The organism is Leptolyngbya sp. AN02str (genome assembly GCF_050565595.1).
Classification (GTDB): domain Bacteria; phylum Cyanobacteriota; class Cyanobacteriia; order Elainellales; family Elainellaceae; genus Kaiparowitsia.
Genome location: NZ_JBNXVR010000037.1, coordinates 1 through 57,671, shown reverse-complemented (window position 1 = coordinate 57,671; position 57,671 = coordinate 1). Strand labels below are relative to the sequence as shown.

Annotated in this window: 39 protein-coding genes and 3 pseudogenes (1 of these 42 running past the window's edge); 5 read left to right on the top strand and 37 right to left on the bottom strand. The window is 51.5% G+C overall.

Going from position 1 to position 57,671, the window contains the following annotated elements; translation table 11 throughout:
* The 7 genes from ACQ4M4_RS21935 to ACQ4M4_RS21905 form a co-directional block, all read right to left on the bottom strand.
* Positions 1 to 1,050 carry the 5' portion of a CHAT domain-containing protein gene (locus tag ACQ4M4_RS21935; protein ID WP_430686602.1) on the bottom strand. It extends 597 nt beyond the left edge of the window, so the window shows 1,050 of its 1,647 coding nt (coding positions 1-1,050); it begins with the start codon at positions 1,048 to 1,050; the stop codon falls past the left edge of the window.
* A gap of 15 nt (positions 1,051 to 1,065) precedes the next feature.
* The gene (locus ACQ4M4_RS21930; RefSeq protein ID WP_430686601.1) at positions 1,066 to 4,791 is read right to left on the bottom strand and encodes a caspase family protein; all 3,726 of its coding nucleotides are present in this window, start codon (positions 4,789 to 4,791) and stop codon (positions 1,066 to 1,068) included.
* 89 nt (positions 4,792 to 4,880) lie between these two features.
* Entirely contained in the window at positions 4,881 to 5,909 is a 1,029-nt protein-coding gene (locus tag ACQ4M4_RS21925; protein ID WP_430686600.1) for a hypothetical protein, read from the bottom strand.
* A 110-nt stretch (positions 5,910 to 6,019) separates the two neighbouring features.
* On the bottom strand, positions 6,020 to 8,113 hold the full coding sequence (locus ACQ4M4_RS21920; protein ID WP_430686599.1) for a peptidoglycan-binding protein: 2,094 nt from the start codon (positions 8,111 to 8,113) through the stop codon (positions 6,020 to 6,022).
* Positions 8,114 to 8,713: 600 nt separating this feature from the next.
* On the bottom strand, positions 8,714 to 9,841 hold the full coding sequence (locus ACQ4M4_RS21915; protein ID WP_430686598.1) for a YbjN domain-containing protein: 1,128 nt from the start codon (positions 9,839 to 9,841) through the stop codon (positions 8,714 to 8,716).
* Positions 9,842 to 10,084: 243 nt separating this feature from the next.
* Positions 10,085 to 10,663, bottom strand: coding sequence for a HEAT repeat domain-containing protein (locus ACQ4M4_RS21910; protein ID WP_430686597.1), 579 nt, complete (start codon positions 10,661 to 10,663; stop codon positions 10,085 to 10,087).
* A gap of 33 nt (positions 10,664 to 10,696) precedes the next feature.
* Positions 10,697 to 14,692: a hypothetical protein gene (locus ACQ4M4_RS21905; RefSeq protein ID WP_430686596.1), complete on the bottom strand. Its 3,996-nt coding sequence runs from the start codon at positions 14,690 to 14,692 to the stop codon at positions 10,697 to 10,699.
* A 305-nt stretch (positions 14,693 to 14,997) separates the two neighbouring features.
* On the opposite strand from ACQ4M4_RS21905, the gene ACQ4M4_RS21900 reads away from it, so the two are divergent.
* Complete coding sequence (locus ACQ4M4_RS21900) at positions 14,998 to 15,276, top strand: hypothetical protein (RefSeq protein WP_430686595.1); 279 nt, start codon at positions 14,998 to 15,000, stop codon at positions 15,274 to 15,276.
* A 414-nt stretch (positions 15,277 to 15,690) separates the two neighbouring features.
* On the opposite strand, the gene ACQ4M4_RS21895 is transcribed toward ACQ4M4_RS21900, so the two are convergent.
* The 21 genes from ACQ4M4_RS21895 to ACQ4M4_RS21795 form a co-directional block, all read right to left on the bottom strand.
* Complete coding sequence (locus tag ACQ4M4_RS21895) at positions 15,691 to 17,676, bottom strand: ATP-binding protein (protein ID WP_430686594.1); 1,986 nt, start codon at positions 17,674 to 17,676, stop codon at positions 15,691 to 15,693.
* Positions 17,676 to 19,484, bottom strand: coding sequence for a hypothetical protein (locus tag ACQ4M4_RS21890; RefSeq protein WP_430686593.1), 1,809 nt, complete (start codon positions 19,482 to 19,484; stop codon positions 17,676 to 17,678). The genes ACQ4M4_RS21895 and ACQ4M4_RS21890 overlap by 1 nt, the downstream gene beginning before the upstream one ends.
* 132 nt (positions 19,485 to 19,616) lie before the next feature.
* Complete coding sequence (locus tag ACQ4M4_RS21885) at positions 19,617 to 25,577, bottom strand: hypothetical protein (RefSeq protein WP_430686592.1); 5,961 nt, start codon at positions 25,575 to 25,577, stop codon at positions 19,617 to 19,619.
* 5 nt (positions 25,578 to 25,582) lie between these two features.
* Positions 25,583 to 27,514, bottom strand: coding sequence for a hypothetical protein (locus tag ACQ4M4_RS21880; RefSeq protein ID WP_430686591.1), 1,932 nt, complete (start codon positions 27,512 to 27,514; stop codon positions 25,583 to 25,585).
* A gap of 56 nt (positions 27,515 to 27,570) precedes the next feature.
* Positions 27,571 to 28,554: a hypothetical protein gene (locus ACQ4M4_RS21875; protein ID WP_430686590.1), complete on the bottom strand. Its 984-nt coding sequence runs from the start codon at positions 28,552 to 28,554 to the stop codon at positions 27,571 to 27,573.
* A gap of 160 nt (positions 28,555 to 28,714) precedes the next feature.
* Positions 28,715 to 28,954, bottom strand: a complete 240-nt coding sequence (locus tag ACQ4M4_RS21870; RefSeq protein ID WP_430686589.1) for a hypothetical protein — start codon at positions 28,952 to 28,954, stop codon at positions 28,715 to 28,717.
* Positions 28,955 to 28,974: 20 nt separating this feature from the next.
* Positions 28,975 to 29,280 (bottom strand): hypothetical protein, encoded by a 306-nt coding sequence (locus ACQ4M4_RS21865; protein ID WP_430686588.1) that lies wholly within the window; start codon positions 29,278 to 29,280, stop codon positions 28,975 to 28,977.
* A 62-nt stretch (positions 29,281 to 29,342) separates the two neighbouring features.
* Complete coding sequence (locus ACQ4M4_RS21860) at positions 29,343 to 31,856, bottom strand: phage tail protein (RefSeq protein ID WP_430686587.1); 2,514 nt, start codon at positions 31,854 to 31,856, stop codon at positions 29,343 to 29,345.
* 13 nt (positions 31,857 to 31,869) lie between these two features.
* Positions 31,870 to 34,128, bottom strand: coding sequence for a putative baseplate assembly protein (locus tag ACQ4M4_RS21855; protein WP_430686586.1), 2,259 nt, complete (start codon positions 34,126 to 34,128; stop codon positions 31,870 to 31,872).
* A 4-nt stretch (positions 34,129 to 34,132) separates the two neighbouring features.
* A complete protein-coding gene (locus tag ACQ4M4_RS21850; RefSeq protein WP_430686585.1) occupies positions 34,133 to 34,531 on the bottom strand; it encodes a GPW/gp25 family protein in 399 nt (132 codons plus the stop codon).
* Positions 34,532 to 36,328 (bottom strand): hypothetical protein, encoded by a 1,797-nt coding sequence (locus tag ACQ4M4_RS21845; RefSeq protein ID WP_430686584.1) that lies wholly within the window; start codon positions 36,326 to 36,328, stop codon positions 34,532 to 34,534.
* Positions 36,322 to 37,026 (bottom strand): phage baseplate assembly protein V, encoded by a 705-nt coding sequence (locus tag ACQ4M4_RS21840; protein WP_430686583.1) that lies wholly within the window; start codon positions 37,024 to 37,026, stop codon positions 36,322 to 36,324. The genes ACQ4M4_RS21845 and ACQ4M4_RS21840 overlap by 7 nt, the downstream gene beginning before the upstream one ends.
* Positions 37,027 to 37,028: 2 nt before the next feature.
* The gene (locus ACQ4M4_RS21835) at positions 37,029 to 38,114 is read right to left on the bottom strand and encodes a phage late control D family protein (RefSeq protein WP_430686582.1); all 1,086 of its coding nucleotides are present in this window, start codon (positions 38,112 to 38,114) and stop codon (positions 37,029 to 37,031) included.
* Between the two features lie 57 nt (positions 38,115 to 38,171).
* Complete coding sequence (locus tag ACQ4M4_RS21830) at positions 38,172 to 38,336, bottom strand: hypothetical protein (RefSeq protein ID WP_430686581.1); 165 nt, start codon at positions 38,334 to 38,336, stop codon at positions 38,172 to 38,174.
* A 6-nt stretch (positions 38,337 to 38,342) separates the two neighbouring features.
* Positions 38,343 to 39,353: a hypothetical protein gene (locus ACQ4M4_RS21825; RefSeq protein WP_430686580.1), complete on the bottom strand. Its 1,011-nt coding sequence runs from the start codon at positions 39,351 to 39,353 to the stop codon at positions 38,343 to 38,345.
* Positions 39,350 to 39,859 (bottom strand): phage tail protein, encoded by a 510-nt coding sequence (locus ACQ4M4_RS21820; protein ID WP_430686579.1) that lies wholly within the window; start codon positions 39,857 to 39,859, stop codon positions 39,350 to 39,352. Before ACQ4M4_RS21820 ends, ACQ4M4_RS21825 begins: the two co-directional genes overlap by 4 nt.
* On the bottom strand, positions 39,859 to 41,457 hold the full coding sequence (locus ACQ4M4_RS21815; RefSeq protein ID WP_430686578.1) for a phage tail sheath C-terminal domain-containing protein: 1,599 nt from the start codon (positions 41,455 to 41,457) through the stop codon (positions 39,859 to 39,861). The genes ACQ4M4_RS21820 and ACQ4M4_RS21815 overlap by 1 nt, the downstream gene beginning before the upstream one ends.
* Positions 41,458 to 41,472: 15 nt before the next feature.
* Complete coding sequence (locus ACQ4M4_RS21810; protein ID WP_430686577.1) at positions 41,473 to 41,934, bottom strand: phage tail protein; 462 nt, start codon at positions 41,932 to 41,934, stop codon at positions 41,473 to 41,475.
* 122 nt (positions 41,935 to 42,056) lie between these two features.
* Positions 42,057 to 44,531, bottom strand: coding sequence for a phage tail sheath family protein (locus ACQ4M4_RS21805; RefSeq protein WP_430686576.1), 2,475 nt, complete (start codon positions 44,529 to 44,531; stop codon positions 42,057 to 42,059).
* Between the two features lie 83 nt (positions 44,532 to 44,614).
* Positions 44,615 to 45,685: a hypothetical protein gene (locus ACQ4M4_RS21800; RefSeq protein WP_430686575.1), complete on the bottom strand. Its 1,071-nt coding sequence runs from the start codon at positions 45,683 to 45,685 to the stop codon at positions 44,615 to 44,617.
* Positions 45,682 to 46,251: a DUF4255 domain-containing protein gene (locus ACQ4M4_RS21795; protein ID WP_430686574.1), complete on the bottom strand. Its 570-nt coding sequence runs from the start codon at positions 46,249 to 46,251 to the stop codon at positions 45,682 to 45,684. The genes ACQ4M4_RS21800 and ACQ4M4_RS21795 overlap by 4 nt, the downstream gene beginning before the upstream one ends.
* 917 nt (positions 46,252 to 47,168) lie before the next feature.
* Between ACQ4M4_RS21795 and ACQ4M4_RS21790 the strand changes: the two are divergent.
* Positions 47,169 to 47,270 (top strand): annotated as a pseudogene (locus tag ACQ4M4_RS21790) (IS5/IS1182 family transposase); the annotation flags it as partial.
* 179 nt (positions 47,271 to 47,449) lie between these two features.
* Here ACQ4M4_RS21790 and ACQ4M4_RS21785 read toward each other — a convergent pair.
* From ACQ4M4_RS21785 to ACQ4M4_RS21775, 3 genes are all read right to left on the bottom strand, one after another.
* Positions 47,450 to 47,836, bottom strand: a complete 387-nt coding sequence (locus ACQ4M4_RS21785; protein ID WP_430686573.1) for a rhodanese-like domain-containing protein — start codon at positions 47,834 to 47,836, stop codon at positions 47,450 to 47,452.
* A 127-nt stretch (positions 47,837 to 47,963) separates the two neighbouring features.
* Complete coding sequence (petC, locus tag ACQ4M4_RS21780; RefSeq protein ID WP_430686572.1) at positions 47,964 to 48,503, bottom strand: cytochrome b6-f complex iron-sulfur subunit; 540 nt, start codon at positions 48,501 to 48,503, stop codon at positions 47,964 to 47,966.
* 330 nt (positions 48,504 to 48,833) lie between these two features.
* Positions 48,834 to 49,025, bottom strand: coding sequence for a YgaP family membrane protein (locus ACQ4M4_RS21775; protein WP_430686571.1), 192 nt, complete (start codon positions 49,023 to 49,025; stop codon positions 48,834 to 48,836).
* 296 nt (positions 49,026 to 49,321) lie between these two features.
* On the opposite strand from ACQ4M4_RS21775, the gene ACQ4M4_RS21770 reads away from it, so the two are divergent.
* The 3 genes from ACQ4M4_RS21770 (at position 49,322) to ACQ4M4_RS21760 (ending at position 51,042) form a co-directional block, all read left to right on the top strand.
* On the top strand, positions 49,322 to 49,801 hold the full coding sequence (locus ACQ4M4_RS21770) for a Dps family protein (RefSeq protein WP_430686570.1): 480 nt from the start codon (positions 49,322 to 49,324) through the stop codon (positions 49,799 to 49,801).
* Between the two features lie 185 nt (positions 49,802 to 49,986).
* The gene (locus ACQ4M4_RS21765; protein WP_430686569.1) at positions 49,987 to 50,127 is read left to right on the top strand and encodes a hypothetical protein; all 141 of its coding nucleotides are present in this window, start codon (positions 49,987 to 49,989) and stop codon (positions 50,125 to 50,127) included.
* A 63-nt stretch (positions 50,128 to 50,190) separates the two neighbouring features.
* The gene (locus ACQ4M4_RS21760; protein WP_430686568.1) at positions 50,191 to 51,042 is read left to right on the top strand and encodes a class I SAM-dependent methyltransferase; all 852 of its coding nucleotides are present in this window, start codon (positions 50,191 to 50,193) and stop codon (positions 51,040 to 51,042) included.
* Positions 51,043 to 51,206: 164 nt separating this feature from the next.
* On the opposite strand, the gene ACQ4M4_RS21755 is transcribed toward ACQ4M4_RS21760, so the two are convergent.
* The 6 genes and pseudogenes from ACQ4M4_RS21755 to ACQ4M4_RS21730 all read right to left on the bottom strand — a co-directional run.
* Entirely contained in the window at positions 51,207 to 54,032 is a 2,826-nt protein-coding gene (locus ACQ4M4_RS21755; protein ID WP_430686567.1) for a cyclic nucleotide-binding domain-containing protein, read from the bottom strand.
* A gap of 102 nt (positions 54,033 to 54,134) precedes the next feature.
* A pseudogene (locus tag ACQ4M4_RS21750) lies at positions 54,135 to 54,292 on the bottom strand (IS982 family transposase); the annotation flags it as partial.
* A 95-nt stretch (positions 54,293 to 54,387) separates the two neighbouring features.
* A complete protein-coding gene (locus ACQ4M4_RS21745; protein ID WP_430686566.1) occupies positions 54,388 to 55,413 on the bottom strand; it encodes an AI-2E family transporter in 1,026 nt (341 codons plus the stop codon).
* Between the two features lie 81 nt (positions 55,414 to 55,494).
* Positions 55,495 to 57,144: an alpha-amylase family protein gene (locus ACQ4M4_RS21740; protein ID WP_430686565.1), complete on the bottom strand. Its 1,650-nt coding sequence runs from the start codon at positions 57,142 to 57,144 to the stop codon at positions 55,495 to 55,497.
* 68 nt (positions 57,145 to 57,212) lie between these two features.
* Positions 57,213 to 57,545: a sensory rhodopsin transducer gene (locus ACQ4M4_RS21735; protein WP_430686609.1), complete on the bottom strand. Its 333-nt coding sequence runs from the start codon at positions 57,543 to 57,545 to the stop codon at positions 57,213 to 57,215.
* Positions 57,546 to 57,671: pseudogene (locus tag ACQ4M4_RS21730) on the bottom strand (IS4 family transposase); the annotation flags it as partial.

The window sequence follows — 57,671 nt, the reverse complement described above, 5'->3', positions numbered from 1 at the left end:
ATTATCTGTAGCCGCTTGGAGTTTCGTGTGAGCGTCTTCTAACTTGTGAATCCACGGCGCATCGTAGGCTTTTTCTGGACGAGTCGCCACAACTTTGCAAACTTCGGCCGTAATCCCTTGCAAGGCCATACCATACTCAGCCAGCATAGTTAGGGCCATGTCATCAGTGGGAAATCGGCGTGCTTCTTGCACAATATTTCGATAGCATTCAATTTCCACTTTATGCAGCAAATCATGCAGGTTTTTGTAATAGCTGAGGAGTTGAATCTGTTCAGCAAGAACCTTGAAATCTGAACGGAAGACGATAACTGCCTCATAAATCTTGGGATTGGCGAGTAGCTCCACCAAAGCTGTGAGTCCCGCATGAGCATCATTAGAAGCTTCTCGGAGTTTTGGCTCTTGCGCTGGATCGGCAAATACGGTGAGCGTCTCTTTGACGTACAGTTCGGGGATGGTGTGAGCATTGGAAAGAACTGCAACTGCTGGTTCTGCATCCCCATGGGCAGACAAATCGCGACTATCAGTATAGCCGCAGTAATGAGATTGAATTTGTCGGCAGCCTGTTGCATGAGCGCCTTGAATTGACTCTCCAGCCCCAAGCGCCAGATAAAAGCCCTGAGCATAGGCGATCGCATCGGCATCAGCAATTGCTTGGTTCATGCCAATGACATAGTTAATGTGTTGGGAAATGGCTAAGGCCTGCTCCTTGGAATGACAAGCATTGAGCAAAACACATTCCACATGAGGAGCGACTTGTTTGAACAAATCCGACAAGATATCTGTACTGAGAATACAACACTGCCCTTGGTCATTTTCTAGTACTAGACCTGACTGGCCTGTTCCATGACCGCAAAAGTGGATGATGCGAGGTTTTATTTCCAAAATGGCTCGCTGCAAATCATCCCAACGGACAGCATCACGACGGATAAATGTAAATTCATCACGGTATTTGGACTGTTGCAAGCGGGTTTCAATTTCCCGGATCTCTCGGTTGAGGCGAAGAGCGGAGGTATCGTCGGGATTTGCCGCCAAGGTCAAAATCGTTTTCATGAGATTCAATGGAACTCAAGCATGGTAAATCGTTTCAGCAAGTGATTGAGACTGGGAGTTGGCAGGGGTTGGAGTTGGCTGTTGTAATAGCCGCAGGCCAAAGAGTCCAAACAGGATAAGGGCGATCGCCCCCAGTAGCCACCAAACGAACACTGATTGAGATGTCTGTTCATGCTGAGAGGGTGTAGCTTGCAACTGAAGGTGCTGGGGTTGTGGCATCGCTGCGATCGCTGGAACCGGGGGCATCATTGTAGAAGCCATTGAAGTAGAAGCCATTGAAACGGTAGCCGCCATTTCTCCAGCCAAAATTGTTTGAATGCTCGTCCCCAGTGCCGTGACTCCAGATGGTTCAGTAAAGTACACCAAATGATCACAGTCAACTTCTACCAGGGTCGGTGCGGGCGTGCGATTTGTCGGAATTGCCTGGATACTTTCCACCGTAACGGCTAAATCGTTGGTCACTCCAAAGAAAGGTAATTCCATAAGCGACTTGATGCGAGCCACCAGCTTTTCGGCTAGCGTACCCTTCGTGCCATGAATCAGGGAGGTGTTTCCAGCAATGACTGTGTAGGAAACACCCGGATCATCACTCATGGCCAGCGCTTTCAAGAACTCTGAGCTTGGTTCCATTTCATCTAGCGTCATATCCATCGATTCAAGATGCTCTAGCAAACTTCCCAATATTCGGAGTGGAACTGCAACAGTCGATAAGCCATTGATGATCAATGCAGCCAGAGTGGTGATGCCCGCTTCTACCTGTGGCCAAGGCGAACCAGCACTGGGAGTGCCCAACAAGATGAGATGTTGCACTACTTCGTTGCCTCCCTCTTGCTCAATGAACCAACGAGATACCAGCCCCCCCATGGAATGAGCAATGATGTGGAACGTTTTGTCATGATTTGGGCCAAGCCCAATTTCCTTCAGGCGTTGTTTGAGTTCACGAGCATGGGTTGCAATGGGCGTATTCAGACTTTCATAATCGAAGGCCAGGATCAAGTCGTAGCAGTTCTTAAGAGGCTTCGCTTGTTCGTTGACCCTTACCATCGCCGTGTCAATGCTAGGCAACATGCTGGCGGTGTCGCCAATAATTCCGTGAGTATAAAGAGCAATGCGCTTTGCCTGAGCAACTTTAGCCGCAACAACGATTGGATCAGCATCGTAACTCACCTCACCATCGTTCACGGCGACTGCTGCCAAAATGGGGTAGTCGAAAGCAATGCCAAATTTTTGACTTAGCTCAGAACCCAGTTTTTGAGACACAACTTTTTGGAAGAAGATCCGAATGGCTCCGCCCAGGCTTCGGTTTCCTTCCTGAATGGGTTCGGGTAGGTGTTCGATGGTGATTTCCGTTTGGTCACCCTGGGCAATGCCCCGGCCTAGTGGCAGGTAAAACTCTCCATCGTAGGCAACGGGCAGAATATAAGTTCCCTGTTCCAACGTCCTATCAGCAATGACTTTTAAGGGATTTTGGGGTGTGATCGTTTCTCGATTGTTGACATGGCTGAGTTCCAATGCGCTGAGGCCGGGATCGGTTGCGCGGCTAGCTGTGAACTGAAAAGATTGAGTGCGATCGCGCAGCAATAGCGGCAAAATGTGATTACCCAAATCGCGTGTGGATTGAGGAATGGTAGTGAGTCGTGCTTGGGCTTGAAAATCTGCCGGACTTTCGATGGTTACGCCTGGGATGAGCTGTGCTTTGGGTGTTGCAGCAGAAAGGGCGATCGCATGCCGCGGACGCACCGTTGTGATGACCATTTGGCTGGTGATCCAATCGTCAGTCACTTCATTCTCTGCACTTGCACCCAGGTCACGAGTCTGTACTCGTTGCATGAGGCGATTTAGCATTCCTTTGGGACTGGAGCGCGTTGTCCTGGGTTCGGGCGATCGCGGTTCACCTTGGTACAGCGTCAGCTTATCCTGCTCCAGTAACCGGGCATCAAACTCTGATGTACTCACAATCAGCTTCAGCACATCTTTGAATTCTGTGATTCCCTGCTCCCACAGCTCGTCAGGAACGGAAGCATCGATCGGTTTTCCACTCAGTGCATAGGCTTCTTCTCCAGGGGCCAGCCATTGGCCTCCTGCTTTAAATAGGTCTGCATGAATGGCAAACCGTTCCGTTAAATCCAATACGGTGCAATACAGCCGTTGATCGCTCGTATTTTTAAGTTTGAGTTGGAATTTTGGAGGGGTTTGGTTTGTGTAAGTTAAGCGAATGTTGTCTCCAGAATGAGTTTGGTTCGGTTGCACAATCTCCATCTGAACGGCATTAGAGGCAATACGGCTGGTTGGAGAGCTTTGCAATTCTAGTGTGGTTGTCCAGCGAGCCAAGTGCTCCAATAAACGAATGGTTTCCCTGGCACTCTCTACGGTGTAACCAAGCACAGGCTCTAGCAAAATACGAGCATCTGCCGGCCGTTTGATGGCGTACTGGTTGTTCTGAGCCAATACCTGAAAGGTTGCTGCCGTTGGGTCTTCTACAGGGCGGATATAAAGGGAGGGTTCGGTATTGTTGGCGTGGGCGATCGCGTGTTGCAATCGTGCAAGACCATCTGCATCGCCAATCCAGTAAACTCCCAGGGGTGGCAACGGCAGAGATGTCACAACTGCTTTGAACGTCATATCTGGCTGTAAGTTTGGGACGCCTGTAATTTGTACAAGGCTCAACCCTGGCATAACAGTCGTAACGACAGCCGTTCCAATGGGTTGATGGCTGGTTTGTATAACCTCATCAGAACTGTTGAACGGAAAAAGGTTCAGGGTGGTGGTTTCACCTGCGGTTGGCTGAGCAATGCCATGAATGCTGCCACCATCCAGCGTCCAGCCGTAGTCAGAGTGATAGCTTACGCTAAAGTGGGGCGATCGCGGCTGAATAGCCCCACCCAAGAAGGGGCGATCGAGATCATTTGCAACAATGGCTTCTAGCTGAGGTAACTGATCGGTAACCCGACTTTGAACTAGGGCAGATACTCGTTTAAACACATCACGATAGGTCAATGAGCCATTCACTTTGCTCAAGGTATCCAACAAGCAGCAGGAAAATGCACCATGATGTTCACCATTGCTGGCATATTCTTTGGCCTCTTCAAAATCTCGACAGGCTGCAATCAAGACATGGCGGCCTTGAGGCATGTACCAACCACTCGTAGGCTCCCCAAAACTGCGCGTCCTTGGGGTGGTAGGCAGTTCAGCAGGATTAACAATGAAGCTGCTTAAAGGGCGCTGTCGCGGGTCCACAGGAATACGCCGCACGCCCTGCGTTGATTCCGAGTCTCCACGGGTTGCGGTACCTGAGTGGCAACTATCAATAATTGCTACAGTATGCGGACTTTTGGCAGTCACTTCACCAATGAGTTTGGCAAGTTCTTTATCGGCCAGGTCCCAACTGCCATCGCAGCGACTGTCATAGCAAACAAGGGTTTCGTTCAGGCGATCTGGTTCTGCATGCCAAAACTCCTCGGGTGCCTTTTCTTGAGAGCCATGCCCTGCGTAGAAAAAGAGCGCAACATCTTCTGGCCCAGCCTGACACAAGTGCTGACGAAAGCCATCAATAACAGCTTGGCGAGTGGCCTGTTCATTCAGCAAAACTTTGAGGTGGAGTTGTCCAGTATGTTGAACGATTTGCCCTTCTAAATAGGATTGAAAGGCTTTTACATCGTTTACGCAGCCCTTTAAAGGAGAAATGGAAGAGGCGCGATCGTAGCGATCGATGCCAACTAAAAGAGCATAAATATGGTTCATGGTTTGTACTCTTAACAAGCATTCATGCAATAAATTTCACCGGATGATGGCTCTGCTTCCCATCATCTGTTCTGGCTGAATGCGATCGCTCATTTCAATGCATTGAGGACATTACTCAATCGATCGCTTAACACATAGAAGTTCGCGAGCTGCTGAGGGCTCATTGGCTTGCCAATATCCTTCATCGTCTTAAGCGTAATCAAGCTTTTCAAATCACGAAACTGAAGCGCATCGCTTACAAACTCTTTCAATACTTCTCGCTGTGCAATCCGAGTCGTGCGATCGTCCTCACTGTGAGCATGGCTAAGAACGGTTGCAAGTTGTTGGTTTTCTCGCAATTCCTGATCATTTCCTGAACTAATTAAAGCAGGGACAATTTTGATAATGACGTAATCATCCCGCACAGGCTTTCCTTTTTCGCTCGGAGTAAAGTACTCCAGCTGTAACCCTCGAAGCTGATATTGGCAGGCTTCAACAGGTTGGTTGAAAAGAATGTAGGCTCCACAGCGAAGTTTCGCTTCTCCATCCGAGAAGAGTCCATAAAAATCGATCTGGCTCTTAAAGAGAAGTTTGTTTTGCTCTTGTAACGCAGCAACTTTGGACAGGCAAGCGACAGCACTGGTAGCAAGTCCGGAAAAAGGAATCAACGTTGGAAAAACAGCTCCAAATTCAGCATTTAACTCCTTTAAATCCTGCAAGATGGCAGCATCATCCTTCAATCCCTTATCAATTTCTGTAATCGTCACCTCTAGCCAAACTCGATTCTTTGCGGAATGGTTCTCTCTCCCAAAGATATGCTCAAACTCTAGATGTTCTCTGACGGTTTCCGCTGGTATATCAATGCCAAAGAAGTTGATAGACTCAATGGCAGGCTCATTTCCATATCGAACCTTTGACTTAACTAATAAATCATTTCCACTCCGCTCATCATCATGGTTTTCATCAATGAGGAAAGACTCTAGCGTGATTGTAAACGAGCCCCCATCCTCGATCACCTCATCATCATCTGCTAAGGGCGAAAATACTCTGTCGAGCCTCGCTCCCTGGACATGATTTAACTGAGATAAAGGCACAAACCAGCACGTATCTTTGCTAATATCTCTGGAACATCCTTGCATCGCTATCTCCTTCAGCTCGGTTATAACGGCTGAACTTTTGTACGAGGCGAAAATATTTAGGATTACAAGCCTGGTTGCTCGGGCTACAGCCAGGCTTGTCTGTGGAATACTTAGAGACCCAATCGCTCAAGCGTCTTCGGTCCTACAATTCCATCCACCTCTAAGCTATATTTCCTTTGAAATTCCTCAACTGCTTGTTTGGTGGCTGGGCCAAACTCGCCATCTATACAGATTGAGATACCAGCTGTCTTTAAAGCTGATTGCACTTTCTGTACCCATACTCCTTGCATGGTGGGGGTTGTTAATTTCAGGATGGGAACAGCAGGTTGTTCATCGACATGCTTGAGCAGCTCTAGCCCAGTTTTGAATGCATGAACGAAGGTATCAAGACCATGGGTTCCTCCGTTGACAGTCTGGCGAGCTTTTGCGTAGTCTCGGCAGGCAAGGGCGACCCGTATCCGACCTTCCTTGCTTTGCAAGAAGAGTGCCAAAAGATCGGCAGCAATTTGTGGATCGTTCGCGAGTTCGGGTTTGTGGATTAGGCGATCGCCTAATCCCAATTTCTGGCCAAAGGTTTGATAGTTTGCCTTACCCGTTAACTGAACAAATCCACGTCCCTTGTATTGTGCGCCATGTCCACAAGCGTTATTTCCTAAATCGGTTCGAAAATCATACGCGCCAAACTCAGAACCATTGGGTTTCGTGTTGTACGAAGACGGGCACTCATCAATTGGTGCAAAGCATCCAGTTTCTGCACGAATAGTTGCTAGTGCCATGAGCACCATGTCGCGATCGCCCAAATTTCGCTTCTCAAGTGCCGATAGAACAAAGGGTAAATACTTCTCGATGTTGGCTCGTGGAGCCCCTTGAAAAATTTGCGCCACCACATCAACCGTAAACAAGTTCACATCAACCGTTCTGGGAACTGTCTTATAGGCATAACCCAAAGCCTTCAGCGTGTTTGGGCCTGCAATCCCGTCCGCAGGTAGGCTCACACTTTGTTGAAAGACCTGAACCGCCGCTTCTGTCTTCGGCCCATAGTCTCCATCACAAGTTCCGCTGTAACAGTCCTTTGCCGTCAGTAGCCTTTGCAGTTCCAACACCTCCAAGCTGATCTGACCTTTCCTTAGGGTGATATCAGTCTCGACTTTGGGCTCTGGCTTAGATGGTTCTGTGTCTGCTCCTAGCCCATCCGAATTCGAGACGACTGAAGAATCTGACTCGAAAGCTGCGCCGTTAGCAGTTGGTTTCTGGCCTAACAGTTGCATTATGGTTGTTGAATCAACCACACCATTGACCACCAGTCCTAATTTTCCCTGAACCCGCTTAAGCGCAGCATCTGTTCCCGCACCAAACACCCCATCCGCCTCAATATCTTCGCTATGCTGAATCAGGGTTTGCTGCAATTTCTGAACATCAGAGCCCTCCATTGGCGGTCGCGAGAGGCGTAAAATGCGAGGCTGTTCATCCCAAGGAGCAACTTTGAATCCGCCAATTGGAGCTTGATTTAACCGCTCATGGGTTTCGTTGCCCCATTGCCCATCTTCTGCAATTCGATCATCCAAGTGGTTTTTATTCCACAGTTTCTGAAAGGCTTTAACCGCCGTTGAACGGATATCGACTATCCCTCTGCCAACATAATCAAAGTGCACTTTATCACTTGTGCCTGGTTTGCGGGTTCCATACCAAAGCCACCCATCCCGTTCTAAATAGGGACGCCAGCCTGCCCAGTCACTCACGTCAATCGCAACAGCACTTTGGTGGTTGCTGCGCCCTGGCAAGGCCACATCACTCAATCCACAGCGCCCTCTCCCCTCTCTTCGGTTGTACAGGAAGAGTTGCTGAGCAATGGTACGATACGCTGAAGCAATCCGCATCGGCTGACCCCGTGCAGCAATCACTCTCCGCAACGATTCTTTGGCCGCAGGCTGCAAATATGGAAAAGCGGCTTGTTCCAAAATGACATCTAAATCATCAAAACTCACCATAATGTTGGGAGCAATGAGATTCATTTGGTGAATCAGCTGTTGAGATAAAGCATTGGCGATCGCGGTTGTACAGCCTGGAGCCGCTGCTAAAGCAGTAGGTGATAGAGAGCGAGTTGATACCAAGTCTGATTGCGTTTCCGCCTGGTTAATTTCAGCTTCCGACTCTTCCTCAAAGTCTTGAAACATCGTATCTAAATTCAGGTTTAGAGTACTCATGACGATTCCTTTCAACGGATTGAAAGAGACAAAATATAATCCTGTTTCATCTTGAAAGATTAAGAAAACTCGCCTCAAACTGTACCTACCCTCAAGGAGTAAGAAAACAGAGAGAATTAAATTTCTCCATCATCTAAAATTGAAGCGTTTCTTGAAATGAATGCCTCAAAACGGAGGTTTTACAGAATGTGAATTTGAGTATGGTAAGGGGCAGTAATCTTAGATGAATATCAGGGATGGATAGAACGAGATATAGTTGAGAGCTAGCTTTGGGGAGGCAAATCAGCTTATCTCTCGTCTTTATAATCGCTCTTGAAGCGGCACATATACCTAAAGTTTCAAAATTCTTTATCATTATCTAATTGCCAGGTTGATTTATGGTTTATCTACCTAGCCTTTCTACGCAAAAACAGATTCTAAAAAAGTAGGGCAACCCTAAATTGGGCAACACAAATGTTGTTTTAATCGAATAATTAAAATCCTTAAACAAAGAGATGAAATCACTTCAATAGGTCTGAAGATGTAAGGATACAGCTAAAAAAAGGACGTTTGACGATTGAGTGCGACGAGATGGGCATTAAAATTCTTGTGACAGAACCGTTACTTGTCGAGAATGTCCTGAATGTTGAGGAAATAGCTATCCATAGCTTCAATATTGGCCTCAACCAATTTGTGAATTAGGCCCTCATCGGGTTCTAAGTCGGCAAAATCCAAGCTAGTCCTGAACAGAATGTTTCCCGAATTAAAATCCATTTCAAAGTTGCCGATGAATTGTTTATGATTGATTCGAGCCAAGAACTCTACTATCGAAAGCTGTTTTTCTTGGGGACACATTACGGGAAAAATAGAGTAAAAAATGAGTTGATTTTGCCCTTCTCGCACTTTGGCAAGACAGGTCCATGCACCGTGTTTACCTGTGTAGCTCAGCGACAGTTCCAGTTGCCCTTGAGCTTTGCTAAAAGACCAGTCCTCAGCAGTAAAGAAGTTAACAACAGCAGTCATGAGGCTTGTCGATAAGTCGGATGGCTCATCGGAGTCTGTTGTAAAGGAATCAGATATCAACGCATCAAAGAGCTCTCCGATTACGCTAGCCAAATTATTAGCCGCATCATCAATTTCCTGGGAAATCTTTTGTTGATTGGTGTTCAGACTTGTATTGAGCCACTGATCAATCGGTTCAAAAATTTGATTGAATCTCTCTTTCAATAAGTTATCATTCCAAAGTTCTTCTAAAGAGCTTCCCAGGAATTGCAGAATAGCTTCTGCGATCGCCTCACTAGAAGTATCTTCGGTAAGCAAGGCAGGGTTCATATAGAACCATAGGGTGCGGTAGCCCACTTCGTCAGAATTCTGGGTCTGCCACACGCGTAAAGCATACCAGTTCGCAGGTTGCAGCAATGGGTGTGCGGGTTCACTGTGCTTCAGAAATTGCAGATAAGCCAACGCATCATCATTTGTGGCACATCCCTCAAAATGATGCAGTAACTCCGTGTTCAAAGTCGCTTCGATTTCAATATCAAGCTCTGGCTGAAATTCTCCACCCTCCTGCGCTCCCCGAATCTCTGGTTTTAGATTAAACAGTGCCTCAGCATTGATCGTTTCGTAGAGCAAGTAAGAGACTTGAAGCTTAAGACGGCTCTCTGTCAGGCGATCGACTTCAAAGGTTAAATTTATAGAACTGATGTGCTCGAAAAGCTGATTTCGAGCTTCTTCAAACGACTTAAACAAAAAGATTGGAGTTGTTATCATGAGTACCTCAGGATATTGAATTCTTCTGATTAACCAACAGCTTTTTTGTTGACAGTAGTTGAACTACCGTTCTCTGAACAAAATCAGTTTAGCCGCCTGGTTCTTCTCAGGTGTCTCACAACGGGATTTTTTACTCCACCGAGAGAGTTATTAAATACTATAGTCTAGAGTTTTGTTTGTTAATAAGATACCTCTCTTTAGACTAAAAGTTTAGTAAGTCAGTCAATTATTTTTGTCAATGTTTCGGTGCTCTAAAATTAGTTGAACAAATTCCCGGATATCTTTCTCAGGATCACTCTTAGAGACTTGTTCAAGTAAATTGATACTTTCATCCCACAATCTATAAGCGATCGCTTGAACAGTAGCCTTACGAACGATTGGGCTGGGGTGAGTTAAATAGACACGAAAGATATTAAAAGCAGAATCATCAAAGTCTGGAAAACCCACAGCAATTTTCAGCAATGCTCCTATTGCCTCTTGCTCGTTTTGTGCATCTATGGCCATTTGTAACAGATCATCAGGCTCATAAGCTGGCAAGCGTCTACTAACCTCAAACAAGAGTGGATGTAAGTTAGAGCCACGGATCCAAAGAAAGCGAGTAAAGGTAAGTGGGTCATCGACATAATTAATTACATTTTTCCGATCATGGGTTGTCCAAATCTCCTGAAAAGCTTCTTTTTTTCCGTCTCCATGATGTGTTAGCTGTTTGACCCATCCTTGTTCCTGAGCTAAATGTACAAATTCTTGATAGCTGATATCCTCTTCAAGAACAAAGAATTCCCCGTCAATCTTTTTTACCATTGCAATAATTCCTCAAATCTGAACGTAATTATCTTAACCCTGTCTGGGTCGGTGATACTGTCTTAGTTTCTCTCTAACAAAGTTTTCAACATCTACAAGGTTTGGTGGTCTATCTAGTACAGGTAAATCTTTAGCATGTCGCTTGAACCACTCTTTAATCGTTGCTATCTCCCGCTTGTAACGAATATCTCGATTTCGGTTAGTCTTTTTCCCTTGCGCTACTGAAGTATCTGGGTTTAGCATCTCAGCCGTGACACGTCGGGCACCTTCTTGTGCACCACCATATGCTGCTGGATGTAGACCAATCCCTTGAGCAACATTAAAATGTTTCTTCAAGTGCTCTTCACCCGGTTTGGGTGTCATTATCTCGCTGACCATAAGGGTGTAGGCAAGATCACGTCGGTGTCCATATGTTCTTCTAGGGTGACTAGGCTCTTTTGCAAACCAAAGACCAAAAAGTTCCTCAAGAGCAGCTTTCTGTTCTGGAGGTAAATTTGGTATAGGCTCCTTGCGTAGAAGTTTGGTAAAAAGCGTTCCGACCTCAACACCAGCTAGCTTTTTACGTAAAGAAGCATAACGATGTCCTCGTTCGGAGGCGGACCCTGTAATCGCCATCCAACCTTGCTGTGCTTGCCACTCTACATGTGAAGGTTGGTGTTTATATCCAACTGGCTGACCAAGATTTGACTGGGCAGCTTCTGTTTTGCCAATTTGAAATGCTTTACCTTCAGCTAAGGCAGTAGTTGGACTGGCTGGGTGACTCAAATCTAAAGAAATCGGTTCTTCTGGATCCCCTTTACCTAAATTTTCAGTTTGAGCAGCTGTTGCTTCAGAAATATATTCTTCAGCTATTTTATCGAGAATCTTAAATACTTCACTTGCTTCAAATGTCCAGCCATCTGCCAAGTCAATACTTGGATTGACTTGGCCCACTACATCAAATTTGCTTCCCTTTCCTTTCAATTCTAGCTTTTTAAGCTTGTATGAAAAACGCCAAATTGCTAACTGAGTAAGGACTCTTACCTTCGAAGGCTTACGGGCGAGAAGTTGGTGAATCTTGGGAGGTAGTTCGCGTTTAATTTTTTCTACTCGCTCTTGTTTCTTGCGATCCTGATCTCTCTTCTTGTCTGCTTTCTTGTCTGCTTTCTTGTCTTTCCCTTTGGTTGGCTTCTGGGTGGCGGGTTTCTTGGTGGGTTGTTTGGGAGTGGTAGGTTTCTTGGCGACAGTTTTTGTTTTGGTCTTATCTTTTGCTTTCGCTTTGGCTTTCTTGCCTGCGGCTTTGCCCTTCTTCCGTCCGAGAATTTTCTTCGCCAAGCCTTTGATTTTGCCGCCGATTTTGGCTGCACCTTTGGCAAGTTTGAGGATTAACCAGTTGGCAACGAAATCGATGACGGCGATCGCCGCTGCCGCCAAAGCAACGGCGAAGGCAGGCCCAGCATTACCTGCTTTAACAGCTTTCAGAAAAGCAAAGAATTTTTGGAAGGCCGCGATGATGCGTTGAACGGTTCCCCATGCCGCTTGCAGCCCTTCAATAATCACCATCAAGGCACCCGCAGCAGGCACAATCATGGCAACTAATTTTTCAACTAGAATTCGGATCAGCGTGGGTGGAATTAATGCTTTGATGCCTTCCCAGGCCATCTTGCCAACTTCAGCTAGCGCAAGGCCACCACCCTTAATCAAATTCCAGACCATAGAGCCAAGGCCCAACACCTGCTCAAGCTTGGAATTGAACCATTCTTTAACCGCCTCCTTGAATGCCTTCCAGAGGTGATTCTTAATGCCATCAACAACGCCTGCTCCCAAATTCTTGAGCCATGCTATTGGTCCTGCGGCTACGTCTTTAATGAGCGCTGCAAAAGCACCCACAGCCTGGGCAATCTTGTCAGCAAATTTGATGGCTCCATCTACAACCGCAGCTAACCCATCCACCGCAGCTAGCAATCCCTTCTCCAGCCAGCCCGCTAGCTTATCCAACCCCGCAGCCAAAGCATCGAGAGCAGCGGCTACGCCCTTCTTGAGTTGGTCAGCATACTCGTTAACCTTTTTGACTGCCGCATCCACTGTATTTTGAATGGCCTTGCGGAATTTATCTCGCAACCCAGGGAAACCCGCCAAAAGCTTGTCGCCAATGGCAATCAGGGCATTGCCAACAGCCTTGATTGCGGCAACGATCGCATTTCGAGCTAAATCAATCGCTGCCATGGCTGCCTTTTTGGCCGCTTCGATCGCCTGCTTAATCTTCTTGCGAGCATAATCAAAAGCGGATTTAATGGCAGCCTTAATTTTGTTGAAAAATGCCTTGGCTTTGCTGGCCAACCAACCAAAAAATCCTTTGCTTTCTTTCTCTCCTTTTGCTTTCTCTTCCGCTGCTGTTTTTTCGGCTTTTTCTCGTTCAGCTTCGGCTTCCTGATTGCCTTGATTGATCTGTTCAGCAGCCTGACGATCGGCTTCTTGCTTTTTACTCTGAACTTCCTTTCGACCTTTCGCAACTTCGTCATCGGCTTGTTGATTTGCCGTCTGAACTGCTTTTGTTTGTTCTGTATTCCATTGTTGTTTTTTTTCGGTTACCGATGCCTGCGCTTCAGCACGAACCTGGGATTGATCCGCAGCACTTTTTGATTCTAAGTCAGCAATCTCTTTGTTGGATTTAGCCTTCTCATCGGCGACTTGGGTGTTGTATTCATCTTTTTTGGCAGACATCGTCTGTTGAGCTTGGCCCACGGCTGCTTGAATTTCTCCACCCTTTTCCTGTTGTGCGATCGCAGAAAGGGCCTCTGGTTCGATGCTACCCTCCGCCATTGGTGCCGCTGTTGCGCCCGCCGCCGCCTCACCAGCAGGCACCTTGGCTGTGATCTTCTCGGGAGGAACACTGGGGTAAATTTTGGTATTTTCCCCCATTTCCTGAGCAACGTCGTGCCGTCCCTGGGTTGCCGTCTCGGCAACAGAAGCTTGCAACTTTTGGCGTTGCTCATCGGTTTTAGTCGGATCAGCATTGCCCGCAAGCGCCACTTGTGGTGGGGGTTGTTTGGGCACGTTTAGTCCTGCATCATGAACAGGCAGGCTTTCCATAGAATTGGAAAGCTGAGTCACATCCTTCTGGGACAATTCGCCTCCCTCACCTCCAGACACCACAGGTTCCGGGATGCGCTCCGCAGGTGAGGGAGGCAATTCGGGTAGGGGAGCGGGCGAGGCGATCGGTATGGCTTCACCTTCGGGTGCTTTCTCAACTTTGCCCTGGGGCTTGCCATCCACGATTGGAATCGCGGTTTGGTCACCTTGGAGGTTTTTGGGTGAGCCAGTGGGACGCTCAATTTGGGGTGGGTTAGCAGCCAGTTCTGTTCGCTTGTCCTGTGTGGATTTTGTCACTGCTTTGCCAACCTCACCCAGCGATTGTTGAAGCTGAGCAGGAGGTAAATGCCCAATCTGAGCAAGTGCCGCAGTCGGTTCAGCCTCCGCAACTTTGGGCGTTTCGGGTGGGGGAGAGTCTGGCATTGCGCTACCGCCGCCACCACCACCGCCGCCATCACCGCCGCCACCTGCGCTTTCGCCGATTGTGCTCAGCGCCGCTTGTTGCTCAGCAGGGGAGAGATCCGCTGCACCCATATCTTCGGTGGCTCCTCCACCCAGTGCAGGTTCGTCTCCGCTGAAGCCGTCGGCAGCGGCGGGTTCTTCTGGTTCTGGTGTGGGCTCGGTCACTGGAGCAGGTGACGGCATTGCTGCCGATGGAGCAGCCAGGGCGGCCTTCTCTAAGGTCTCTTCCATCTCAGGAACGGTAGCCTCGGGAGCAGGCTCAGGAGACGCTTCTGTAGCCTCATTTGCTGGGGGCAGGGAGGCCGGTTCCGCGAGGGAAGCCGGGGGAGGAAGGGTCTCGGTGGGTGGGGTTGCGGCTGTCGTCTCGGTGGCTTCTGCTTCCCCTTGGGCGGCATCAGCCGGGTCGGCTTCATCAGTGGCAGCTCGGCCTGGGTCGGCATTCGCTAGTTTTTCTTCCAGCTCGGCAGCACCTTCTTCTTCGTTCCCCCCCTGCACCTCTCCCCCTTCGGCGGCGGGTGCAGAAGCTGATGCCTCACCACCCGCAGGCTGAGTTGGGCCACCCGTTGCGATCGCACCTCCCTCTGGAGCAGCCGTTTCCGAGGCCGCCTTCTCTGGGGTCATCGCTGGTTCCGCACGTCCTTTTCCCAAAGCGCCTACTGGGGTAGCCGGGGAACCTTCAGGAGCGATCGCCGATTCCGTTGTTTTCTTCTCGCCCTCTGCCTCCGATGGCAGGGCTTTTGTTTCGATAGGGCCAGCCGCGGGGATTGCCTCCGCTGGCTCTGTGGTGTCGGTGGGTGAGGATGTTGCCTGACGAGAGGCCGTTGTCTCTAGAGAAGGCGCAGCAGCAGGAAGCTTTGCTGTTGGCGGTTCCTGCGATGCGAGAGGAGGTTGATCAGCGGTTTTGGGAGCTGCAGTGGGGGAAGCTTGGGTGGTGGGGGAAGCTCCTGCCCTGGAAGCCTTTGATGGGACTGGCTCGATGGGGGCTGGTGCGGTGGGGGCTGGTTCCTGACGCGGGGCGATCGCCACTGGTTCTTCAGGTGGACGACGCACAGCCGTTTCAGATGCTGCTGCAGGTTTAGGTGCCGCAGGTGGTTTGACCTCAGGTTTTTCGGCCGCAGATGCCGTATCCGCAGATGCTGCGGGCTGAGATTTCGCAATCATGGAGTTGGCTACCCCAGACTTGAGACGCTCGGAGGTCTGGGATTTGAAAGCGATGGGGGCAGCAGGCGCAGGTTGCCGCGTGTCTGGCTCTAGAGGCTGGGGGCTGGGCTGGGGAGGAGTGGGTTGAACCGGCTCTGAATCCGCTTCATTTTGCAGAAATAGAGGTAGGCCAGCATTTGCACCAGGCATGGGAGGCATTTCTGGAGCGATCGCTCCCCCAGCTTCAGGGGATGACGACCGTTGCCGCCGTTCCTCTGCCTTGCGCTTGCGCCTTTCTTGAACGACCGTTGACACGCTGGACATGGAGGTGTTTCCTCAACGCGTGGAGTGTTCTACTGCAGGGTGAGTGGCATTTGCCGTCCCAGTTTGCGGTATTCCGCTGCTAATCCTTGAACCACATCGCTAAATCGAAGTTTGCCATCGCGACTTTGGGCAATGACCGCAGCAGTTAGTACAACATTGCGGATGTCACCGCCATTCAGATCAGTCAGAGTTGCCAGTTGATTTAAGTCTTTATCCCTCAACGGGCAGGGAGTGCCCAGGTGAGATTTCCACAACGCCTTACGCTGTTGTGGATTGGGCAATGGAAATTCGATCACCGCATCCAGCCGACGAGTAAAGGCAGCATCAAAGCGGTTGCGGCTGTTGCTGGTGAGAATGGCAATCCCATCAAACGTTTCAATGCGTTGCAGCAGGTAGTTGGTTTGGGCATTGGCAAAGCGATCGTTAGCCTGCTGAATGTCTGTGCGCTTCCCAAACAGGGAGTCCGCTTCGTCAAACAGCAAAATCATTTCATCCTGCTCTGCCCGGGTCAGCAACTGGGCCAGATTTTTTTCCGTCTCACCAATGTATTTGCTGCTGACAGCAGCGAGATCAACCCGGTAGAGGGGCATCTGTAGTTGCGTGGCTAACCAGCCAGCTGCCAGGGTTTTTCCGGTTCCCGATGAGCCGACAAACAAGGCTCGCACCCCCGGGTAGTAGCGTGCCTGAGCCGAGGCACCCAGGCCATCCACCAGACCATCGCGAGACTGGCAGCGCAGCCGCAGCAAATTCAGGGCCTCGTAGAGTGGTTCCGACATCTTGAGGGCACGGTCAGAGATTTGGGCGGGCAGGGGTTGCGCCAGGGTTTCCAGGCTGACTCCTTCGCCACACCAGGCCACCGCAGCAATATCTTCGACGGTCAGCGGGGTTTTGGAACTGCTCAGTCCATTGTTTGCGAGCTGATGGCGATGTTGAGCCAGGGTACCCAGTTGGGCAATGCGTCCACTACTGTGACGATGGTGATGGGCCAGTTCTGTGGCAAGGGTGCGATCGCTGATCGCCAGTTCCCACAAGTCGATCCGTTCTGGCCGAGTGGGTAGGGGAATTGTCCAACTGAGGGTGGCTCCACCAGGCGTGTCAACGCTCCCATCCCTGCCACAGAGGACAACAATCGAACCGTCATAGCCGGGGATAGTCGGGAGCTCTCGGCTTTCTCCTGGAGCCAGAGCAAAACAGAAAACCGGCAGGAGATCTCGTAGCCGCAGCCACGGCCCCAGCCCCGTCACAGCTTCTGTTTGGATGAATAATGGGCGACGCTGGAGAGCCTGGGCGATGGCAGCCGCCACCGAACGACCCTCCATTACCGAGCCTGCTCGCAGTAGCAAAGTTCTTTGAGTCTTGGCTTGCAACCCGCGGGCATGATGCGCAGCCATTGTCAGAATCGAAGGAGGCAGGCGCACGCTTGATTGGGGTTCTAGCCCCAGTGTGGTACCCGGATAGACACTATCGGCTCCTTGAAGAGCAAAGCCCAAGTGAGTGGGAAGGCTGATCACCTGTTCAGGCAACGGATCTCCAGTATCCGATAGGGCAAGCAGTCCGGTTTGCATGGCATTTCCATTGACCAATACCTGAATGGGAGAGGCTGGCTTGGCTGTTTCGGCAAAGGCCGCTGCCAGCAAGCCCAGAGTGGGGCGCGACCCGCCTAGAGGAGCCTGGACCTGGGCGATCGCCCGACCAATATGGGCATCGTCTTCTACCCCAGCAGCTAGGGCCACAGTCAACAGTTCCAGACAGGTCAGCAAGAGCTGATTGCGCAGTTGAAGCAGGGGTTGATCTTGGGGATGGGGATGGAGCCAATAGTGCTCTAAGCTTTCGAGCCAGGAAGCTCCATGACGGGTGACAGCAAACAGGTGCTGGCGTAAAAACGACACCTCTGGAGATTGACTTTGGGAGGGAACCTGCGCGGCGATCGCAGCGAGCGCATAGCTACGCAAACAGGGCTGAGAACTCCCAAAATTAGGAGTCATCGCAGTTGGAGTCACAGATGAGATCATCATTAGCGCCGCTCCTGATAGTGAAACTGCACAACCCTGCCAAACCAGGGCACCCAACCCGGATTGAGATCCAGTCCCGCCCGTCGAATGCCCACCTCGGCCTGCTCTAGCGGCAGGGTGACATCTAGATGTGTCCGAGTAAATTTCAACCGTCCGGGACGGTAAACCAATCGTCGTAGTCCCATCCGTCCGTACCGACAACACAACCGCTGCAGCGCCATCTGCCACGTTTGCAGAAGCGGATCGGAAGAGCCATTCCACTGAGCTGGAGCACGAGTAATCAGCGGTTTTTTAACAATATGCTCGCGGCCTCTCGACAGAAGTCGATGCACCATCGTCGGGGCCTTCGCTTGTTGCCACTGGGCCAGGCAGATTTGTCCAGAGCTATCCCATAGCTGACTCCCGATGAGCGTTTGCCGAAGTTTCCAGGGTGACGAGATGAGTTGATGGTTAAGCCAGTGGGCAGGAATCGTCCACTGAGGCAAAGGCTCCCAAGCATCGGGTGAAAAGAGCGTTTGATAAATTGGGTCAGTTTGAGGAATGCCTAGTCGGTTGGCCGTTATTCGCAACAAGTGCTGGGCAAAGTTGGCTTCGATCGCCCCTGGATGAGATTGCAAAAAGGAAACTATTGCCAAGCGGTTGAGGAGGGGCAGCAGAAAGAAAAATCCGCCGTAGTGGGTGGGCAAGTCTGTCCCAACCGTTCCTGCGATGCAGGTCGAGGATTGGGCAGGTGGGAGGACTGGAGCAACCGAGGCCAACGCAACCTGCTCCGGCGGCACAGCGTTGTTGCAGGCGGATGGCAACCTGCCAGCGTCAAGGGGCTGAAGTGCTGGGGCAATCGGGTGGGGTAGAGCGACTGTGGGCTGGGTTTGCGCCGATTCATCGGCAGGGTAGGGGGTAGGCATCGGCGCGGCCCCATCTTCCGACAAGAATGGCGCAACCGCTTGAGCAGTCGCTGAGGTGAATGGTTCGTCTGGGTTGGTCTCAATAGGAGGCAGCAGGGCAGAGGTCATGTCTAGCGTTGCTATCCCCTGATGCACCAGAATTCGCGATCGCTCTCCAACATCGCTTGCCAAAACCCGACCTGGGTTTTCGGCAACCCACAGGATAGCCGCCAACCAATGGGAACGGGCATCGCAACTGCCCCAGTGCTGTACCCATGTGCTCAACAGCATTTGGTTCGCAGGGTTCAACTGGCTTGGAGAAGCAACCTGGGACAGGCTAGACAAGGGCCAAGGCCAGCCTGAAGCCTGCATCAGGACAGCCCCATCGCTGGGCAGCAGAACTTGCAGCAAAGCAGTGAGCTGGTGATGTTCCTGCAAAACCTGGAGCAGTGGCACCACTGCAAGACTCCCCGACTCGGTTTGCAGGAGAGATTGCAGAACGTAGCGCAACCCACTAGCTCGATCCATCCCCCGATGCCAACCCCGCACCGCCAATGGCCAGAACCATGCCTCTAGCCCAAACCCCAGCGCCAAACGCAGGGCCAGTTGGTAATAGGGTTCCAGCGCATCATTGAAGTAAACCATCGCTGCATCAACGGCTGCCGCATCCAGGGCATAAACGGCGGTTCCTGCCAGTTGTGCCATCTGCTGCTCAATGGTGAGGGCCAAACTGGCCGAGCTGCGATCGCTACGAATAATGCCCAACTGAAGTTGTCGAACCAAAACTAACCGTTCAGCAGTCGGTAGTGATGCGGTATGCAGCGCATCCTCGATTAAAATGGCTCCCCGCTGCACCAATGGCGCATGGGTTGACCACAGATGAACCCGGTGAACGTGGTGGTAGGAAGCAGCGCAAGGGGAAGGCATAGCCGTCACAGGAAATAAAGGTGCTAACGAAAGAAACCCAGGACAGAGGTGTTCAAGAACTGCCGAGATGCGGCTCCTCAAACCACCTGCCGCACCGCCTAACTGCACGAAACTGCGTAACCGATATTAGGGCTAGAAAACAGTGAACGTTTCCATAAGCGTGGTACTCAGAGGGAAGACAGGGGAAGGTTCAGGAGGAGAGAAATGCACGGGGGCATTGGTAGGCAGCTGTACATTTGACTGAAAGACTTGCTGGACTTCGGCTGCTGCAAAGTTGGCAGTCAGATCCTTAACAATGCCTTTTGCCACTACCTGCTGGCTGTTGGTGTACAAAGTAACCTGCATGCCGATATGAACTTTGGCAGGGTCAATCTTGACCTTAATTTGCTGTAGGGGAATGATGGGAGTAGGCTCAACGGTGCGTCCGGTTATGATTTCATCGACTGGTGATGCGCTGGCTAGCAACACACAAACCCGTACCAAATCATTCAATAGTTGCAGCGCTTGAGGCTGTTTAGGATTGATGCGCTGGTAGAGCCAATCAAGGACGACTTGAAGTTCTTGCCGTTGGATAGGATCGATCTCCGGCCAGCGTGGCAACACCGATAGATCCTTCAAGTCAACGGGGTGATCATACTGGCTCAGTTGTTCTGCCCAGCTAAGGCGAATGATCGGTTGGACTTTGCTAAAACCGTCGTAAAGGCAAGACAAGGCACGGCTGATGTTTTGCAGTTCTTCTGCAGCGGCCTGCGACAATCGGTTTTGTTGGTGGTTCCCATCAATTAGGTCACCCAGCGAGAACACAGATTCAGCGCGATCGCGCAATTGCTGCCAACTCGGGGCGATCGCTCCCAGGTTCAACTGGGATCTTTGCAAGCGATATTGAGCCAATATTTGATCACCAGCGCCAACAATTTGTTGAATGCTCTGGGTAAACTGGGTTTGTGCCAGTAGTAACGGAGGCGATTGTAGCGGTGCAAGGGCGATCGCTTTACGCTGAATGTAATCAAAGCTACGCAGCAAGAGATCCGTCCGATTCAACAAATGCAACAACGCTGGTACATAAACAAACCAGTTGACTGGAGCATCCCGCAGCAAATCAATTCCCGCTTGCAATGCTGGAGGCGGTACGGGTGCCCGACTGAAACACGTTGGTTTCCCTGCCTGCGTAAAGCTGGGGTAGAGAACCCGCGAGGGAGTACTCAGGTGAAGATTGACCATCCGGGGACGATGGAAGACGAGAATATCTACCTGAGTCGCCAGAATCGTACGTCGTCGTTTATTAATATCGGCAATCCGCTTTTCTTCTTCGCTCAGCAGCTCCTTCGCCACCGTAATATCGTGGCGGGCTTCGCTCAACTCTTGCCCAATGGCCTCAAGCCGCTGCTTGGCTGATGTTTCATGTTTTTCCAGCTCTGCTAGAACAGCCTGGCATTGGTCAATAATGCGGCGATAATCATTTAGCCGCTGTTCAAATGCCTTCAAAATACCGACACTTCCTTCTAGGGTTCTCACCCCAACCGTTAGATACAGCGCTTCATCTGCTTCTAATCCACTCGTAATTTTGTCGTATTGACCTTTTAGGATATTGTTGACTGTTGTGTTACTAATCTCCTCAAAATTCAATAGGGGATTTGCATCATCATCCCCTGATGGTTCAACCACTCCTGGAATTGCAACACCTGTCAGATTAATCAAACTTTCTGTTGCAGCAAGCTGCTTAAATCCTTTCACCAATTCGTATTTCGCAATCACCGCAAAGTTCTTTGCTTCCACGGCTCTGGGCGCATTCAATCGCACCGAAAGTTTTGCTGCTTCACCGCTGGCGGCTTGTGTGGTGAAGGAAGATGCCACAGACATCGGCATCACCGCTGCCTCAGTTGAACGAATGCTAACTCCCACGGGTGGTGTATCCAATGCTTTAAATTTGACTTGAACAGCAACGGAACGGTTGAAGCTTAATGGATTGGAAGCATGTAAGGGCAGAGTTTCATTACTGGCGGTAATAATCTGGCTACCCTCCGCAGGTGTGATTTCGCTCCTTGGGGGAATTTCGTTGATAACCGTCTCACCCAAAATCAAAACTTGACGGTCGGGGGTTCTAATTCTGGTACCGCGTGCCAAGAAAATGGTTCCGCGATCTACATCTCTCGCCCCAACTCGCACACGATTGCCCTCCGGGATGGAGACTTCAAAGATTTGCGTTTGATAGGTAATTGAATCCTCAAACTCGTTAATCAAATCCTGCGAAGCTAAGCCCTGATCTTTGAGATAGCGCTTTTGTTGTTCGGCAATATTTTTCAGTTGGGTCGGGTCGGGTTTAACACCAACCACATCCTTGGTGACAAACTCTTTAACCGTCGTTTTGGCAACGAGGTCTTCCTGGGCTTTTAATATCGATTTGCCCAGCACTGTGTTGGAGACCATCCGCGTACTTGCTTCGCGACCCAGTAAAAATTCGTTGATGCGGTAGATATCGGCCCCTAGGCGACTATAACTCCAAAAGATGTGCTCATCGGTGGTATCCACTTTGTGTTGTAGAAACTGAATGAAGTTACGCACCCCCCGATTGGAAAGTTCTGCTTGTTCTTGAGAACTGAGGAAAGAGGTTTTTAAGGATTCCTGAAGCTGTTCAAAAGCGATCGCCACCCGACCCTGGGGCTTCACCGTTGTGCCATAGTCGGCTTCCGTGATTGGTGCGCTCGTTTTGCCGAACACCGAAACCCACGGCCACCCTCCGGCACCAACTTCAGCACCTAGGGGCAAATTGTTGCCGATCCATACGATGTCTTGATCAGGGCTGGCATTTACATCAGCCGTACCAATATGTCCAAAGGCTGCTTTGCCCCCTATCACCTGAATGCCAAAACCAGAGATAGGCTCTACCACACCCAGGTCGTAACTTGATACGGTCAATCGAATCCACTTTCCCGACGCAGGCAGCGGCCCCATAAAGCGATTGGTTAGATAGAGATTGCGAGCAACACTGGTGTTTTCTCCCCAATAGGCAGTACGGACACGACGAGCTGTCACAATCCAAGACAAGCGAATTTGTTGCGGTGGTGCAGCAGGGTCGATAAACACATAAGCAGTCAAGACCGATTTTGCAGTCAGGGATGAGGCGTTGCGAAAAGCAACAAAAGACTGTTGCGGGTGGAGTTGAACCACTCGGCTGCTGCTAAATGAAGGCAACGCAAAATCTTCGTTATCCAGTGCATCGGGGTCTTCTGGATAGAGGGGAACTGCCCCTGCGATCGCACGCGCCAGAACTGCAATCTGGTCACGCAGCAGTTGTCTTCTGTACAGCCATTCATTGCGCCTCCGGGTAAACTCCAGCAGCGTTTCGCCAAACTCTGGATCAACCTCCGCAACTTGCAACAGCTCTGGCTCATACCATTTCTGGGGCACGGGTACCAGCACCTGCACCTGATCGGCAGCGGCGTCTCGGCTAATGTCGAAGGGTAAGAGGGGGGCGCTTTCGTGAAAAACAAGGTCGAGCTGTTCTAGAGGCACCGGGGCCGCTTGAATGTCATACTGTCCTGGGAAAAAGGGTAGACGGCGGTTAGCAATGTCGAACATCTGTGGGGGCAGATAGCCCACCGGGGGGAGTTGCCCAAAATGGTCAGCCAAGACGTTTGCAGGTAACTGAAGTGGAGTGAGATCAGCCAGTTGCTCGACAAATTGCAAGATACGAGCCTGCCATAAAAATGGATTGCCAACAGGGGCGATCGGCAGGGACAGCGGCTTGATTTCCCCCCCCTGTCGCACTACTGCGTAGCGATCGCAAAAAAGCGGTCGCCAGGATGAGTCAAATCCCAGTAAGGCAATGGGAACACCAAGCGTCTCCCAGGGCAGAGGTTGCTCTGCGGGTAGCTGTAGTTCGTAATTGAAGATAATGTGGGCTAACCGATTGCGCCAGCGATGGATTGCAGCAGCCTCCGTCGATTCCAGCGCAGGCAGTGGTTTTAATGCCTGCGGCCACAGATAGAACACCAAACGGCACCCCTCAACGGTGCGACGATCAAGAAACGCCTCTCGATCCAGATCGACCCCACACACTTCCTGGCTCTTGGGGGCATCGAGCAGGGTGGTTTCCACGGGTTGGAGGAGCAGAATGCCCGCTCTAGGCAGATCCGTGGCAGCCTCCGAATGAATTAGGTGATGTAGAAGATGATCGGGCAGCGTCGCAGTTAGTCCGTAATCTGACCCGTGGCACAGCAGATTGACAATCGGCAGCGATCGCTCTGTAACCAACCCCACTTCGTGGCCCGTTCGGGTCAGCCCCGTTCCCGCCAGAATCTGGCAGTGGTAAGCGATCTTCCCCAGGTTGGCCCAGGCCGCCCGCCCGCCAACCACCGTCAAACGGAGACCATCAAACAGCAGATTTTCTGAATCCGTGAGTGCAGCGGCGATGAACAAGTCTAGCCATCTCCCCGAACTTCCCAGTTGAGCCACTGCCCCCTGCCAGTGATTCGTCACCACGGCCTGCGGCACGTTAGGAGGAAAGCTGGCATGGGTAGCCTGCAGATCAATCCACTGAGCCGTATTAGCCTCAGAGAGGCGGGCAGCAGCGGGCAGCTCGTCACCCATCCAAACCGTTTCGACAGCTCCAGACGCAGTTACCTTGCCGATATGAGCTACAGCCATGCGTCCGTCGTGGCTGAGCAGCATTAGCCCTTCTAAAGTGGCACCGTCTAAGCCAAGGTCAGACGCCGCAATGTCTAACCGCACCCATTCCCCTGCTGGGGGTAGCGGTCCTCGGTCTTGGGAAAACGCAACTCCCCACGGGCGGCGCTGCACCGTCTTGTCTAGGAGATGCCAGTAAACTCGGCGCAAGCGTCTGTTGCTGTCGGTTGCAATCCACCACATCTCGAACTGAGAGGGAAGGCGCTGAGGGTCAAGATAAACGTAAGCAATCAGGCGATCGCTCGGTTCCAGGGATACCAGCATGGGTGCTTGCAAGAAGCTAAAAAAGCCACCATTTTCCATCAGCAGGGCGCGACGGCTAGAAAAAGGGATGGTGGTGGGTTGGGGCTGGGGTGGCTCCAGTGCAACGGTTGAGGTTTGCCAGTCTGCATCCACCAGAACCTCTGCGCCATTAGGCAGATGGGTCTGAATCCAGAATTGCTCAGTGCCATTGGCTGAGGTGGTGCCAACATCGGCCCAACTCAGTTGTCCATCCATGACTTCAATGGACATGCCGTCGATCGGCAAGGTGGGCATCTCTAAATAGGCAACAGCAATGCTCAGACGACTCCAGCGCCCCGGTTCTGGCAAAAGACCGGCCAGCTTTGTCCGTAACCCCAGCGGCGGTGTATTTTCATCTGGTGGAGAGGCAACCCAAATTGCCGTAGACACCAGATCCCCCGCTGTAAACCAGGTCACCTTTAGGGACGTGGGTGGATGCTCTGGGGAGAGCAATACGTGAATCCATAACTGATCCGTTTGCGCGGCAATAAGTGGGCTTTGCGCCTGTCTGAATTTGTAAAAGCCGCCAGTCGCTGGAGACTGCCATACCTGAGAGGGCGATCGCCAGTAAAATTGGTGCCAGCTTTCCTGGCTTGCCTCGGGCTGATACTGCCGCAAAGCCATGCGGATCTCGTAAGGTGGGTTAGCGGCATCCAAAAACACCTGAGCCATAACATGCTCATGGGGCAGAACCTTCAGCCGGATAGGCTCCATCGCTCCAGGTGCTTCGACAAACCCATCCTGGTTCATCTCGGCAAGGGGGGCAAGCTGAAAGGCTGTTTTCCCCCCTACCGTTGTCCATACTCCCGTTCCTCCCTCAGACAACCGCACACTACCCTTAGGAAAGTCGTTCTTCACCCAGATAAATTCGTCTGGCTCAAGGCTGGCCTCCAACCCCTCAACCACACCTGCCGACAACCGCTGGCCCTGTAGTGTGAGATATCGGCTGCGAAACTGCTGCTCGTCAGTAAGGGGTTGGTCATTGAGCGATCGCCCCTCAAAAAAGTGAGTGCGCTGCAATCGCCACAATTCTTCAACGTCTGCTTCAGAGTATTGACCCGCACTCGGTTTTGGAAACAGCTCTAGCAGGTGTTCATTGCTCAGAGGGTTTTTGATCGGTTTCATGGGTTTCATTGTGAAATCCCCTCCAGTCGGTGACGAATAAAGTTACGGGTCGCCTCTGCTCCCTCGCTGGCAGCCGCCACCAGATCGGCAGTAAAGGCTGGTAGTTCTGCACTGGGAATGGCTCTGGCTAGCCGATCTAGTGCCAGCACTTGATCAGAGTCCACAAGAGCTGCAACCACCTCGGAACTGCCTTTCAACGCATCATTTGTCGTTTCCAGGCGAGTCAGCCCTTCCCCTAGGCGTGGGTCGCCAAACTGCTCGGCTACTTTGAACACCGTGGCTCGATCTAAGGTCATTGGAGGTGTGGCAAGGGTTGTTTCGTCCGTGGCAGCTTCCGTGTCTGATGTCTGGGTGGGTGGAATGGCGATCGCGGCCTGGGTTTCAAGTTGCCGCACCATGCTGCGGGTTAACACGTCTGAGGATGCAAACTTTTGGGTATTGAGCAGAGCGGCAATGTCGGCACGGGCAGATAAGCTGGCTTTGCTCTGAAGCTGGTTAAAGGTATCTGTCAGGCTCAACTCGTCTAAGCGATGACTAAGCTGTCGCAGCCCAGTGCGATCGTTGCCGCCAACCGGGACGTTAAAGCCAACCACATCCGCATAATGGGCTACATTCCGGCGGCGCACATACCAGAGTTCCTTGGTTTGATTCAGTCGTTCTCGCCAGCGTTGGTCAATGACCGTCTGCGCATCTACCACGGGGGGAGTGATTGCGGGCTGTCTCAGCCGCTGCAAGCGCTCCAGGGGTTTTCGCTTGGCAATCAATCCCGGGGCCGCTAACCGTAGGGTGCGGGTCAATCTCACCTCGTTGTCGATTTGCGACAGTTGCCCCTTAAAGGTTTGAATTTCCTGGCGTTTCAGGGGAATGACAATCAGCACCGATATCCCTTCGAGTTCATCGCTCTCTGCCTGCAAATCAATAGGCGGTAGCAGCAAACTGTCCGTCACTAACACTGCCAGCTCATCCGTTGGCACAACGGTTAGCTCAACGGCCATCTCAGCCGGGAAGTACGTTTGGGTAAAGGTATTGGGGTTGACTGCTGTTTTGGGCAACTTGCCCGCTGGCGGAAGTGCTCGAAAGTAACTGGTGGCAGCGATCGCTGGAGTAAAGTTTTGCTCAACTCGGGCAAGGTGCTGCTGGTACTGCTGAATGTGGGCGCTTCGGAGGGCTTGCGATACCGTTTCCACACCCAGCTCTGAGCGACCTCCCAGTTCTCGCCGCACCATTGCGGTGTCTATCCAAATGATGGTTCCGTTGTTCAGAGCTAGCATCGCCAGGGGCAACACATCAGCCGGAAGATCCAGCGGCACGTTTGCCAGAAAAATCTCCCGCGCCACGTCTGCCTGGAGCTGATCCCAGTTATCACTGCTGGTATTTCTGTAGCGAATCAGGCTGACGGCAGTTGCTTCCACAATGTTGCCGTAGTGGGTAGTCTGAGTTTTGCGCTCCGTTAGGGAGGTAGGGTAAAGGGCAATGGAATTATCGAAATATTCAACCGGGCGCAGCGCCAGAATGAACAACCCCCGCTGAGACCAGACGGGCTCGTTGGGTTGAGTGACCAAACCAAAGGTGGCATCCAGGGTTTGAATCAAAGCCAGCCTATTGAGGCGAACTGGAAAAGGCTGCTTGGTGGCGATCGCCACAATTTCGCCATTGGGGGTAACGCCATAACCAGGCGTGATCTCAACCGTGAATGGATTGCTGCCAAGCTGGATGTCTAATCCCTGCACAACGCCGAATCCCAGCGTACGATTCAGCGCGGCCTGACGGCTGAGAAAATAGCTTTGATCGGCGGTAAGGTCCTGCGCTGCCAAAAAACGGCCAGAAAAATAGAGCGGACGCTCCCGCCGATTGTCCAAAATTAACAAACCTGCGGCTTCGAGGGCGTTTTTTTCCGCGGCGCTAATGGTCTGAATGGGTTTACTGGGGTTAGCCATGATGAATCTCCCTGAGGTGAGCAGCGGGCAGAATGACACCGACTAAGCCGGTGATGTTAAGTAGCAGTCATTAGGCGCACCAATTGAGCAGCGATCGCCTCGGTGGGGTACATAAAAGATCGGCTGTAGTTGTCTACCTGCACTCGCTCAGTTGGGGAATGAACGAGGCCAGCCTGGGATTCAACCATGGGAACGAGGAGCCGAGCCAGAAATACGGAGGTCATGTCCTGAATTTCGTTGACATACTCATTGGGACTGCTCAGGTGAGGGTTACCTGTCCCTTTCCAGGTGTCATGGAGGAGAGCGGCTTGCAGCGCAGCCACACTGGTCAACGATTGCCAGCGCCGATCCGGCAGTTTGTCGATCAAGCCTAGGGTGGCGGCCTGGGGTTGGGTTGGCTCAGGCCGCAGTATCAAACTCAGTTCATAGCGCTCTTGATAGCGATCGGGCACAGCGGCATCGGTAGCATCCGTGGCTCCAGCAGCAAAGGATGGAGTGTAGCCTTTTTCACAAAGCACAAACCGCAGAAACACGTCCACGACCAGTCCCCGTCGGCCATTGCCGACGGTAATTGGCCCATCCTGGGCGGTGGGGCCACCCCCCCGGCTAATGGCAATTGGAGTGCTGCCATCCGTACCCGGTAAGGGGTGATGCGCCGAGCGCAGGTCACTCTGGGATTGATGAGCCAACCAGTTTTGCAAACGAATGCAGGCCGGTTCTGGGACTTCAATCAACCGTCCCAGGCGATCGATGGCCAGCCCAGGGTGGACAACAATTTCTTCATCACGCCCATTTGGAAACGTCTGTTCTCCCTCCGTTCCACCTGGTTCAAGGCGAGATTTCCACTCCACCGCCAGTCCGGCTACGGTGCCACTGCCGTGGAGATAGGCTAGGGCGCGAGCTAGGCGATCGCGGTGATAGAGTTGCTCCGCGTGAAAATCATCCGCATTGAGGAGAACACCCGTGGCATAAAAGACCCGCTCTGGGAACAAACGCGCCTGGGTCAGCGGATCGGTGGAATTGGAAGTACCAGGAAGCATGGGAAACCTGCCTTAACCATAGAGGGATGGTCCGAAAGTAAAGAGTGCAAAAGCGGTGGGTGTGCGTTGGATAGAGCGTGATTAGAGCGTGATTAAAAGCCCCAACCCATTGCCTCCGTCGGGCGATCGCCAAGACGATCACCGGATACGTGGCGGTCGATCAGAGCGATGGTGGTGGGTTATCCACAACAGGTCGCCCTGGACGTGGCAGCAACACGGGGGGACGGGGAACAACACCGGATCTTAAAACCGTCACTTCCTGTTCGTCGGGCAGGCTGCGATTGCCCAATGCGTCTTCCACCACCAGTTGGAAGCGGTAGGTGCCCGGTGACAAATCTCCATCCACCATCAGGAAAGGTTCACGGGTCGTATGGGTCGGTTGCTGCTGAAAGGAAACCATAATCGCCTCGGCTGGCTCTGCTAAAGGAGTGTCCAGATGTACTTCACAATGCGGCCGCCCCCGGCATCGCTCGACTGTTTGCCCGATAAGACAAAGTCCTGCTGAAACTTCACCTGGCTGGGTTGGGCTTCCAAAACGGCGGTGGGGCGTTCTGTATCAAGCACAATCACGTCTACGGTGTCTGGCTCAGACTGGTTATTTGAGTCATCCTCCACCACCAGTTGGAAACGATGACGACCAGGTCTGAGCGGCTGTTCGGGGTTGATGGTGACGGCAATTGTTGGGGTTTCTGTGGTGATAGGCTCACCTCGCTTGAATTCAACCATGGGTTTTTCCTTGGGTATGGGTTGAGAGGGTCGTGCGCGAAGAGGCACGTTGCCAAAAAGCGTCAGTCCAAAAGTGTCCAGATATAGCGATTGATGGTTCTGCCAGCAAATGCCTGGGACTGACTGGCATCCAGTTGAAAGTCGTCGTTGTGTTTTGCCTTGATCAAGGCACCTGCTTCGGCAATGGGACGTTTTAGGTCAATTTGTCGGGGGTCAGTACCGCCTCCCAATCGGGGGTCAAGGCTCGCCGGACGCAGGAGGCGATCGCGTCCACTCACATAGCTTTTATCAAGGCAAACGGGTTTGGGCAGAATCCTCGGCGTCAGGTAGGTGTCAACGCCAACCAGCGCGGCCAGACCCACCATCAACGGCTCGCTGGCTGTGACCACACGGGTCGCAACATGGGCTGGTGTTTCCAGGTCAACAATGCGCCGGATGAGGCTCAAGTTTTGCGGTTCCACGTCTTGATGAACAAAGACCGTTGCTTGATAAGCAAGTGCGTCAAAAAATGCCTGTACCGTTTCGGCTGCGGCCTCTCGTTCGGGTAATTCGTCATGAAAGAGAGACAGGAATTCTTGTTGGGTTTCTCGACCATCGTTGCTGCGTCCACCCAGCAGTAAAGTATCGCCAACAAAGGAATTACGGCTAATGGCAAGCCCACCCAGCAGTGGATGGGTGGTATCCGTCAGGTTGGCCCCCAGAATGGTGGCGAAGGTGCGGCGCAGGCGAAAGTCTTCAATGACGACAATTTCTCCTCCACGAATGCCCCCCGTGGCCAAATCCAGGGCGAGTTCAAGCCCCTTGAGGGTGCCCCGCCGTCGGTAAAGTTCGGGAATGTGGCGCAAGCACTGCCGCCGCCGCTCGATGGGGTAGGCCGAGTCAAAGCTAACTCCAATCCAAGTGGCCAACCAGTCCAATGATTCAGCCGGTACGGTACGAGGGGCGGTGAGCAGATGTGCTGCGGCAACCCGGTCTTCCAGAGGGGTCAGAAAACTCTCGAAATTGTCCAGAAAGCGTTCCAGAAAATCCGGTGGAGTGCTGCGACCGGGCTCATTCGCCGCTGTGCTAAATTCAGTTTCTTGATACAGTTCTGGCAGGTAGCGGTTGAGGTAGGAAAATCGAGGTCCGTAGGCTCTGAGTGCTGCAATTTCGGGTGTACTGCGACCATCGCCAAACAGCTGCACCCGAACATGCAGATAGCGTCCCCGCAGCGATCGCACTCGCCGATTGGCCCGCTGAATCAGCACCATAAACAGACCTGCGCGATCGCGCTGCAGCATACAGGGCAACACCCCCTTGTGGAAGGGCACCTCAGAAGGGAGATGCATCCACACGCCTCTGGGAGCGTCTCCCACCAGGGAGGGACATTGCCCAAACCCATGGGGATACCAATCTGCTGAGTCCGTTGGAGGCTGGTCAGAATCACTGGCTGCCAGATCGACTTGAATGCCGCAATGGGGAGGAATGACTGCTTCCAGATACAGCCGATGCCAGACCGTTTGTGGATCTCGACTGTCAAACAGGGAAGCATTCACTGCTTGCCCCTGTGGTGCAAAGTTGGGTAGCGAGATGGGATGTAACGGCTGGCTTCCCTGCGTTGTGGGGTAGTGAACGGGTAGGGCAACCCCATGTAAGAATGGCTGCTGAGCATGATCTACTAGAGGATAGAACTCACCCAGGGGGTTGAGGGGTGTTGCTGGACTGTTGGTGAGGGCATATACCAGTGCCTCGTTGGTCAGATGGGGCAATAGCACCGCTATGCGATCGGAGGCTAGCCAAGCCAGGCTGTAGGGATAGCGAGCCATGCCCAGAGTAATCGGAGGAAGCCAGCTCCCCTGTCCTGATTCCTCCCCAACGTGGGGCACAAACCGCCAGAGCCTTCCCTGCCCCTGTAGCCAGGTCAACAAACCAACCTGCCCATTCGGACTGACGGCGATCGCAACGGCTTTTTCAGTTGCCGCCAGCGCAGCTGGTGGAACCAGGACCAAGCGGGGGGGATTGGGGTTGGGTTCACAGGCTGTAATGAATTGGTCACTCCGTTCTGGCAGGCTTAGGAGTGGCAGTGGGTAGCCCTGCAGCCGAGCCAGTTGCGCCGTCTTCTCAGACAACACCCACATTCCCCCCGCCGGATCGGCGGCCAGTCGCCACGCCTGAAAATTGGGAAGAGACACGGTCACATTAGGCCAGCGCTGACGGCAATCTTGCATTGCCACCTGACCCTGAACTGCAACGTAAAGCACCCCGTCATAGCCTTGTGCCAAATCCGTTGGAACCTGCCCCAACGGTGGTAAATAAATGCCAATGGGCTGTAGGTCTGCGGTTTGAACAACGACCCGTTTAGAGCCTGGATGCCAGTAAGCACGGGCACCAAAGGCATCCAGCGTTTGGGGAATGGCTTGCAAAAACTCGTGTTCAACTGTTGTTTCTGCGGGTTCGCTCCCCAACTCGCCTTGCCAGGGCTGGCGTTGGCTGGCAAGCCGCAAGGTTTGTCGCGTTGGGTCGTACTCTACCCCCCACGGTCTGGCCCAATCGTTTTGAGCCATTAGCATCCAGAATTGTAGACCGTTGGCATCCATTGTCGGTCTCTCCCTAACACAGGTCTGGAACAACGGGCACTGCCACCCCACCATCTCGGACCCGTGGGGTGGGCCAGTTCAAGAAGGGTGGCGTATCACTGAGCAGACCACTGGGCACCAAATTGCGAGGAGGCTTGCCCTCCACGGCGATGACCGAGAGTAGCTCTGGCAATTGCCATTGCTTGAGCGAGATGGGGTCCTGTTCTTGCCAACCAGCGGGCGATCGCAAAAATAGGTACAGCTCAACGACCCCGCTGATGCCAGCAACCCGCGAAACCACAACCTCCAGTTCTCGTGTGGTTACCGATCGCTTCAGCGGCCAGCCCATTTCGTCAACTCCCCCCACCAGGGGTGAAAGAAATCGGTGTAAGGCGTGTCGTACTTCCACCAGTACGGCATCTCGGTCAAAACCATCCCGAATTTCAACCCCCACGCTGATACTCATGGGCCGATACTCACACCCAATGACGTAGAGTTCGGTTCCGAGGGGGCGGCGCTCATCTAGATAGGCATGCACCGCTTCCAGAGTTGGGGTATCAGGGCGTGGATTGGGGGGGAGTGTAGAGTCTTGCTGGGGTAACACCATGACCGAAATCACGCCCGGTATGTCTGGACTAAAAGTTTGAGGCTTAAACCGGGGCAACACCTCCACCCGCCCCAGGCTCATACCTGGAGTTTGCGCGGCCAGCGTGCGGTAGTCATGGGTGGTAACGGCCCGATCCCGGTGGCGGAACAACCCCGGAATTCTTTGCTCAGCAGCTTCTAGGGTTTCGGCTGCAGTGCCCCCCCGCGTTGGTAAAGGCTGCATGACCTGCATCGGTGGCACGGGTTTACCATCCACATCGTAGGTCTGCTCGACACCAGTCAGCGCAGCCGGAGGCAGGTTGCCTTCAATACCACCCCCAAACCGCATGCCCCGCACCCTGATCCGACTGCCTGCCGGAGGCACACGTCCCCGCAAGCCATCCCCAAAGCGCACAATCCCGGTATCACTTTCTAACTGAAAGATAGGCTCATTGCGTTCCGCCAGCATCCAGTCGTCAATTTGCCGCCAGATTAGATACGGCTGATCGGGCTCGGCCACCTCTAACTCCAGGGTTTCGGCTTCGACCGATAGTCCCGGCAGGCGAAGTTCCTGGTTGATGGTGCCGTTGCTTGTACCAATGACGCGATCGCGCAAGGTTTGGCGTTGGTCAACCACAACCGCATTAATGCCAATCCAGCTAAGGGAAAATTTGGCTGAGGGTCGCAGCCGAATCCAGGCAACTAGCCGTTGAGCCAGGGCTGGATTGTCTAACCGAGGCGGGCGATCGCCCACCCCAGCATAAAGGTTTTGTCGCACCTCATTGCTGGGTGCCCCAATCAGCGCTGCTGCGGGCAAAGCGAGTTGAATCACCCCCTGCCGGGTCAAACCAGCGGTTGAATCCTTACCCTTCAGGGGACGCAACTGCAGGTACTCCGGTTGATTGTTTTGACTACGACCTGTCGTTATCTCCCAAACATGCGGAATGTGCGTTTGGGGTCGGAGTTCAAAAAACTTTTGAAACTCATCGGGCACCTCTACCGCTGGAGCCAGACCAATACAAATGCGCTGCTGCGATCCTGTCTGGCTTTGGCCGAGCGCCCGCCGAATTGCATCTAAATCCGGTGGCACATCGGCGGGAGCCGTCAACAGGGCCAACCATAGGCACCCATCCACCGTTTTCTGCGGGTCAGTCACATCAAATCCCTGGTTTAACGGTTTGCCATCCGCAAAAATAGCCGTCGTTTCGTAGGGTTGAGGTTCCTGATGGGTACCAATCTCTTTGGCGTAAACAGCCTTCAAATCCTTGACCACAGTAGCCAGTTCACTCGTGGCAGAAATTTCTACCGGGCGCTTATAAAAAGCCTGGGCAATGACCGGCAGCACGGTGCAATCCGTCTGGGTTTCAAAATTGACCGGCCCTGTAATGGTCACCCCTGGCTTGAGGCTGTGAGCTGCTGTCGTGTTTGGATTTTGCCAGAAGAGGCTCACCAACCCTCTAGCCGGAATGGCCGATCGCAAAGGCACACCCAACAACTGCAAAAACTGCAGCCGCTGTCGTTCTGGAATCAGGTTGGCTCGATAGAGCAAACTATCGCCCAGCCACGCAAACAGCTCAATGAGGGTACGACCCGGATCACCAGGACGAGGATTCGTCCAGTCAGGCGTATGGGCAGGAATGCGGGCCAGCAGTTCCGCCACCAGGTCTTCATAGCTGAGATCGTCAATATCTGGCGGACGAATCGACATAGGGCTATCCCTCCATCTGCATCGTGAGGCCAAACTGCTGAGGCAGACCTGTGCGTCGGATGCGGTAAGTAATTTCTACTCGAATATGGCTGGGGCGGTCGGGCACTTCCACAACATCGACCTGATCCAATAAAATTCGCTTCTCCCAACGCGTTAAAGATTCAAACACCAGATCTCGAATACGGCGGCGGGTTAGCAAATTGTTAGGCTCCTGCAAAAAATCAGTGAGCCCTGCTCCAAACTCAGGCCATAGCAGTTGCTCATTGGGGCGTGTGGAAAGAATCACTTGAATCGACTGCCGCACACTATCCGTCAGCGTGGGGTAGTGCATCTTACCCTGAGCGTCGGGTAAGGGCAGCAAAGGCCAACCAATCGGTTCACGAAAAGTTAATTCACTCATCATTCAAACCTCATGGGGAGGGGATTTAGGAGCGCTCTTGGGAAAGGGGATGCAGATATATACATAGGGCAACCACCAAAAGATGATGTTGAGCAGTTGCAAAACAATCGTCAGCAGAATGAAGGCGCACAAAGTAATGATGGGGATGTTGAATCCGCAGATCCAATCCAACGCAGCGCCCGATGCCTCAACCGCCTTTCCGTTGCCATCCAACAGGTCGCTGGGCTTATTGGCTTGCAATAGACTGAACAACTCTCCCGGAACGGCAAAAGTGACATTGGGCTTCAACTTTTTCACCGATTCGCGGCTAACGTTGGGCAATTGCACCTGCACGGGCGGCAGTGGCCCATTTTCGTACCAGGACAGGATTTTGAAAGGTTCGCTGGGTCTGCTCCAAACCAGTTGGGGAGGGCAGGGGTCTGGCCGTTGTACCCGCATAAATGCTCTCAGTTGGTACAGGGCATCGGGGTCAGCAAACCGTCCCTGCCGTGGCACAATCACTTGCAGCTGCTGATCCAGAATGGCTTTGGCAGCGGCAACCAGTTTAGCCTCTAGGTCTGAAGAGATGGCCGGCCAGTGGTAGGGCATCCGTACTGGTGCCTGTTCTGGGGCCACTTGTCGGTTCACTAAGATACTGGCAGCAGCCTTCAAAAAGCGCCCAGCTGTAGGAAATCGACCAGAGTTTGGATCCTCCTCTATTGGCAGTGAAATTTGCTCCAGCAGGTCAAACAGCTCTTTCGCATGAGAAGAGAGGGTTGCGTCATCTGCAAAAACCCCAAGTTGAATTTGAAGCTGGCGCAGCATGGTCACAAAAACGCGCAGATTCCTCTGCTCAGAACTAGCATTGGCATCACCGGGCGGAAACACCGTATCCGCATCGGTGGGTTGGAGCGCCCGTCCGGCGAGGGGAAGCGCTTGTATGGAACCAGCCTTGAGATACATCGGCATTTGTTCGCGAACAAAGTCTGGCTGATAGCTCCCCATAAGCTCGCGAGGGTTTTCCTGACTAAGTTTGATTTCGCTCACTTCGCTGCTGCTGAGGGGCACCAGACCATACAGAATGGTTTTGCCCAGAGCATCACACACCGCAGGAGGAGCCACAAACAGAGGTGAATAAGTCTCTGAAAAGCTTTCGGACGACAGCCCCAAAGCATACCGCTGGCGATCGATTTCCGCATTGCCTGCTGTAGGAAGACAGCGGCGCTGGGGGATGGGATCCAGGTTCCAGTCGCGGATCTGGGGATATTTGCAATTGACCGGGCCAGATTGGGCAGCGGCCTCTCCTTCGAAGTAGGGATCGGTAAAAGGAACCCAGCCCTTCAGAATTGCACCGGCTTCGACGGTATCTGCCTGTCGCCAGCCTAATAAAGTGTTGGTCGTTACGGGGGTTGGGGAAGTCGTGGTCTTGCGGATGCTCCGCAACTCCAGCGGTCGGGGAATGGAGGGGACGGGCTGGGCAAATCGGCGAATTACCAGCCCAGCACTTTCAATTTTTTTAGGATCCAGTCGGGGTTGCAGTTCGGGGCGATCGTAGGGGTCACAGACGGCTTCTAGCAGCACCAGATGAAACACCTGATGCACGGGTTGGTAAAGCTGGAGAATCTGGTTCTCATCTCTGCGCTGCGCCTGGCTGCTGTGAATGGCAGCTAGGCTTGCCCCTTGTAACTCCTGAAACAGAACCTCTAGAAAGTCTTGCTCTGTGCGTTGTAATAGCGTGGGTTGCCCGTTGGATGATAGACCGGGTAGGCCCCGGAGACGGGCCGGATGGGCAGTTTGGGTGGGTGCGAGCGTGGTTACCATACGTTTCCGGCTCCTGGGGTGTAAGTACTGGCGATGACGGTAGTGGCCTGTTGGACATCACATTTCACCACGCCTGAGAACTTAGACAGGGCTGAATCGACGCTGACTTGTCCGGCTTGCCCCTGCACCTGGCTGGCCTGTACACTCACCTTCGCCCCGGTTTGAATGGAAACACCGCTCGAGTCAAGCTTCACTGTGTTGCCTGCTGCGACTAGTTCAACCTTGCCGCCGCCTTCGTCCGTTAGATTGATGCTGACACCGCCTGGGGTGGACAAAGCAATTGTGGCGGTGCCCTGCGCTTCAACGATGGCGATACGGGTACCTGCTTTGCCAACCAATGTCCAACGATCGACGCGATCGCCCCCCAAACGCTCTGGCGGTGCAGCCTTGCCGTTCCACAAACTGCCGATCACAACGGGTTGTCGTGGGTCACCACTGATAAAGGCCACCAACACCTCATCCCCAACATCGGGTAGGAAAAAGGCGCCCCGACTGGCTCCAGCAAACGGCGTGGCAACCCTTGCCCAAATGGGACCATCGTGATGATCGACACCGTCAAAGTTCAGTAACCGCACCTGCACCCTGGCCTGCTGGTTAGCATCGTTGACCGATACCACCTCTGCCAGGTAGTGGGATTGCAGCAGCCCACCCAGCGGCACCTCAAAAATCGAATCCGACATACTTTGTAGCAGCGCCATTGCTAGCCCCTCCAGTACGCACATTCGGCACGAAAATCAGTCTCATATCCCCGCTGTAAGTCGTAGCGGTGGCAGGCTTGCACCACATAGTAGGTGTTGTCGAAGCGATCGCCCAACCCCGTAATATTGACTTCGCTGCCCACTCGTAAAGCCGGGTTACCCTCGGCAGTGCCCTCCAGACACACAAAACGTCTGGCTCGCTGGTCATAGGCGGCGTCGGCTACCGCTTGTGCTTCGGCCATCGTCGTTACCCCCACATGGCTAATGTGATGAGGTCGTTTTCCCAAAGCGTTTTGTAACACCTGACCCCCCAATTTGCCAGTTCCGGGTAACAGGTGACTGCCGCTGCTGCTGCCAACCACCCGCTGCCCCTGTTGAGCATCCCACCCTGAAACAGTCACCTTAGTCACCTGATGGGCTAAATCAGCCAGCACCCGAACCCGACGGAGTTGGCTACGCAGCTCCAGGTTGATGCGTCCTCGCTGCACCTCGGCACGTGGCGACAGGTGCAGTTCCTCCCCCACAATTTGTAAGTCTCCGTCGTACCAGGTGAGCAGACGTCTTAAAAATGCCAAATCACTCTCATTCAGTTGTACCCAGGTGCCAATGGAACCATCGAACCCCGTAATTACCGGAGTCAGTCCTAGCCGTCCAGCCAGATTGCGAGCCAATTGAGCCAGGTTGGTCTCGGTGTGAACTTCAGTCCGACGAGCCATGCGCGCTTGCTGCAAACGGTCTTCGGCCAATACCACCAGTTCTGGGGCCTCCTCGGCAGAGAAGATCGCTTCAATGCCCGTGATCAAACCAGAAAAAATTTCCTGGGGTGCGTCTTCTTCCCCGGCATAGACAGAGAGCGTTGCACCCAGGGTTAAGGAGGAGTTGGGGGATTCAAAGGCAAGCTCGGCTTCACCGTTCTGGGTGCTGGCAACATTGGTAAAACGCAGTTCCAAAGCACTCAACCCCCCTTCTTGTTCAGTCATTTCCATGCCCACGACCAACTCACTAGCACGGATATCTGCCTGCTGATTGACTCGCAGGGTTGGGCGGGCGCGGTAAACGGCAAGATTGCTAACAGGAGTTTCGGGCATGGCAGCATACCTCCGTGAGGATGCAAATGGAACCATCCAGACGCGAACATTCGAACGTTAGTCGGCCTTTAAGCGGCGTTGCCGTTGCAACCAGTGCAGGGATTGCTGGCGAATCTGCTCTGACGGTGGCGTTGATGGCGCTGCTTGAGCCGTGGGTGAGGCTTCAGCGGGGGTAGGTGGGGCAACAACCGTACCGACCACTTCGTCAAAAACTACAGGCATGGTGATTTACTCCTCAAACTGAAGGCGCGATCGCAAACTGGCGGATGCTCCCACATCGGTTTTTAGGCTGGCCGAGCCCTGAGACTGGGCCTGTCCCCCCAGGCCAAAACTGGCTCCACCTCCGGTGGACAACGCGGCAGCGGGTGGGGGCAACAGCTGTTCCGGTCGCAACCGGACTGCAGGCTGTGTTTTTGTAGACTGGCGCAACCCTGCAAAAGCCCCAGCCGTGGCACTTACACCAGCAGACGCGGAACTGCCCGCCCCCAGACCAATATCGGCAGAGATTCCTGCCTGCAAGCCCAAATTGGCATTCAGCGAGCCTCCGATGCTGATTCCCAAACCCATCCCCGCCCCAGCACTGGCAAAGGCGGCTGGCGATCGCAACGATACCGAGGTGTTCACCACCAGAGGGCCTTTGACAAAGCGCAAGCTCTCTTGATTGTTGGCAGCGGCGATCGCCCGAGCCGCCCCCGGATCGCCTGCCCGATTGGCCACATCCGTCACGCTTTCGCCGCTGGGCTGTAGCGATACGGCCTGGGGTGCTTTGGCCCCACCGGCGTTGCCCCGTCGATTTTCAAAAACCTTTTCCTGACTGGCTAGCGTCAAGCTAATTGCCGCTCGTAGGGGAACTCCCGAAGCCGCAAAAAAGTCCAGAGTTTCTTTGTAAGACTCCACCACCCCTTGAAACTTGAACAGCCCCCATTCAAACAGCACGACCGGCAGCACATTCTGATCCGGGTCAGGGCGAATAAAATTTGCCACTTTAGCGGTGGTCAGGCGCACATCCACACCGTCGCCTGTCGAGTCAAACACCAAATCCATCGATAGCTTGGCAGAGGTCTGGGTGACATACTGCTTGGTGTCGTCATTTTTCTTTTTGTTCTCTACCGTGTTGCTGATGCTGAGCTGTAGCGAGACTGGGTTAAACTGCATCACCAAGGCGGTTTTGGCGTTAGGGCCTGTTTGAGGTGTGAATTGGGCCTTGGCAATCGGTTGGGTCGATTCTTCTTGGGTCATAGGGCAATTTGACTCCGTTTGGGGGTTTGCAGCAGCGTTAGCCCTTCGTGGACGAAATGCAATTCCTCAATGCCCACCTCGCCGCCTTTGGCATTAAAATCTGGGGCTTTAAACTTAGTCGGCAAGGCGCGGGCCAGCTCCCACGAGAGCACTCCGTTTCCCGCTGTATCAAACAGGGTGATGGTGACTGTCAGACGGTAGGTGTAGTACCCCCGAAGCGTGGTCATTTCAAACCATTTCCACAGGTCTCGACTGCGGGTGAGGCCCCGCTTGAGAATGACCGTGGCAAAGGTTACCGGGCCAACACGCTGATAATCGCCATAGTTGTGACCGCCCGCTTTAATCACCTTGGGTTCCATCGTGGCTTCTAGTCCAGTGCATTCTGAGAAAACACCGCTACAGAGAGGAACTGCGCTCCCAGGCGCGGCATCACTCAAGCGATTTTCAGAAAAATCGACTTGAAACCGAAACAGATGAAAGGGATCGGCAAATGGAGTAGGGGACATTAGGCAACCTCCTGAATCTCTGGCAAGGGCATCCAATCCACTGGGTTACCCGCAACCAGGTTGAGTGATACCGTAATTTGCTCAATCGGTGCGGCAGGTGCAAATTGGAGGGTGGCAATCACCCGTCCCTGATCCAGATCGAGCGGTGTCATGGTGGAGCGATCGCACCGCACCTGAAATGCTTCTTCTGCACTTGTGCCCCGCAATGCCCCTGCAATCCACAGCTCTCTCATCAGGGTGTTAAGGCGTTCTCTCACCTGCCCCCAAAGCGCTGGCCCAGAAGGTTCAAAGACGTAGTCTTGCCCTGCCTGTCGTACTGCTCGCACAATCAGCGAAATGAGTCGATTCATGCTGGCAGGGCGCAGATGAAGCTGGCGATCGCAGGTCACATCCGACAGCACCCGCAGTCCAGCGGGGGTTGGCCCCAGAAGCGAGACTTGTTCCACCAAACTTGGGATTATCGGCTGTTTGGAAGACGCTTGCAGTTGCGATCGGTCTAGCAACGGCCAGGTTTCATTAACCCACACCACGGGGGCGCGAGTCAGGCTGCAAAAGGCTCCCTGTTGTAAGGCTGACCGTGCCAGCAAACCTACAAACACGCCATCCGGGCTTTCGAGCTGTCCCGGCAACTGAGCCGAGAAAGGAGTTTTGACCCAGGGATAGACCAGCTGCACAAAGGTGGCAGCAGTACGGCCTAAACGAGTTTGATGAATTTCTAGCAGTTTGGACTGCACAAGGGGCAAATACGAGTCAATCTGGCTGCCAGAGGGCGGCAGGGGTACGGCAGCAACCAGCTGCACTTCCAGCCAGTTTTGGGTTATCAGGTCAGCCAGGTAGGCAAGAGCCGTCGCCCAAGTCGTATAGCCCGCTGCATTCGTTTGGGGAGGCAACAGCGTGGCGATCGCCCCATCATCTTTACTCAACCGGGGCTCCGAGCAGGTGACAAACGTTTCAGGCGGGCCATCCACCCGAAGCGCAGGAGGGGACGCCGGAACAGCGACCAAATCCGGCAAATCGGGCAGGCAAACAAACGCAACATCCGGCAATCCCCACAGATGCCCCACGCTCTGCCAGGTGTCGGGTTGCAGCGATGAGCCCGCAACACCATTCGGAAAGCCCGGTAGCAACCTGCGTAACTGAGTCTGCTGTTGGGCCCACTGCTGCTGCTCTGCTGAATGAGATGTGACAAACGGCAATGGGTCTCCCAGGCTGATGACATAGGCTTTGCGTCCGCCCTGGTGAAAGAAGCTGCGCACTGCACTCCCCAGGTAGGTGGCTAGTTGGGGCTCTGGCAATGGAGAGGTCGGCTGGGCTGGGGGGCGAGCTTCCCAGGCAAACAAATGGTCAAAAATATCCCAACTGTCGATGGGGACGGGCACATCAATCAGGGAAGCATCTTCTCCCTGTGCTGCCGGACGCGCGTAGGGGGAATTGACCCAGCCCTGCGATCGCAACCAGTGTTGGATCGAGGCGGGAACTGCCGTCCAGCGGTGGTTTTGCGATCGCCGCGCCACAAACCCGATAAAGCAGGCAATGTCTGCCCGATAAGGATGGCTGGCGATCGCTGGTGCATGATCTTCAAACAGCAACCCGTTCATGAGCCAATTCCATTACTAACTCTCAATAACCAGCTCAATTCCATCCGAAGCCAAAACAAGCTCTTCCATCGCCACATCACCCCCACCTTTGCCTGCCAGGGTGGGGCCAGTGTATTTCAGGGGAAAAGCTCCCTGCAAAGTCCACGATTCTACTGCTTCACCAGTCTCGTCTTGTAGCGTGATTTTGACCTCTCGCTTTGCCAAAACGCCCGTTCGGCGCACAGCCTGAATCCAGGTCCACAAATCGCTAGAGTTGATAATGCCGCGTTTCAAAGTGACATCCCCAACCTTGTGGACACCCGGCACTTTGCGGACATGGTTTTCCTTGTCTACACCTGTGCGGTACTCCGACATCGTCATCTCAGTACCAATCCCTGAAACATCAGAAAAGCCACCCAGGGGTTTATCAGGATCGACCCCCTCGCTTTTCAGATCGACTTTAAAGTTGAAGTTGCCATAGGGCGTTTCACGAGTCATACCAAGTTACTCCTATAACAAAATGGGAGATACGTTGTTGAGCACAAACGTCTTGTGAGAATAGTTCTTGGAAAAGGAGACCGAGGCAGAGGAATTGCTTACTCCACAGTCATACCCTCCAATCAACTGCCACCGGATAACACCGCTTGACCAAGGCGGAAAATGACAAACTCGGCGGGTTTTTGCAGCGCCACTCCGACCAGGCAAATTAAACGGCCATTGTCGAGGTCATTTTGGGTCATGGTGCTGCGATCGCACCGCACAAAGAAAGCTTCTTGAGGTGTGGTGCCCAACAACGCTCCAGAGAACCATTCGTTGTAGAGGAAACTCGAAATCGTGTCGCGGATATTGATCCACAGCTTGGGGCCGTTGGGTTCAAACACAGCAAACTGGGTTCCCTGGTCGATCGATCGCTCTAAATAGTTGAGGTAACGGCGATCGCTGACATACTTCACTTCCGAATTAGAAGTTGCCAAACGCGCTCCCCAAACCCGGTATCCCCGACCTGGGAAAAAGCGCAGACAGTTAATGCCCTGAGGGTTAAGGGCCCCCTGTTGGTCAAAATTAATGTTGGTTTCTAGCCCCAATGCTCCCCGAATCACTTCATTAGCCGGTGCTTTATACACCCCCCGCTGAACGTCATTGCGAGCATAAATTCCGCAAATAAAGCCGGAGGGTGGCAGATCGATCTGACTGGGAATGTCTGCCCGATCAGGAGATGCAAGAGGATTGGCGATCGTCACCCACGGGTAATACAGAGCCGCATACTCAGAATCCATCTGGCTGCGAAGGGTACGAATCGTCGTGAAGTCGGCCTTGGGAGGCGAGTCCAGCACCGCAATCTGATACGAGCGCCGACGTTCCACAAATGTTTTTAGCCTGTCTTGAATCCCCAGCGCGAGCTTCTGTTCAGCCTCAACCTTCGTGTAGTAAGCGGAATATCCCGGAGCCGCCACAATAGAAATTTCTTCCAAGGGCAACAGAGTATCCAACGCCGCTTCGTAGGCTTGCACCGAGAGGCTACCCAAGTCGGCATTTTCGGCAAGGCGAACAGGCACCAACCGACTCTTTTCATTACCTGGGGGAGCCAGACAGCCGTAGAGCGTCAGTGCAGAAGGCTTTGTCGCAGACAGTTCAATAGCAAAGGGATTATTGAGTGCCTCAGTTTGGTTCCCTGGAGTTTGGGATAGCACATGACCAATCCACCGAGGATGGCTGGGCGACAACCCCAAACCTTCGTAGATAACTTCGGTCCCATTACTATCTCGTGCAATCACCGCAAGCGTGATTAAACTCACCTCATGGCTGGATGAGGTAACATCGCTTTCGCTCAACGACTCACCCGCTATATTTTTCCAGGCGCTATATTGAGGCTCGGTAACTGTGCGTTCTACTGGGTCAGTTTTGGCAAAGTAGCTTGATGTTGCTCCACTAACACCAATGTGTAGCTCCCCAACGGTAAGCCCAAGGCTGCTATGTACCGAATTATCTCCAGTGCGAACTTGAAAACGAGCGTTTTCTCCGGTTGCGGTAGTTTGTAACACAAGCTGTTGATGGCCGTTTCCACCAGAGCGTGCTTCCAGCCCAATATTGGCAGTACTCAAAATTTGTGCAATATCCGCAATGGTCACTGCACCCAGATCCCTAACATTGTTTTCGGCAGAGTTACTCGACCCAACAGGATCGGCTGGAAAAGCAATGGGTAATCCGGCACTGCTGTTGACCTGGATGCGAGCGGCTAAGCCTCGCACATCAGTCCCAATTGCTAATGCATTGGCATCGGTCAGCCGCGCATAGCCTCCCCGCAAATTCTGGTTGATGGTGGCGACAATCGCCGCCCTCGTCACGCCATTCCCTGTGGGCAAGGAAATACTTTGACTTGGCCCGCTGCCAATGTTTACCGTAATGGCTGGACTGGAGTCAGCAGGCAAATTCACCGTATCTGGGACGGGGGCAGTACTCACAACCTCTGCTGGACGCCCCCGGAAAGTGACGGTGCGATTGTCAGTGCCAATAGTCAACAGCAGTTGCCCACCATCAGGAATGAAAAAGGGTTCGTTTCCCCCTTTGGCATGTGCTGGCTGAGCGTGGAGATTCTCCCCTGCTGTTTTAACCCGGAGAATGCTATCGACTGGTGATCCATTGAGTAAATGCTGGCTGACTGGTGTTGCCTGTTGAAAAATTTCAATTTCACCATTACCCCCCTCTCCAGGAAATCGGGCAACAAATTGAACCTGAATGTTATCGGGATTGTCAGCGAACAGATCGTGAGATCGGGCAAAACTAGAAGTTGGTAGCGCGGGACGCTTTTGATTGTCAACAGGCACAACGCGAGCCACATACAGCCGCGAACCGCCATTATCAAAAAAAGCTCGCACCGCGTGAGCCAGGTAATTCGTTTTGTGGTCGATGTCATCTAGCCCACCATAGATTCGCGCAAAGTCTGCAAAGCTGGTGAGCAGTTGAGGAGTGTTGCCGTAGGGGCCTTTAAGTGTAGGACCAATAAAGGCAGTGGTGGTGGTGCTAACCCCTTCAATGGAACGAGACCGAAAACTAGTTTCTTCGACGTAAACCCCAGGGGCCAAGTATTCCGGCATAGTGAATCTCCTTTTGCAAAGAAGAACTGATTTGAGTGGGCTTAGAGATAGCTAATAGCAGAGAACCAAGTGCACTTTATCTATCAATCACGTTGAAAGCTGACCGTTAAAATCTTGCTGAGAGTACGCCCTGCAATTAATTCCTGCGTCAGGGGTTGAGCAGCGACGTAGGATGCGGGAGGGTTAGTGAAGGATGTGGGAGGGTGCGGAAGATAATTCCAGAGCGATCGCAAGTCTTCTACAGGGACTTGAGAAAAATCCGTTTCTAATTTGAATTGTGGCATCATCGGCAGCGGTGCAGGAGGAGTAGGCCCTAGAGCCGGATCAACATAAACTTGAACCGTAGCTGAGACTGCCCGTTGACTGGGCTGTTCATCGACATCACCGTTGGTTACATCGTTATCATGAGTGGTATCATTACCGTTCATTGCATCATCATCTGTTGCTCCACTACTACTGATCAAAACTGGTATTCCCGGCATAGCAATGAGAGCCTCCCCTCGCCAATCACTCCAACTGGTCATTGATAAAACTGGAGGCTCGGCTCGGCTCACCCGAATTAGTGCCCAAGGTAGTCGAAACAGGACTATCTCATCATTGACAGTTCGCTGCTCTGTGAGCGTAACTCGCAATACTGCCCAATTCGGCCCTATGGGTGCTCTGGGTGCTCGACAGAGCGGAACTAGAATTGGACGTAACAGAGAATTATCAAGGAGTGGGGTTACGACCTCTCCGTTAACAACCAATGGTGCTTGTCGAGGCAGTTTTAAATCGTAGCGACGGGGTAAATATTGCCCTGTTTGATCTTGAATGCGTAGCGGTAAAGTTAAACTTTCGATATCAGGCTGAGCAGGTGGTTGAGCAAATGCAGTGGTATGGTTTGCAAGTTGGTTTAACCTCTCGATATCAGGCTGAGTAGGTGGTTGAGCAGATGCAATGGTATGGTTTGCGAGTTTGACAACACTGAGGATGACATAATATCCGCTGGGGTTGCGTCGGAGATGGAGTGCAGTAGTTCTACTCACAGTTTCTTCAGAATCAACCAACTCAATTTGCAGAGGATGAGAAATCGGTTGTTCAGTGACATTATCAATTAACGAGATAGCCCCTAACACCCGACGATCCAAAAGGTCTACATTGAGCACGCTCATCATTTGACCTCCCGCACTGCTGCTGCATTGCCTACAACAAATCGGGAAGACACCATTGGAAGCACTTCCGATGTAGGCTCATCAGGATCAATACGCACAGCTTTGGCAATATAGGCTTTACTCAGATGGTATTTAGGCTCTAGTACATCCCAAATGCGAACCAATTCCTCATGACTTAATTCCGCAGGCACCACATGCACAATTTCATCAGAAGCCCAGTTTGCACCAATTAAAGTCGATGCATCAAAGACTGGATGCAGATAGAGTTGTCGCATTGCCCAGGCAAAAATCTGCTGTTCTATTAAGGCATTGGGTGCCCAAACTATCATCAGGTAATGAAGGTCTACGGAAAGTGGGACAGAGCGCAAATTGCTTTGATTTGTGCGGGTCGAGCTGCGTAGGTGCTCATTCATCATGACCCGATAGAGAAAGAATGACAGGACCACATCTGCGTCGTTGATGCTTTCTAGCTCTTGAGTTGACATAAGGCGAAACCGGCAACTCGGAAAGCTGTGGCCAGGCAACTGGTCATACTCATGCTGCAAATAAGTCACTAGAGAATCGCCCATTGCATAAATAGCCTGGATATTTGCCATTGGTCAACACCATCTGAAGAGGGCTTCATCAATCAATTTTGAAGCGAAATGTCAGCACCACGAGCCTTTCCTCTCGTGATGAAATGGAGAAGAATAGCCGAAAAGCAAATTCGAGCCATAAAGAAGAGTTGGTTTTGGTGTAGGAATGACTCATTCCCAACTAATCTTTGTCTGTAGTAGCACCGGATTGTAGAAGCCGTAACTTGCGGCAGATGCTGAGCCTAAATAAACAGAGTTTGTCGTAGGATGAGTTAGCAATAGCGTAACCGATGCTGGCAAAACATTTGATGCGTTATGGCTACGCCTAACACGTCCTATGTTTAATTCGAACTACCTACTTAGGGGAAGAGAATTCCCATCCTTACGCTATACATTTCAGTCAACAGGCGATTCTGAAGCATTTGTATCGCTTTAAGGAATAGACCTGTCTTGAATCAGTTATGTAATTTACCTGGAAGACCTAGTATAGGTAGCTTTTTCTCAATCAACAATCAACCTGTTCAGCGTAAACCTCCCTACATCCCTGACAGAGATTCTGCAGATCAGTGATAGAAGTCCTGGAGAAACCTTAGCTAGCTCACGATGTGAACTTATACTTACTGGGTTAAGATTACTATGGCTAAATTATTATTTCCTAGGTCGGCTACAAAAATTGATTTAGGAAGCCAATTTCATGAAGCTACATTTCCATTGATGAATCATGCGTCATAAATTTTCCACAACCTAACACTCCTGGGTTGTGTTTCACAGTTGTGGATGTGTGTGGTAGAAGGGCAGTGAAGCCGTCCTTCTACCACACACATCTACATGTTTAGAACATTACCCACTCCTGTGACAGACGTAAGACTTTAAATAGTGTTCTACTGTCAAGTTCTACATACATGCCCTATCCCAAAGCAGGGACTGGGCATGTTGTCCTCGATTCGACTGGAGTGAGAGCGTGTAGGGAAGGAGAGTGGAAAACACGGCAACATGGCGTGAGTAAATGCCGCCATCGAAATGAATGATTGCGCCAGTACAGGCATCAAACGTCGGCATTGAGGAATTCGGAAAAATGTTTTGGGAAGTCAGTGGGCGGTCAGCCTATTGTTTGCGAATTACTCTCCTTGGCAAACCTAAACCCTGTTGAATTACTGACTCAACACGTGGAATCAGGAACAGATCAATTTGCCTAAGGGTTTGATGCGATTTCCAGTCCCGATCGCCGCCATTCCATCATGCCACCTGTGATGTTATAAACCGTGGTGAAGCCTGCATCTGAAAACTTCTTTGCTGCAATCGGGCTACGATGCGATGTCAGACAGATCACTGCAATCGGGTGCTCTTTTGACAGATCCCAAAACCAATAGGGTAAAAACCACTGCGCTAGGCTTAAGCCCATTAAAACTCGTGGCAAGCTTAAATTACGAGCATGTGGTGCATGACCTGTACAGTATTCCAGTGAGCTGCGAACATCAATGAGTAATGGTGAATTGAGCAACTGAGTAAATTCTTTAGGAGAGAGGTCAATTACAAGCGGCTTACCGTGAATACGGTTGGAATGCGTAAGTTTAGACATCAGACACCTTATTTAACCTGAGATCTGAATAAGCTGAAGTGCCCATCTTTAGAGTGGGCTTTTCTGAGGTTTCCACGACACGCAAACCTCAGAAAAGCCCTTAACCGAAACTGCCATTTATTTACCATTAAATCCACCAGGGTTGTTCGCCAGTGCGGGGATCGGTTTCTGTCCAGGGGGAGATCAAAATACTGCTATTGTCCATCACCTTGATATGGACAATCTTAAGAGGCAGAGGTGCTGGCCCCCGTACCACCGTTCCATCCGGCGCATATAACGAACCGTGGCAAGGGCATTGAAACTGTTGATCGACTGGGTTCCAGGGAAAGGTGCAGCCTAGGTGAGTGCAGTTATCGACAAGGCCAATGGGGTCAAGCGTTTGGTCATCTTGGACAACGAGATAGGTTGGTTCTCCTGCTAATCCTGCTACCAGCGCGCGCGTTCCAGGGGGTTCTGCCAGAATCTGATATGCCGGAATAGGATTTCCTAGGGTGTCTTTAGCAATTATTCCACCTTCTACTCCGGTATCCTCTTGAGGCGGAACAAAGAACTGAGCAACTGGATACAGGGCAGAACCTACCGTTATGGCAACGGTTGTTCCGGTAAGAAAGTTAAGCAGTTGTCGTCGCGATAAGGATGGTTCTTCAAGAGGAAAAGAGTTGTCCATAATAAACTTCCTATTTGATTAGAATTATTCATTGAGACTGAGCGAGCTAAGCAGGTTAATTTGTAATCTGCTTGCTCTGGCGGATGGTCGATAAGCCGCTGCATTTTTTGGCTGGCATTGATTGCAATTGCGTTTGCTCTTGGACTGTGCAAGATCAAGAACATTCATCAACAAATCCGTCCCTGAGGATTCTGATGAGCCGTTTGTGGGGTCTTACACCTCAACGTTATCGGTCAAACACAACTGTTTTGATGAGTGAAATCCATTTCGGCTGCGTTTTAGAAATTTGGTAACTTGGGCGATCGCCTTTAAGAGCAGCATCCCTCATTTTTAGGACGAAATTCCGAGAAGGCGGTAAAGACCGCAAAAGCCAACCACTGCCGTAACAAAAGCCCCACCACCGATGACCACAAGCCCAATTCCCAGAGCGGTACCACTGTAAAGAAATAGCCCTAGATAAAACAGAACTGACGCCAAAATCAAGCGGATCAAGCGATCGCGCGGACCGATATTTACTTTCACTGCAAAAACCTCCAAATCCTGATCCAGCAGATTGCAAAACGTTGAAGCGATAGATTCCACAGCAGATTCCGTGGGATCACACCGTTTTTTTGCGGCCATGCCCTAAATATAACTAATCAGTCATAAAGTAGCAAGACGATATAGCCAGGAAAAAGATATACATCGTGGAGATGGCTTAATATGAAGGAATCGCGGGATAAGAGAAACCTCATTCAGTCAATCCGTTGCTTTCGCAAGCTTAGACTGTTCTCGTCTACCCAAATTTTCCGGTCGTTCCTACTTCGGAGGCAGCTATCATGCAGACCCTACCCATCAACATTGGCATTGAAGAAAAAGACCGCCAAGAGATTGCTCAAGGGCTTTCCAAGCTACTGGCAGATACCTACACCCTTTATCTAAAGACCCATAACTTTCATTGGAATGTCACAGGGCCAATGTTTCAAACGTTGCATCTTATGTTTGAACAACAATATAACGAGCTTGCTTTGGCCGTAGATCTAATCGCTGAGCGTATTAGATCGCTCGGTTTTCCAGCTCCGGGAACTTACAAGGAGTTTGCTCAACTCTCTTCTATTCATGAAGAGGAGGGGGTTCCGAGTGCTGAAGACATGATTCGCAAATTGGTGGAAGGGCAAGAGGCAGTTATTCGTACTGCCCGATCAATTTTTCCAACGGTGGAGAAATCTCATGATGAACCCACCGCAGACTTGCTCACCCAGCGAATGCAAGTTCATGAGAAAACTGCTTGGATGCTCAGAAGCTTACTAGCGCAGTAGTATCGACAAGCTAAATAGCGAAACCGACAGGAAGGCTGATGAAGGGGCAGTCACAAGACTCGATCGCTTCTCTACGGTCTTCCTGTACTCATGTCAGTGGCTTTTCAATTGCGATCGCGCTAGAGGCTATGGGGAGATAACTATCTACTGTTGCATATGGAGCGTCTTACTCTTGTGCTAATAAAGTGGGGTGGCTATTGCCGTTGGAGGCGTTTCACAAATTCTCTGCCTACAATCGGGTCATGATGGCCTCTACTGCTCATCGCGATCGCAGCCGGGTTAAATCGACCGGGCATATTGACCTAAATGATAATTATTTGCAATAATGCTTCAAGCACGTGTGGGTGTAGAGCCCACATCACCACTCACAAGTGAGGGAGCTCTGAGCTATGCACCTTCAAGAACCGACGAGTGATTTAATTGGTGTTGCAGAGACATTAATGATCACCCTCTATGCTCGTGCGTGCGAAACTCGGCGCCCAGAACCGATTTTGCGCGATCGCAAAGCGGTTGAGATTTTAGAGGGCTTAGATTACGACTTCAGTAAATACGAGAAGAGCTGGACATCCCAACTTGGCTGTGTGGTGCGGGCCATGGAATACGATCATCTCGTGCAGAACTTCCTTGAAACTCATCCGAGTGCGATGATTGTCAACTTGGGTGCAGGATTATGTACCCGATTTTCGCGGGTTGATAATGGTGAAGTGCATTGGTGCGAAGTGGATTTTCCAGAGGTTATTGCTCTGCGGCGCAAGTTCTTTCAAGAAAGTGCACGACACCAGTTTATTGCTCAATCAATTTTGGACTTTAGCTGGATGGATAACATTCAACGCCAGCCGAATCAACCGATGATGATTCTTTATGAAGGGGTGTCTATGTATCTGTCAGAAGTAGAAAACCGGACGTTGTTGCAGCAGATACAATCCCGATTCGGCCCAGTAGAAGTTGTATTTGATGTATTGAATCATAAACGTTCTCAAAGGACAAAACAGCACGATACGGTCTCAAAAACAAATGCTGAATTTAAATGGGGAATTGATCGGTCTAGTGACCTTGAGACCTGGGGTCCAAACATTGTGTTGAAAGGCGAAACTTTTTATCTCACCAACTTTCTTCGCTATCCACAACGTTTACCAATCGCTTGGCGTATTGTGTCACAATTATTTCCATTTATTCCGCTCATCTTGTTCAAAAATTCTGGCCGAATTGTATGGCTACACATTGGGCAGCATCTAGATTAACCAACTAGACTCACCAATTTGGTCTCGCTACTGATGGCAGAGATTGCTTCATCAGGAATCAAAACCGATGAGCCTTTGAGAATGGCGATCGCGATCGCCATTCTTGATCAAGACGATGAAACCATACGTGTCAGCCAATCATTATCTTGAGTTTCCTTAACTCTCTAAAGCGGCTGTACTGAGCGCACAAATCGCTGAAGTTGTCGGCTTTCCAATTCCAAAACTCGTCGAGCAAAATCAGGATCATGGTCGAGTAAATCATCAAAGGCATCCACAGAAATCGCGAGGATTCGAGTGCTTTCGCTATCTGCAACAATCGTATTTTCTGAGTTGCTATGGGCTAAAACTTCCAGCTCGTCTAACGTTTGTCCGGGATGAAGCTGCTCCACCCGAATTCCAGATTCTGTTTGATAGTGAATGTTGGCATCGCCTTCGATCAACAGCAACAGTTCTCGACAGGTGTCTCCGGCTTCTGTGATCACGTCTCCTTGCTGGTAGGTTCTCACCTCTGCTCGATCTGCAAGGGCAATGAGCGTTTCACTTTGCATCCGATGGAAGAAGTCGCTATTAAATAAATAGACCAATTTCTCCAGCGTTGGAAATTCAGTGATGGACTGGGTTGCTGATGTTGTCGAGGGCAAAGATAGAACCTGATCGATCGTTTCTTGAACAAGGCGGGAACTGAACTCATGACGACGGTTGCGAGCGATCGCCTGACTGCGGTCTCTATCCAGTTGAGCCATGATATAGAGGGCTGCCACCTGGATCATAGGATTTTGATCCTGGAGTAAGGCATCTAAGTGCTCCAGAATTATTTCAGCAGAAAACTCCAGTGAACAAAAAGCAGGGGTTTCTCCGGGTTGGGTCAAACATTGTAGAATCGCAGGTGGCAAGCGATCGCCCCAATTCTCTTGCTCTAAAAGCTCTCCTAAAACAGTTGGTGAAGCCTGTTGCAAAGACTGCGCCAGGGATAACGCCGCCGAATCAGACTGGAGCAGCGCTAGAATTTCCAGCAGCGATCGCACAATGAGTTCTTTTTTGTGACGAACATTTTCTTGCAGCAGGGTTAACACCGCTTGATGCTGGTGTAGCATCGGCTGATTGAGGGCGCGGTAACCATCAATTAATTGAGTTAATTGGGTAAGCAAAAACTCCGCTTTCTTGGCACTGCTGGCAGTAGTCGAAAATCCACTCAGAATCCATTCTTCTTCTTGAGGAGTAATGGAGTATTCTCGACGCAAAGAACGAACAACGGCTGAATCTGGTAAGGATGCTTGTTCAAATGTTGTGCGATCGAGCTGCTTCTGCTGCAATAGCATTAGCCGTTCCAGGGATCTGCGGTAGCCGCTCAAGCGAATTTGGTTTTCCAAGCTACGTTTGCGATCCGGATTGAGCAACTGGGGATCTTCAATACCCAATTCCTCTAGCACCAGTCGGTGTTCGTCATCCGTAATGCCAAGTTCCTGGCGCATTTGCTGCAACACTTCTAGACTGCTGGAGTAGTTGACATAGCCTTCTTCCAAGGCTTCTCGTACCACGCCCTTATACGCTTGATGTCGTTTTTCGCGGGTAAAACCAGGCAGAACTTTGGCTAACACATACACTTCGTGGGTATTGAGATCGCTGAGCGATCGCCCTTCCAAAAACTGGGCAACATTAAACTGCAATTTTTCTAATTGCTTTCGGAAGCGATTCGCCAAATTTTCACGTGAATACAGCTCAGGTCCGCGTCGCCAGGTTTTATAAAGCCAAAGGGTACTCAACGCAACCAAACCCAAATCGTATAAGTATTGCCACCCCCAGGGGAGAAGCTGTACCAGAGGCCGCCCCCCAAAGATAAAGAAGAAGTTGAAAATAGCGAAAGTGCAAAGGGTAAAGATGCGATGGCGGATGGTTTCGGTGGTTAGATTTGTCTGCTTTTGCCGACTGTAGGCTCTGGCGCGTTTTTCAATCCACAGTCCTCCCCAATAGGCGATCGCGGTGCATCCACCCAGCACCAGGGGAACTGCCACTAATTTGGGAATGTTTACGGGTTGCCCAAACAGATAAAGCCCCGGATCCAATAATGAAGCGATTTGATCCGTCTGCCGCACCCACGCCCCAGAGAAGTAATAGTTCCAGTTGCCTGCATAAAGGTAGTAATAGACAAAATAGCCAATTACCAACCCCACATAGCCATAGCGCAGAAATGACGTTTCGGGTTTGTTTAAGCTGTTCCAATAAGTTCGCTCAGCGTCAATGTCAATACAGGGATTTTGACAGGCAACGCAAGCGCTCTGTTCTTTCCCCTCGGGCAACACCGTACGGCACATGGATTGGGTAACGAGCTGCTCACTGGTATGGGCTTTGCTACCCAACAGCCCACCCGGCTCACTATAGATACTCTGAACCGGAGCCATGGGACAAAAATACTGACACCACGACTTGCCGCCATACCAGTAACCAACAGCGATCGCCGCAGCGATTGTGAATAATAGCCAGCCAGCCAGCACCAAGCGATCCGCGTTGAAAAACAGGATTCGCCCACACAATCCTATAAATAGCCAGCCAAATTGCACATAGGGATAATTGCGTCCCAGCCATGAATCTGAATCAACTTTGGCCAACTCATAGCGCACCTTGCCAGTCTTTTTGTTCTCTCGTTTGAATTGCCGTTGCCATCCTAAAGCACGAGGAATTTGAGATAGAAATGAGAGTGGACAAATCCGCCGCCAAAGTTCGTGGCCAAATACTAGCAAAATAAAGATAGCGGCTGGCACGATGGCTCCCCAAAAAAGGGTTGTTCCTAATGGATAGGGTTGTTCAACCAGACATTCTCCTTGTACTTGGATGCAGGTATCCTGAAGCCGCAAAGGACTCCAGGGATGATCAGCCGCAGTCAGTGCCGATGTCCAGGGATCGTAGAACAGGGAGGCAATTATCAGGAGCCAACCAACAGTCAGTACCCAGCGAACCCAGTGCATTCGCCGTTCTGGCAGTTGTGCAAACATAAACAAACCCTTTTGCTTTTCTGATCTTCATCAATTGTGCGCTGAAGATCCCCAGGCTCTGCCATTGTTTTCCTCTAGGTTAACCATTAAATTTCATCGAAGGTGAAACCTAATCAGGATTGACATCCCTTCGCTCAAAGATAAGCTGTGTCTGCGATCGCACTCCTGCAGGCCACTAGTCAGTAACTGCTGTCGCCAGGCTGGTTCAAAGCGTTGGCAGAAGCCATCGATGAGGAGAACGACTCTTCTAGACTCAACATAGGGCGAGGGACTGAGTATTTTGGTTAATTTCAGCGTACTCGCCTCTCCTTTTCTTATTCAGAACACACGTTAATGGCAAGTTTTGAGTAGATTTCTAGGGGGTTCTCCAATGATCCAAAACATCATGCACGATCGCTTCTTCTACCCATATTTGAGCCACAATTAAGATTGGCAACCCCAACAGTAAGCCTAGAAAACCAAAAAAAGCTCCAAAGGTAATTAGGAGCGCCAACGTGATTGCAGGAAATAGATCAACCTGATGCTTAATGATGGATGGCCGGATAATATTTCCTTCTACTTGCTGAATTGCCAAATATAAAAGTAGAGTAGCCCCTGCTTTCCAGGGTTCATCTAGTATGGCTAGTAGTATGGGTGGAATTGCACTGGCGATCGCCCCTATATAGGGAATGAAAGCTGCCAGTCCTGCCAGTAATCCATTCACCACCGGCAGCGGAATCTGTAGTAGAAATAAACCGATGGTAGAAGTGATGCCTACAAAAAACATGCTCAGGAGAACCCCTGCAACATAGTGAACCAACTTCACTTCGCACTTACAAAAAATCTCGTCTGCACGCTGGCGGTAAAAGGAGGGGAACATCGCAATTAAAGCCCGCCGATACTTTTGCGGATTTGCAAGCAGCATGATTGTTAATACAAGAATAAATACGATATTGAGAATGAGTGTTAAAGAGTTAGAAAATATAAAATAGATATTGATAATTATCCAATTTGCGGCAGTTTGGAGCTGCTGAGCCAAGTTGGGAAGGTTGGGAAGGTTCGTCAGCATATTTTCGGGCATGCGGGCTTGCAGCTCGTAGCTCCACGTTTCAATTTGGTCAATTGAAATTGGAATCAGGCTCAGCAATTGATCAAACTGATCGACGAGGCGGATTAGTAACAAGACGATAACCGTTCCCAGCAAGCTGAAGACAATCGTCATGGACAATAGAACTGCGTATTCTCGTTTAACATGCGATCGCCGAAACCGTCTGACCAAACGATTTAACGCAGTTGCAATCACAACAGCGGCTAAAAATAGGAATACAATCCTGCGGATCTGCCACAGAATGTAAACAGAGGCGACGAGTGCAAATAGAGATAACCATTTCCCCAAGGTCATAACTCTACCTCTGATTAAACTTGGGTTGAGAAGGATAGCTCAACCTATCCTTCATATAGCACAGGAACGGGCTGAATCTTCCTAATTTGGTTGAACCTTAAACCAGCGATATCCATAGGCATTGAGCGATAGGCAATTAGAATGTTCAGTAGAAGATGGGTACAATGCGCCTTGCCTGGATAGAGAGAAATTATCATTGAAAACTTCGATGAAATCACAATGCTCAAGCTCTGGCAGGGTAACAACGCAGGGGCGATCGCCCAAGTTGTGTAGCGCCAGCATTGCGGTTCGGTCTGTTTCACTGAGTTGGGCAAAAACAGACGGTTCATCGGTTTCTACAATGCGCCATTGACCAGTACCAAACTCAGGGCACTGTCTGCGCGTTCGAATCAAATGCTCCATCCAGTTGAGAAGAGAATCGGGATGGCGTTGCTCGCTTGCGACATTGACGTGCGGATAAGCATACTCGCCTTCAGCAATGACAGGCCGAGGTAAGTCATGACAGGGAGCCGTTGAAAAACCACCATTCGGCTGATCCGTCCACTGCATGGGAGTTCGTACGCTGTCTCGTCCTGGTAGAGATAAATCGTCTCCCATGCCGATTTCATCACCATAGCGCAACAGGGGGGTGCCTGGTAGCGTAAACGCCAGGCTATAGATCATTTCAATACGACGCCGATCATTCTGCACCATAGGGGGCAACCGTCGCCGAACACCACGACCAAAAATTTGCATCGTTTCGGTCGGTGCAAAGGCTGCAAATATTTCCTGTTGCTGCTCTGGATTGAGCTGATCCAGGTTTAATTCATCATGATGACGAGTGAAATTTAGCCATTGGCCGTTGTGGGGAATGATGGGTAAATGTTTTAGTCCATCTTTTAATGCCTGCGCTTCTTGTTTGGCTAAAGCTAAAAACAAATGCTGATTGAGAGAGAAACCAAATAGCATTTGCATGCGATCGCCATCGCCAAAATAAACTGAAATATCCTTGGGAGGAACGTTTGCTTCTGCCAGCAAAATCGCATCAGACCGACGCGAAGCAACAAACTCCTGCATTTGCTGTAAAAAGCTTTGTAACTCCTTGGGGCTGGTATTTTGAATGCCAACGTTTTTAACCACAAAGGGAGCTGCATCAATCCGAAATCCTGCTACACCCAGAGCCAGCCAAAAACCCATAATGCGCAAAATTTCTTCTCGTACGTTTGGGTTGGCGATGTTGAGATCGGGTTGTTCCTTATAAAAGTGGTGCAAATAATACGCACCAGCCTGCTCATCATATTCCCACACGCTATCCTCATCGGTGGGAAATGCAATCAGATCAGGATAAGGCTGTGGATCATCTGACCATACATAAAACGAACGGTATTTTGAATGCTTATCTTGCTGTGCAGCTTGAAACCAGGGATGCTGAATAGACGTATGGTTGATGACTAAATCGACCAATACACGAATGCCGCGATCGCCTGCTTGATGAAGAAATTCGACAAAGTCACCCAACGTTCCTAAACGAGGATCAATGTCGTAGTAATCCATCACGTCGTAGCCATTATCGCGATTGGGGGTAGGATAGAATGGCAACAACCAAAGGCAGGTGATTCCTAACCCACCAAGATAATCTAAATGTTGCGTTAAGCCCTGAAAGTCACCAATGCCGTCTCCATCCGAGTCTGCGAATGTTTCAACATCTAGCGAGTAAACGATTGCATTCTTGTACCAAAATGTTTGCGTCATGAGTGTCGATCAATGCTTCTGGGTGAAGGTTATCGGTGCTGCGATTACTGTGGATCAGGAGTCCCACCCTAAAGGCTTGCCGCATAAGCAATCGTGCTGAGGAGGGCGTTTTCAGCTTGGCGAGAATCTAGTCGGGTGTGCTGAACAACGATCGGCACATCTGACGTGATGACACTGGCATACCCTGTGTCTCGTGGAATCGGTTCCGGGTCATTCAGGTTGTTAAACCGCACGTGTTGGGTGCGTCGTACCAGAACCGTAACGCGATAGGGACCTACGGGTTCGCGATCGCTGAGATAGAGAGTGATTTCAACACGAGCATCCTGATCCGATGCGTTGGGCAAGCAGGCAGTTTCATGGCTGGTGAACTGAGGTTCAGCTCCCGTGCTGTAGGCAGGAATCTAAGTACAGGACAAAAATTGTAGAACATCCCGAAAATCATTCATTTTCTGCTCTAAGCTGAGGACAATGTGGCGAAGATAGTCAAAGCCATAACGGAAAATACTCTTGGCTCTACGTCCATGCTT

Coding starts and splice junctions, on each gene's coding strand:
- ACQ4M4_RS21930 (WP_430686601.1), bottom strand. CDS start 4,791: ATGAACCATATTTATGCTCTTTTAGTTGGCATCGATCGCTACGATCGC.
- ACQ4M4_RS21925 (WP_430686600.1), bottom strand. CDS start 5,909: ATGCAAGGATGTTCCAGAGATATTAGCAAAGATACGTGCTGGTTTGTG.
- ACQ4M4_RS21920 (WP_430686599.1), bottom strand. CDS start 8,113: ATGAGTACTCTAAACCTGAATTTAGATACGATGTTTCAAGACTTTGAG.
- ACQ4M4_RS21910 (WP_430686597.1), bottom strand. CDS start 10,663: ATGGTAAAAAAGATTGACGGGGAATTCTTTGTTCTTGAAGAGGATATC.
- ACQ4M4_RS21900 (WP_430686595.1), top strand. CDS start 14,998: ATGTTGCCTGACGAGAGGCCGTTGTCTCTAGAGAAGGCGCAGCAGCAG.
- ACQ4M4_RS21895 (WP_430686594.1), bottom strand. CDS start 17,676: ATGATGATCTCATCTGTGACTCCAACTGCGATGACTCCTAATTTTGGG.
- ACQ4M4_RS21890 (WP_430686593.1), bottom strand. CDS start 19,484: ATGCCTTCCCCTTGCGCTGCTTCCTACCACCACGTTCACCGGGTTCAT.
- ACQ4M4_RS21885 (WP_430686592.1), bottom strand. CDS start 25,577: ATGAAACCGATCAAAAACCCTCTGAGCAATGAACACCTGCTAGAGCTG.
- ACQ4M4_RS21880 (WP_430686591.1), bottom strand. CDS start 27,514: ATGGCTAACCCCAGTAAACCCATTCAGACCATTAGCGCCGCGGAAAAA.
- ACQ4M4_RS21875 (WP_430686590.1), bottom strand. CDS start 28,554: ATGCTTCCTGGTACTTCCAATTCCACCGATCCGCTGACCCAGGCGCGT.
- ACQ4M4_RS21870 (WP_430686589.1), bottom strand. CDS start 28,954: ATGGTTTCCTTTCAGCAGCAACCGACCCATACGACCCGTGAACCTTTC.
- ACQ4M4_RS21865 (WP_430686588.1), bottom strand. CDS start 29,280: ATGGTTGAATTCAAGCGAGGTGAGCCTATCACCACAGAAACCCCAACA.
- ACQ4M4_RS21860 (WP_430686587.1), bottom strand. CDS start 31,856: ATGGATGCCAACGGTCTACAATTCTGGATGCTAATGGCTCAAAACGAT.
- ACQ4M4_RS21855 (WP_430686586.1), bottom strand. CDS start 34,128: ATGTCGATTCGTCCGCCAGATATTGACGATCTCAGCTATGAAGACCTG.
- ACQ4M4_RS21850 (WP_430686585.1), bottom strand. CDS start 34,531: ATGATGAGTGAATTAACTTTTCGTGAACCGATTGGTTGGCCTTTGCTG.
- ACQ4M4_RS21845 (WP_430686584.1), bottom strand. CDS start 36,328: ATGGTAACCACGCTCGCACCCACCCAAACTGCCCATCCGGCCCGTCTC.
- ACQ4M4_RS21840 (WP_430686583.1), bottom strand. CDS start 37,026: ATGGCGCTGCTACAAAGTATGTCGGATTCGATTTTTGAGGTGCCGCTG.
- ACQ4M4_RS21835 (WP_430686582.1), bottom strand. CDS start 38,114: ATGCCCGAAACTCCTGTTAGCAATCTTGCCGTTTACCGCGCCCGCCCA.
- ACQ4M4_RS21830 (WP_430686581.1), bottom strand. CDS start 38,336: ATGCCTGTAGTTTTTGACGAAGTGGTCGGTACGGTTGTTGCCCCACCT.
- ACQ4M4_RS21825 (WP_430686580.1), bottom strand. CDS start 39,353: ATGACCCAAGAAGAATCGACCCAACCGATTGCCAAGGCCCAATTCACA.
- ACQ4M4_RS21820 (WP_430686579.1), bottom strand. CDS start 39,859: ATGTCCCCTACTCCATTTGCCGATCCCTTTCATCTGTTTCGGTTTCAA.
- ACQ4M4_RS21815 (WP_430686578.1), bottom strand. CDS start 41,457: ATGAACGGGTTGCTGTTTGAAGATCATGCACCAGCGATCGCCAGCCAT.
- ACQ4M4_RS21810 (WP_430686577.1), bottom strand. CDS start 41,934: ATGACTCGTGAAACGCCCTATGGCAACTTCAACTTTAAAGTCGATCTG.
- ACQ4M4_RS21805 (WP_430686576.1), bottom strand. CDS start 44,531: ATGCCGGAATACTTGGCCCCTGGGGTTTACGTCGAAGAAACTAGTTTT.
- ACQ4M4_RS21800 (WP_430686575.1), bottom strand. CDS start 45,685: ATGATGAGCGTGCTCAATGTAGACCTTTTGGATCGTCGGGTGTTAGGG.
- ACQ4M4_RS21795 (WP_430686574.1), bottom strand. CDS start 46,251: ATGGGCGATTCTCTAGTGACTTATTTGCAGCATGAGTATGACCAGTTG.
- ACQ4M4_RS21785 (WP_430686573.1), bottom strand. CDS start 47,836: ATGTCTAAACTTACGCATTCCAACCGTATTCACGGTAAGCCGCTTGTA.
- petC (WP_430686572.1), bottom strand. CDS start 48,503: ATGGACAACTCTTTTCCTCTTGAAGAACCATCCTTATCGCGACGACAA.
- ACQ4M4_RS21770 (WP_430686570.1), top strand. CDS start 49,322: ATGCAGACCCTACCCATCAACATTGGCATTGAAGAAAAAGACCGCCAA.
- ACQ4M4_RS21760 (WP_430686568.1), top strand. CDS start 50,191: ATGCACCTTCAAGAACCGACGAGTGATTTAATTGGTGTTGCAGAGACA.
- ACQ4M4_RS21755 (WP_430686567.1), bottom strand. CDS start 54,032: ATGTTTGCACAACTGCCAGAACGGCGAATGCACTGGGTTCGCTGGGTA.
- ACQ4M4_RS21745 (WP_430686566.1), bottom strand. CDS start 55,413: ATGACCTTGGGGAAATGGTTATCTCTATTTGCACTCGTCGCCTCTGTT.
- ACQ4M4_RS21740 (WP_430686565.1), bottom strand. CDS start 57,144: ATGACGCAAACATTTTGGTACAAGAATGCAATCGTTTACTCGCTAGAT.